Raw genomic sequence first — 52,066 nt, forward strand, 5'->3', positions numbered from 1 at the left:
TACAACCAATACCGTCGACACTCCTCGCTCGGCTACCTAACCCCAGCCGAGTATGCTCGACAGTGCACTCATCAAACAAACACCGACGACTCACATAACGACCGGACCTAACCAAGGGGGCGGCCCAGCTACATCGATCACTGTGGTGTCATCCACGCCCGGGCAGGCGTTGAGCATCACTCCTTTGCCGGGGCGGCTGGACTGTGGGGTGTCGGGCGCCCGCCGTCTCAACCCTGCCCGGGCGCGCCCTGCTGCCACTGCAGGGCCCGGTCCAGCTCATCGAAGAACGCGTTGATCACCTTGCGGTTGCGCCTGCCCTGAGCGATGAGCGTGGGCAGGGCGCCGCTGGAGGTCAGCTGGACGGCGGTTGCCGACTGCTGCGGGTCGACCGGGGCGATCTGTGCCGTGAGGTTCTCGCCCCACGTGGTGAGACTGATGCCGGTCGAGAACCGGACGATGCCCTGGTTCGGGTCCGCGTACTGCAGCCTGTGGCCCAGGTGCTGGACCACCTGGGGGACTGCGTTGAAGACGGTGGCGTAGGGCAGGGGGTACTGCCTGCTGAGGGTGGTGTGCTGCTCGAAGACGGCCATGCCGCGAAGTCTAGAACCGGACGGTCGAGCGCGCGGTACTGTCCACAGTCCCAGAGGCGGATCCCACAGGCCCGAAGGCACATAGGAGCAGTATTGGCGCACCGCGAAGGCGCTGTGCCCTGCGGAGCACGAGGAGCCCCGGGCGGGGCGTGGCGTCGGCGCCGTGCAGAGCGCGTGGCGTCTGGCGCAGAGTCCCGGCTGGAGCACTGCCTCTTCCGCGCCCCATCCCCGGACTCTTCCGCACCCCCATCCCCGGACGGTCCTGGGTCGAGCCTCCACGAGGGAGGGCTGCCCCGGAGCTGTTCGCCGTCACCCGCGCAGCGGCGTCACGGCACCGCATGGCGGGGATGGGGATGTTGCCTCTCGTCGGTGAGGGCGAACGCGGACGGCAGGGCCGAGTCCCCGCGAGAGGGTGTTGCCGCAGGCGGCGTGCAGGGGCGAGAGTGGGCCCATGCGGATCGCTCTCGCCCAGCTCACGGCCACCACCGATCCCCAGGAGAACCTAGCGCTGGTCTCGGATTTCGCCTCCCGCGCCGCTCGCGAGGGGGCCGAACTCGTCGTGTTCCCCGAGGCCACGATGTGCTCCTTCCGGAAGAACCCGGCGAAGGCGGCCGAGCCCGCCGGCGGGCCGTGGGCGAGCGCCGTGCAGGCCCTTGCCGCCGAGCTGGGCGTCGTCATCGCGGCTGGCATGTTCACGACGGCCCCGGACGGCAGGGTGCGCAACACGCTTCTCGTCACGGACCGGGACCAGGTCTGCTACGACAAGATCCACCTCTTCGACGCCCTCGGGCAGCGGGAGTCCGACCGGGTGGCGCCCGGCGACCGGCTGGTCGTCGCCGAGGTCGCGGGCGAATGCCTCGGCCTCGCCATCTGCTACGACGTCCGCTTCCCGGCCCAGTTCACCGAGCTGGCCCGCCGCGGCGCCCGCGCCATGCTCGTGTGCGCCTCCTGGGCGCCCGGCCCGGACAAGGTGCACCAGTGGCGGACCCTCGTCACGGCGCGGGCGATGGACTCGGTGTCCTTCGTCGTCGCCGTCGACCAGGCCGGCCCCGCCGAGGACGGCGATCTGCCCACCGGGGTGGGCCACTCGATGGTCGTGGACCCCTCCGGCCGGGTGCTCCTCGAACTGGGGGAGCAGCCCGAGCTGGCCGTCGTCGACCTCGACCTCGCCCTGGCCGACCTGGCCAGGGAGCGGCTGCCCGTCCCGGCCGACGACCCGTCCTTGTATCGGATCCGCTGGTGACCCGAGCACCTGGCCCTGCAAACCCATCCGTCTCAGCGGACGAGGATCACGAACTGGAAGCCACCACTGGCCCTGAACCGGGCGAGGAATTGGGTGGCTCTTGCTGGCCACGCGGCTCGGTCTGCGTCTGCAGCGTTGCCACCTTCTCCTGCCGCCACTTCCGGGTGAGGAGGACGAGCATGATGATGAACTCGCCAAGATTCAGTGCCGAGGTGATGATGGCGAACTCCGGAACCCGTTGCGCTGCCTCAATGAGGTAGTCCCAGAGGGAGTGCGAGGCGATGATGAGGAGGATGCTCTTCGTGTAGTCGTACATGAGTGCATAGAACAATCCCGCGATGAAGGTGGACACAAGCTGCGCCAGCATGTTCTTCAAGGAGAATCCAGCGAGGATGTTGACCGAATGGAGCAGGCTGAACATCAACGCAGAGACGAGTAGGGCGCCCCTGATGTCCTGTCCGTGCGGTGCACGGGATAGTCCGACGTAGAGGATCCGCCGGAACATCATTTCCTCCGCGGTTCCGACGAGGAATGCCACCACGATCGGGATCAGGAAGGCGGAACTCGGTTCCCCGTTCGTGAACCAGAAGTACAGGGTCATACCCACCATCGGGAGGAACAGCAGGAGGAACAAGAAGTACCGTCTCCGCCCGGTGTGTACGGGGACGAGTCGCTTGCGGAGAACGAAGAAGCAGCACAGTGTCCCCGCTGCCAGCAGGCAGAGGAATGGTAGGAGCGCTTTGGTGTAGCTGGGGTCGGTGTAGCTCACGTGGGAAAAGTGATAGATTATGATGTTGGCAAGGCCCATCGTGAGAATATAAGTGATCGCGCATGCCAGCGTGATCCGTGCGGTTTTTGTTCGTATCACATTACCTCCCGGTAGAAGCGATTCATTAGGCATTGGGGTCGCGCGTCTCCCGCAGCTGATGTCGCACATCGTGTCCTAGATTCAAACGGCGAGTCCGCTTCTGGCTGACGGTCTTCTGGGGCTGTATCCGGTCTGCTGCCCTCCGCATTATCAGAGGTTTATTCGTGGAGCTGTCGTGGATTCTGTTCATCGTTACAGGGGGATCGCATCTGGGGACAGCAGACCACTGGCCCCGAGGCGCTTCATTAAGGGGCATTCAAAGCGCAGGGCGAGCCGCGGGAGTGCACGCTACCACAATTTTTTTCTTGACCCAAGGGGTGCTGGCGCCCGGCTTGGAGAACCTCCCCATGGTCAGGGTCGGCCTCCCGTGGAGGATTCCCTGGATTGCACCATGAAAATAATCGACCGATGGTTCGAGGAATGCTTTCACTAGGGGTTTTCGTGGGCTGTGGCGGTCAGGCGCCATGGCCCGTGCCCCGGCTGCCCGTAGACTTCCGCCCATGAGCCCATCACTGGAGATCCACGTCATCGCCGACTCCTCGGGTGAGACGGCCGCGCGGCTGGCCAGGGCGGCCCGCATGCAGTTCCCCGACCACGAGTTCCAGATCGTCCGGCACTCCCGGGTGCACAACGCCGAGCAGATGCTCGAGGTGTTCGACGCGATCAGTGCCTCCGCAGACCCCGAGCGGGGCCAGGCCGGACGCGCCATCTTCTACACCCTCGTCAACGGCGAACTGCGCGGCATGGTCGCCCGCTTCTGCAACGACAAGTCCATCCCCTGCGCCGACCTCATGGGCGACGCCCTCAGCGCGCTGAGCGAGGCCGCCGGCGCGGACGCCGACGAGGTGCCGATGCGCCCGGTCGGTGTCGAGGCCGACTACTTCGACCGCATCTCGGCCATGGAGTTCGCCGTGCGCAACGACGACGGTGTCATGCCCGACTCGCTGCGCGAGTGCGACATCTGCCTGGTGGGCGCCTCCCGCTCGGGCAAGACACCGCTGTCCATCTACCTCGGCTATGCCGGCTACAAGACGGTGAACGTGCCGATCGTGCCGGGCATCGCCCCGCCGCCGCAGCTGCGGGCCATCGACCGCTGGCGGATCGTCGGTCTGACGATCGACGCCGAACGCCTGCTGCAGATCCGCACCCGTCGCGTGAAGGGGCTGGGTGGTTTCGGGCAGAAGGACGGCTACTCCGATCTGTTGAGCATCTACGACGAGCTCGACGAGGTCGGCCAGGTCCAGCGCTCCCTCGGCTGCCCCGTCATCGACACCACCGGGCTGGCCCTGGAGGAGGCGGCGGCCCGGGTCATCGAGATCGTCGAGGAGCGCGCCCGCAGGGCCGGCGCCCACCTGCGCCGCCCGGCCGGTTCCATGAAACTGGCCCCGTGACCGGTGCGGCTCGGCGTGTTCGCCTGGAGAAAACACCTCAGAAAGCGCCCGATGTGCCTGTCAGGGCTTACAGTGATCCTGTCAAGAGGCCGTGCCTCGTGTCGCCGGTCTCGCTCCGTGGCGGGCCAGTTGAGCCCCCCCGCCCGGAAAGGGGAGAATCAGGCGTGCACCCGTCACCGGCGTGCAACGGTGGAACCATCGGAAACCAGTAGTGGCTGCCCGGTTGGTTCGCACAATCGAAGAGACAAGTGAAACGCAGGCGTCATCGCCATCGGTGCCGACCCCGTCGTCAGCGCTGGCCGTCGCCGGTGGGTGATACAGGCGTCCAGCAGGGGCCCCGCCCACGCAGATGCATGTCAAAGGAGAATGTGCAGTGAGTGAAAAGTACATCTACGATCTGTCCGAGGGCGACGCCTCGATGAAGTCGCTCCTGGGCGGCAAGGGCGCCGGTGTCGCCGAGATGATGCGTCTCGGTGTCCCGGTTCCCGACGGGTTCACCGTCACCACCCAGGCCTGTATCGAGACCATGAACAACAACGGCGAATGGCCCGATGGTCTCCGCGAACAGATCGCCGACGCGCTCTCCCGCTTCGAGCAGCGCGCCGGGCGCGTGCTCGGCGCCACCGAGAAGCCGCTGCTCGTCTCTGTCCGCTCCGGCGCCGTCGTCTCGATGCCCGGCATGATGGACACCATCCTCAACCTCGGCATCTCCGACGAGTCGGTCGGCGCCATCGCCGCCGAGTCCGGCAACGAGCGTTTCGCCTGGGACTGCTACCGCCGCTTCATCCAGATGTACGGCGAGGTCGTCGAGGGCCTGAGCTCCCACGTCTACGAGGACGCGCTGACCGCCATGAAGCAGGCCAAGGGCGTCGAGGCCGACACCGACCTGACCGCCGAGGACCTCAAGGAACTCACCGCCGAGTTCAAGCGCATCTCCAACGAGGAGCTGGGCGGCAACTGGACGAACGACCCCCGCGAGCAGCTGATCCGCGCCGTCGAGGCCGTCTTCCGCAGCTGGCAGAACCCGCGCGCCCAGGTCTACCGCAAGGCCAACCACATCCCCGACGACCTCGGCACCGCCGTCAACGTCATGCAGATGGTCTTCGGCAACCGCGGCGATACCAGCGCCACCGGCGTCTGCTTCACCCGCAATCCCTCCACCGGCGAGAAGGCCCTGTACGGCGAGTTCCTCACCAACGCCCAGGGCGAGGACGTCGTGGCCGGCATCCGTACGCCCCGCCCGCTGTCCGAGCTGAAGGACGTGCTGCCGGAGGCCTACGACCAGCTCATCACTACGATGAGCACGATGGAGAACCATTACCGCGACATGCAGGACATGGAGTTCACCATCGAGAACGGCAAGCTCTACATGCTGCAGACCCGCAACGGCAAGCGCACCGCAGCCGCTGCGCTGAAGGTCGCCGCCGATCTCGTCGACGAGGGCCTCATCGACAAGGAGGAGGCGGTCCGCCGCATCGAGCCCGAGCAGCTCGACCAGCTCCTGCACCCGGCCATCGACCCCAACCACACCGCCACCGCGGTCGTCACCGGCCTGCCCGCCAGCCCCGGCGCCGGCGTGGGCGCGGCCGTCTTCGACGCCGACACGGCCGCCGAGAAGGGCGCCGCCGGTGAGCCCGTCATCCTCATCCGCTTCGAGACGACCCCTGACGACATTCACGGCGTGCTGCAGGCCCAGGGCGTGCTCACCGCCCACGGCGGCATGACGAGCCACGCGGCCGTCGTCGCCCGTGGTTTCGGCAAGCCGTGCGTCGCCGGCGCCACGACGATCAAGATCGACCCCGACGCCAAGACCGTCACCATCGGTGACACCGTCATCCGCGAGGGCGACGTGATCACCCTCAACGGCTCCACCGGCGAGGTCTTCAACGAGGAACTCACGCTCATCCCGCCGCGCCTCAACGAGGACTTCCTCAAGGTGGTCGGCTGGGCCGACGAGATCCGCGACCTGGGTGTGGAGGCCAACGCCGACAACGGCCCCGACGCCGCCAAGGCCCGCGAGCTGGGTGCGGAGGGCATCGGCCTGTGCCGTACCGAGCACATGTTCTTCGGCGAGCACCGCCTGCCGGCCATGCGCGAGATGATCCTCGCCACCAACGACGAGGAGCGCCAGAGCGCCCTCGACACGATCCTGCCGATGCAGCAGGACGACTTCGAGGCCATCTTCACCGCGATGAAGGGGCTGCCCGTCACCGTCCGGCTGCTCGATCCGCCGCTGCACGAGTTCATGCCCGACCTGGTCAGCCAGGCCCTCAAGGTGCAGGAACTGGAACTCACCGGAGCCGACGAGGCCACGCTGGAGTCCGAGCGCGCCCTGCTGGCCCAGGTCCGCAAGCTGCACGAGCAGAACCCGATGCTCGGCACCCGCGGTTGCCGGCTGGGCATGCTCTACCCGCAGATCCCCGACATGCAGGCCCGCGCCATCACCCGCGCCGCCCTTGCCGTCCTCGACCGCGAGGGCGAGACGGTGCAGCTGCAGATCATGATCCCGCTCGTCCACCTGGAGCAGGAGCTGAAGACCCAGCGCGAGATCGTCGTCAAGGCAGTCGACGACGAGCTCGCCAAGGCCGGCAAGCAGCTCGACTACCAGGTCGGCACCATGATCGAGCTGCCGCGCGCGGCCCTGTGCGCCGACCAGATCGCCCAGCACGCCGACTTCTTCAGCTTCGGCACGAACGACCTGACGCAGACCACGCTGGGCATCAGCCGCGACGACGCCGAGAACGGCTTCCTCGGCTGGTACGAGAGCGACGGGGTCGTCCAGCGCGACCCGTTCGCCACGGTCGACGTCGACGGTGTCGGGCAGCTGGTGAGGATGGGCGTCGAGAAGGGCCGCTCGGTCAACCCGAAGCTCGGCACGGGCGTCTGCGGTGAGCACGGCGGTGACCCCGATTCGATCGCCTTCTTCCAGACGGTGGGCCTGGACTACGTGTCCTGCTCGCCGTACCGGGTCCCGATCGCCCGGTTCGCCGCTGCCAAGGCCAAGCTGGCTCAAGCAGACGCCGCGAAGTGACCGCAATGGGCGCGGGGCCGTGATTCGGCTCCGCGCCCATTGACTGTGGCCGGTCATGGCGGGCCACAATGAAGAAAGGCCGCTCAGGCGGCGAAGCCAAGGAAAGGACGACGCATGGCTGACCAGGTCAATGACGCCGCGAACGCACGGTCCCGGAACTCCTGGCACGCCGGGCTCGGGGGCTGGCGTGTCTCCTACCAGCCCGGTTCGTGGCTCGTACTGTCGGGCCCCAGCTCGCTGGTGATGCTGGATGCCCAGCCCGGCCAGGCCAGCGAGTTCGTCAACGAGCTGTGGGAGGACGTCGTCGGCGCCGCCTCGGTGGGCGCTCTCGTGAGCAAGCTCGCGGCGCGCGGCCTGGACCGCATCGCCGACCTGGCCGTCCTGTTCATCGAGAACGGGGTCATGCGCACCCTCGTCCGTGGCGGCGTACGGGTGCTCGACGCCGAGACGGGCTCGCCCCTCGTCGAGGGAACCGGCGTCATCACGTGGCGCGAGGCCCAGATTCCCACCGGACGGGTCCGGGTCGACGTCGGCCAGAGCACCGGCGGGCTCGAGCTGCCGCTCGTCGTCGGCGCGGCCCAGTGCTCCGGCCTGCTCGTCGACCTGAACGATCTGCCGCCCGTGGCCGTCGAGGAAGAACTCGCCGCGCCCGCCCAGCCCGTTGCCGGCGCGCGGGGCGAGCAGTGGCTTCCGGTCGGAGAGAGCGGGGACGGTGCTCCGCTGCTCGCCGGTCCGGTACCAGGGGCCGGCCACCACCGCGACTGGGGCGGCCCGGTCCCGGGGACATCGGCCCTGGAGGCCGGGGCGGCCCCGGCCGCCGAGACCGCCGATGCGCGGCAGCCCGCCGGCTCGTCACCGGCCGCCACCATGCAGTTCGACGTTCCCGGCGAGATGGCCGAGGGCCGCTACGACCAGCCAGGTCCCTCCTCCGAGGAGCCGCCGGCGGCCCGCTCCGGTCAGGAGCCCGCGCAGGGCGAGTCCGCTGATGCCACGCCGATGAACTGGATGGCGCAGCAGCCGCGTGACGACTCCTTCATGTACGAGAAGACCGAGGTGCTCGGGGGCGGCCAGAGTGCCCTGGGCGAGCCGGGGCAGTCCTCGACCGGCAGCCACCAGCGGGTCCCGGCGGCCGATGAGGCCGCCGCGCAGCAGTACGTGGCCGATGAGGCCGCCGCGCAGCAGTACGTGGCCGATGAGGCCGCCGCCCAGCAGCCCGGGAACGAGCCCGCGCCCGCCTGGGACGGCAAGCCATGGACCCCCGCCGACGGCTACGGCCCGGCCGAGCCCGCAACGGATCAGGGGTTCGGTTCTTCACCGGAGCAGTACGCTCCCGCGGAGCGCACCCTCGGCCAGGAGCCGGTCGGCGCCGATCGTCCGGCCGAGCAGTACGGCCCGGCAGAACGCACTCTCGGGCAGGAGGCCGTCGAGTCCTACGGCGCCGCGAGCCCCTCCCGGGGCGACTGGTCGCCGCCGGAGCAGCCCAGGGCCTTCGCCCAGGTCGTCACCATCAGTGGCCTCTCGCAGCCGCTCAACGGCCCGCTGCTCATCGGCCGCTCCCCGCAGTTGCCCGAGGGCATGGTCGCCGAGACCCTGCGCGTGCCGAGCCCGCACCACGACATCTCGCGCTCGCACGTCTACTTGGAGCCCCAGAACGGTCAGGTCCTCGTGGCCGACATGAACTCCACGAACGGCACGATCGTCTACATGCCCAATGCGAATCCGCTGCGTCTCGAGGACGGCCAGTCGATCCTCGTCCCGGTGGGCACCACGCTCGACCTGGGGGACGGCGAGCAGGTCAATCTCTCGGTGCCGCTGGGCTGAGCGGCGTCGGGGCGCGGGCGCCGGGCACGACCGGCCGGGGGACTGTCCCGCCGGGGTGCTGCTCGCCGGGCTGGCCGGCGGTATCGGCCCCGCCCGCGGGGTGCTGCGTGCCGGTGCGGTCTCTACGATGGCTTCCTGCGCCGAGGGCGCCCGGAACTCCTATCCGGCGGCCGGACGGGTCCGGGTCTTTTCTCGCCGGGCGGGCATGATGATGGCCCGGGGCCGTGTCAGAGATCAGGTCAGGCGGGCCTGGATCAGTGTCTTCTGCGGGTGACGATCGTCTGCACGACGGCGATGACCGCCGGGGTGATGGCCAGGGCGATGTGTACGGCACGGGAGCGCATGACACCGTCCGCGACCCTGGCGATGCTGTTGCGGCTGCGCCGCACGGTGCTGAGCGTGCCGCCGCGGCGCTCCTCGCCCTGTTCCCCCGACTCGGTGAATGAGACCAATTGCGACATCGTGATCGCCCCCGACCTGTTCCGGTTTCCGGGCCGGCGTGCGCGACCGGTCCTGATCCCAGGGTACGACAGGCATGAGAGGGGCTCGGGGTGGCCCGGCCCTGCTCAGCGGCGCCCGCGGAAGGGGCCCTGCCGTCCCTTGGCCCTGGCGGCCTGAGCCGGCTGGAGTTCGTCCACGAGCGTGTCGGCCACCTTGTCCGGCCCCAGGATGCGCGGCATGCGCAGCGTGAAGCAGGAGTAGCCGGGGTGGGAGTCGACCGTTGCGCTGCCGTGGTGGGCGTTCATGACCGATGCCACGATCGCCAGGCCCAGCCCGGTGGATCCCTCCTCGGAGTGCGTCCGTGCCGCGTCGGCCCGGGCGAAGCGCTCGAAGACGTGGTCGATGATCTCGGGCGGCACGCCGGGGCCGTTGTCCTCGACGGTGATGACCGCGTCCCGGCCGTCGGCCCGGACCGTCGTCGTGACGACCGTGCCGGCCGGCGTGTGCTTGCGGGCGTTCGACAGCAGATTGGCGACGACCTGGTGCAGCTGGAGTTCGTTGGCGTGCACCATGAGCGGGCTGTCGGGCAGTTTGAGACGCCAGGTGTGGTCGCGGCTGGAGACCTGCGCGTCGGAGACCGCGTTGAGCACGATCTCCCCGGTGTCCACGTCGGTGAACTCGGTCTCTCGTCCGGCGTCGAGGCGGGCCAGCAGGAGCATGTCGTCGACGAGCGAGCTCATTCGCCGTGCCTCGCTGGCGATGCGGTTCATGGCGAACTCGGTGTTCTCGCTGAGCTGTTCGGGGCGTTTGAGGCTGAGCTCGGCGTAGCCGCGGATGGCGGCCAGCGGGTTGCGCAGCTCGTGGCTGGCGTCCGCGACGAACTGCTTGACCTTCGACTCGGACTTCTCGCGGGCCTTCAGCGCGTCCTCGACGTTGTCGAGCATGCGGTTGAAGGAACGCCCGACGCGCCCCACCTCGTTGCGTGGGTTGAGGTCGCGGGCGTCCAGCCGGTCAGGCAGGGTGACCAGGCCCGTCTCGAGGTCCATCTCGGAGACGGTGTTGGCCGTGGTCATGAGGCGGTTGAGCGGCGCCAGCGTCTGACGCACGACGGCCGTCGCGGCGACCGCCGAGGCGACGATGGCGAGCGCCACGATGATGGCCTCGGCCAGGATGAGGCGCTGCATCGCATGGGTCCACTGCGTCATCGGGACCCCGACGTAGAGCGTGCCGCGCACGCTCGAGGTGGAGCCGTCCTCGCCGACGATGGCGACCAGGACTGAGCGGGCCATGATGCGGTAGCCCCCCAGCTCGGGCAGCTTGATGTCGTGGGGCTTGCCGTCCGCGGCGATCTCGGCGATCTTCGTGTTCACCTCGGCGGAGGTCTTGACGGTGTTGCGCCGGTCGACGTCCTCGATGATGCCTTGGACGTTGTTCTCGGTGTCGATGAGGACGACGACGGCGCCCACCGGCAGGCCGCCCAGCGGGACGTCACTCGTGCCGAAGATCGAGTCGGTCGCCGAGGTGCCCTGGCCCTGCTCGTCGGGGGAGCTGTCACCCGTGCTCGGTGGGTTGTCCTGCGGTTGGTTCCCGGTCGTGGCCTGCAGGCCCAGCGCCTCCGCGAGCTGGGTGTCCACCTGCTGCACCAGGATGTGGTGCACCATGATGGCGCTGAACATGCTCAGGATGATCGCGACGGCGGCGACAATCGCGCTGAGCCGGATGACGAGCTTGTAACTCAGCGTGCCCCGGCCCATCGGGTGCCAGGGCTGCTCCTCGGGGTCGTCGCCGGCCGACGTGGCGCGGTCCGTCCCGGAGGCACTGACACCGGCCGGCTTGACAGCCGAGGGAGGCGCGGAGTGCTTCGGCTCAGCTGACAGCCGGCTTGAGAACATATCCGGCGCCCCTCATGGTGTGGATCATCGGTGCCCGGCCGGCGTCGATCTTCTTGCGCAGATAGCTGATGTACAGTTCCACGACGTTCGCCTGGCCACCGAAGTCGTAGTTCCAGACCCGGTCGAGGATCTGGGCCTTCGACAGCACGCGCTTGGGATTGCGCATGAGATAGCGCAGCAGCTCGAACTCGGTGGCGGTCAGGTGGATCTCCTCGCCGCCGCGGGTGACCTCGTGCGAGTCCTCATCCAGGACGAGGTCGCCGACGATCAGTTCGGACTCGGAGCGCTTGGAGGCGGCGCCGCTGCGGCGCAGCAGGGCGCGCAGGCGCGCCATGACCTCCTCGACGCTGAACGGCTTGGTGACGTAGTCGTCCCCGCCCGCGGTGAGACCGTTGATGCGGTCGGTGACGGCATCCTTCGCGGTGAGGAAGATGACGGGGATCTCGGGCTGCTCGGCGCGGATGCGCCGCATGACCTCGAGGCCGTCGAAGTCGGGCAGCATCATGTCCAGGACGACCGCGTCGGGGTGCACATCGCGGGCGACCCGAACCGCCTCGGAGCCGCTGGCCGCGGTGCTGGGGTCCCAGCCCTCGTAGCGCATGGCCATGGACAGGAGTTCGGTGAGGCTCGGTTCATCATCGACGGCGAGCACGCGGATCGGGGTGCCGTCGGGGCGGGAGATGGTTTCCGGGGACTGTGGGCCTGACATGTGTCTACTGTGACAGTTGTCCCGCTGCCTTTTCTATCCATCGGCTTTCGGTTTTCTGTGAGAAGAACGGATTTGCTGCTGGATGCGGGGCAGAGTGGTCCTCTGCCGGTTCGCCGCGCCATCGAAGGTACCGCTGCTGGGTGCGCGGAGTCGGGCCGCAGCGGCGGCGGCTGCTCAGATGATCGTCTCACCGGCACCGAGCGCGCCGGGCCGGGTCGTGCCGCGGGGCGATTCGGTGAGTCCGGTGCGGGCGGCCGACCGGGATGAACACGTCAAGATGAACACTTGGTGAACAGGGGCGCCCCGTCCTGGGGCGGCCGGCCCGGATGCGTAAGAATCGAACCCGACAGCCAGATGTCGCCCAGACCCTGCGGATGTCTCGTCCGGGGGTGGACATCCCGGGGCGACCGGTCCGATCGAGCCGGACTGCCATGATTGCGTGAGGTGCGTGATGACAGCAGTTGCAAGCGACTGTAGTGACAGGCGTGAGCACCGATGATGACATTGGCTCTGGTGGTGATCGTCGTCATCACGGCACTCGTGTTCGATTTCACGAACGGCTTTCACGACTCCTCGAACGCCATGGCCACCTCCGTGGCCACCGGCGCCTTCAAGCCCAGGACCGCCGTCGCCGTCGCGGCCGTCCTCAACATCATCGGCGCCTGCCTGTCCACCGAGGTCGCCAAGACGATCAGCTCCGGCATCGTCAATGACGCCCTGGTGACCCCGCAGATGGTCTTCGCCGGCCTGGCCGGCGCCATCATCTGGAACCTCGTCACCTGGCTGCTCGGCCTGCCGTCCAGTTCCTCGCACGCCATGTTCGGCGGGCTCATCGGCGCCGTCCTCGTCACGGCCGGCCACAACGGCGTGCACTGGAGCGTCATCATCTCCAAGATCGTGCTCCCCGCACTCATGGCGCCCGCCGTTGCCGGCCTCGCCGCCGCCGTCGCCACCTGGTGCGCCTACCGCATCACCCGCCGCTCGGTGACGCACGCCGGCCGCGCCTTCCAGATGGGCCAGCGCATCTCGGCCTCGATGGTGGCCCTGGCCCACGGCACCTCCGACGGGCAGAAGACGATGGGCATCATCACCCTCGTCCTTGTGGCGGCCGGCATGCAGGAGCCGGGCAGCCACCCGCACTGGTGGGTCATCGCCCTGGCCGGCGGCGCCATCGGGCTGGGCACCTACTCCGGTGGCTGGCGCATCATGCGCACCATGGGCAGCCGCCTGGTGAAGGTCGAGCCGCCGCAGGGCTTCTGCGCCGAGACGGCCTCGACCGTCGCGATCCTGGCCTCCAGCCACCTCGGCTTCGGGCTGTCCACCACCCACGTGTGCACCGGCTCGATCCTCGGCTCGGGCGTCGGGCGGCGCACCAAGGTCAACTGGTCGATCGCCGGCCAGATGGGCAGCGCCTGGATCGCCACGCTGCCGTGCGCTGCGGTCGTCGGCGCCCTGGCCGGCTGGCTCGCCGAACGCGGCATCGTCGGCATGCTCCTCGTGGGCGCGCTCCTCGTGGCCTCAGCCCTCGCGATTCTCGCCAGGGCGAATCGCAGCAAGGTGCACCGCGGCAATGTGAACGACGTGCCCGCCCCCGGTGCCGCAGAGCGCACCGTCGAGGACGTTCCGGCGCCCGCCGGCTCCGTCGCCCACGAGGCCGAGAAGGTGCTCGACGACGCGATGGGGCGTGTCCCCGGCGCCGGCGTGCCGAGCCGCGACCAGCGTTTGACCGGTAGCGGAGTCGGTACGTGAACATCAACTGGGGCGCGCTGGGCGTTGTCAGCCTCGTCACCCTGCTCGGCACGGTCTTCGTCGTCTGCGTGGTCTCGTGTGCGGCCCTGCTCTCCGACCTGTCCCACGCGCGCGCCCAGGCGGGCAGGCCCTCGCCGATGCTGAGGGCCGCCGCCATCGCCCTCGTCTGCTGCTGCGGGGCCATCCTGCTGTTCGGCCTGTGGCTGATGATCCCGTATTTCTGACCGTCAGCAGGGCACCGGGACGGCTCCCGTGAGCACCCGGGCCGGTGCCCTGGGACGGCTCTACACTGGTCGCCATGCGGTTGCCCCGTCCACACCTGAGCCCCGGCCGTCGGTCGCGCATCCGCCGGCCGCACGCCGAGCCGCCCTCGGTGGGGGGCTCGATCGGCGCGCTGGCCGGCTATGTCGCCGCCTACTCGCCGTCCCTGCTGCCCCGCACGTGGGCCTTTCAGGGGGTCATCGCCGCCATCTCGTCCGCCTTCGGCTACCAGGTGGGCATGCTCACCGGATGGGCCGGGGGCCTGCTCGGTGACGTCCTGGGGCTGCGATTCGATCCGCGGAAACTCAGCCGGGGTGGGCAGCGGGCCCTCACCGTCGCCGCGCTCGCCGCCGCAGCGGCCGCAGCCGTCGGCGTCCCGCTGGCGGCCCAGCGCTCCCAGCGCCGCACGGCCCGCGCCTGCCACGCCGACGAGCCGACCGCCGGCTGGCAGCTCGCCTCGGCGGCCGCGACGGCCGGCGTCTTCCTGCTGCTCCAGGCCCAGTGGCGGGCCACTGCCGCCGCCATCGACTGGGTCGGGACGCGCCTGCACGGGCGCATCGCCTGGCGGGTGGCCGAACGGCTGGTCGCCACGCTCGTCGTGCTGACCACCATCGTCGCCATCTTCGACACCGTCATCCTGCACGGCGTCATCCAGGTGGGACGCACCGCCTCGGGGCGTCTCGACCTCACCACGCCCGACGGCATGCACGAACCCTCCTCGCCCAACCGGTCGGGCAGCCCGGCCTCCCGTGAGGCCTGGTCCACCCTCGGCCTGCAGGGCAAGATCTTCGTCACCGGGGGGCCCGATGCCGTGCGCATCGCGCAGGTGACCGCCGGCCCGGCGAGGGAGCCGCTGCGCGTCTACGCGGCGATGGGCTCACGCAGCCTGCGCGGGCTCACCGAGGCGGTCCTGGCCGAGATGGACCGCACCGACGCCTGGAGCCGCGCGAACCTGTGCATCGTCACCACCACCGGGCGCGGCAGCGCCAACGAATGGAGCGCCTCGGCCTTCGAGTACCTGACCCGGGGAGACTGCTGCACCATCGGCATGCAGTACTCGGGCCTGCCCAGCGCCATCACGCTGTTCACCGACAAGCAGATCCCCGTCGTCGCCTCACGCGCCCTCTTCGAGGCCATCGAGCGGCGCCTGCTGGCCCTGCCCCCCGATCGGCGCCCCAGGGTCTACATGGCCGGCGAGTCGCTCGGCGCCTTCGGCTCCAACGGCGTCTTCACCGACGTCGACGACCTGCTCGCCCGCGTCGACGGCGCCGTCTGGATGGGGGCGCCCGATTTCACCCCGCTCAAGTCCGAACTCACCGCGGGCCGCGACGAGGGCTCGACGGTGGTCGTGCCGGTCGTCGACGGCGGCCGCCACGTGCGTTTCGCCGGCCAGCCCTGGCACCTGACCCACTCCGAGTTCGGCCGCGAACTCGGCCCGTGGGCGTTCCCCCGCATCGTCTACCTGCAGAACGACACCGACCCGGTCGTGTGGTGGGGCACGAGACTGCTGTGGCGCCGGCCCGAGTGGTTCGACGGCTTGCGCGCCCCGGACAGCACGATGGCGCGCATGCACTGGGTGCCGTTCGTCACCTTCTGGCAGGTGGCCTGCGACATGCCGGTGTGCGCACGCATGCTCGAGGGCTTCGGTCACAAGTACTCGGCCACCCAGGTCGTGCCGGCCTGGGCGTCGGTGCTCGGCGGTGAGCCCACCGACGACAACGAGGCTATCGTCGAGGCGCTGGTCGAGGACATCAGGGGGCGCCGCGCCCCGCGGCGCTGAGCCGTCCGGGACGGGTCAGCGCCCGGACCGTGTCGTCCCGCGGCGGGCCGGGGCCGTCAGCGGGTCGGTGGGCCACGGGTGTTTCGCGTAGCGGCCGCGGTTCTCGGCACGCACCTGCGGGTAGACGTTCGTCCAGAACGACGCCAGGTCGTCGGTGAGCGCGAGCGGCCGGCGGGCCGGGCTCAGCAGTTCCATGAGCACCGGGACGCCGGCGATGCTGGGGCCGGCCTGCATGCCGAAGCACTCCTGCAGTTTGACGCTGAGCACGGGCTGCCCGCCGGTCCCGGCCGCCGGGTAGCGAACGCGGATGCGCGAGCCGGTCGGCACCTTCAGACGTTCGGGCGCGATCGTGTCGAGTTCGGCCAGCTGGTGCCAGTCGAGGAGCTCGCGCAGGGCATCGGCCACGTCGATCCCGTAGGTGCTGGAACAGTCCCGCAGCCGGTGGGCGAGCCAGGCCGGGGCCCGGTCGGTGAGCGCCTCGACGCTCATGTCGGGCCACTGCCCGCCCCGGACCCGGTGCACGAAGGCCAGCCGGTCGCGCAGCGCCAGCGCCGCATCGGACCAGCGCAGCAGGCCGGGGGCGTCGAGTCCCAGCCCCTGCACGGCGAGCTGCCCGACGGCGAAGGCCTCCTGCTCCTGGGCCCGGGGCGTGCAGGGCGTGCTCGACAGGACGATCGCGCCGAGCCGTCGTTCGAGACGGCCCCGGACGCGTCCGCTGCCGCGGTCCCAGCTCAGCGCCGTCGACTCCGTCACCGCAGGGCCGGCGGTCACGGCGGTGGCCTCGTCGATGGGCGCGGCGGCCCGTACGAGACTGCCGGAGCTGTTCGCCGGGCCGGCCTCGACGCGGCTCAGCCGGCCGATGGCGAGCCATTCGTGCTGGCCCAGCGGTCCCGGCGGCACGTCGGCGCCGGTGCCCGAGACGGTGAGGAAGGACTGCCCGTCGCCGCGCCGGCGGGCGATCCACTCCGGGTGGGCCAGCGCGGTGACCAGACCGACCGCCCGCTCCCCGGACGCCCCGCCGTGCCCCGCCTCGCCACTCCCGGGGGACCGTTCGGGCTGGGAGGGGGACGGGGCGTGCCGCTCGGCGGATCGGTGGGCGAGGGAGGCGAGCCGCGCGGACTCGTGCCGCCACTCCCGCGCCCCCGGCGCGTCACCGCGGGTCAGCGACCGGGAGCGGGCGACCAGGTCGGCGTCGGCCGGTGCGTCCCCGGCGGCGAGCATGGCGACGACCCGGGCGGCCGCCTGCGCGCCGATCCGGTCCGCGCCGTCCAGGAGTGCGCGGGCCAGCCGCGGTTCGACCGGCACCCGGGCCAGGCGCCGCCCCAGATCGGTGACCCGCTCGTCGGCGTCGAGCGCGCCGAGCTGCTGCAGCAGGGCGACGGCCCGGTCGGCTCCGGCGGCGGGCAGCGGGTCGGGGAGCGCCATCGACGCGCCGCGCGCGTCCCCCCAGCAGGCCAGCGCCAGGACGAGGCCAGACAGCTCGGCGACCCGCACCTGCGGGACGGCCTGGTGGGCCATGCCCGCCCACTCGTCGGCGGCGAAGCAACGCACCGCCGTGCCGGGCCCGAGCCGGGCCGCCCGCCCGGCCCGCTGCTCGGCGCTGGCCCGCGACTCGCGGATCGTCACCAGGCCCTGCACGCCGCGGCCCGTGTCGAGGCGGGGCTCACGCGACAGGCCCGAGTCGACGACGGCCCGCACGCCCGGCACCGTCAGACTCGACTCGGCCACGGAGGTGGCCACGATGATGCGCGGTGCGTCGCCGCCGGTCAGGACCGCGTCCTGCTCACGGGCGGACTGGGCGCCCGACAGCCCCATCGTCTCGATGCCGGGCACCCGGACGAGCCCGAGCAACTCGGCCACATCGCGCCGGGTGGGGACGAAGACCAGCACCGAACCGTCGGCGCGCCCCGCCGCCTTCTCCGCGAGGCCGGCCAGGTGCGCAGCGAAGGCGCGCGACAGGTGCCCGCGGTGCGTGGCAGCCGCCCCGCCCGGCGCCGGCGCGTACGAGACCTCGAGATCGAAGAGCGCGCCCGGCACGTCGACGATCCGCGCCGCCGGCCCCAGCAGCCCGGCCCAGGCCCCGGCGTCGAGCGTGGCGGACATGACGGCCAGCGTCAGGTCCTCGCGCAGCTCGGCCACGTCGTGGGCCATCGCGAACGCCAGGTCGGTGTCCAGGTCACGTTCGTGCACCTCGTCCAGGATGATCGCCCCGATCCCGGCAATGTCGGGATCGGCCAGCAGCCGATTGACCAGGACGCCGGCCGTCACGAACTCGACACGTGTCGCGCCGCTGGTGCGGGACTGGCCGCGCACCGTGAACCCCACCTCGCCGCCGAGCCGCGTCCCGGTCAGCTGGGCCAGGCGGCGGGCGGCGGCACGCGCCGCCATGCGCCGCGGCTGGGTCACGACGACCCGCCCCGGCCGCGCCGGGTCGCGGGCCTCCAGGGCGTTGGCGACGATGGCCGGGACGACCGTCGTCTTGCCCGAGCCCGGGGGAGCGGTGACGACGATCCGCGCGCCGGCCGGCGACACGGCCCCGGCCAGCAGCTGCGCCTGCCGCCCGACCGGCAGGCCTGCGGCGATGGCGGGAATGTCGAACACGCCCCGAAGTCTGCCACGCCGGCCCCGCCGCACCAGCCCGGCGGCGCGCCCGGGGGCGGGCAGCGGCCGCGGTCCTCGGCGCCTCGACGGCCGGCCCGGGACCCGGCGCGGACGGCTCAGTGCTCGCTCGGCTCGCGATGCCCGGGGTGGTCGAGGTCGATGGCTGCCAGTTCGCCGACGATGACGAGCGAGGGGGGCCGCACCCTGCGGGCCGCCATCGCCTCGGCGGCCTGGCCGAGCGTGGTCGTCCACGAGTCCTGGTCGGGCAGGGAGGCGTTGGACACCACCCCGACGGGCGTGGCGGGCGGCAGGCCGCCGGCGATCAGCTCGGGGGCGATGTCGCGCAGGTGCGCGACACCCATGAGGATCACCAGCGTGGTCCGCGTCCTGGCCAGCTCCCGCCAGGGCACCTCGGAGCGGGGGTCGTTCGGCGAGACGTGCCCGGAGACCACGGTGAAGCCCTGCACCAGGTGCCGGTGCGTCAGCGGGATGCCCGCCAGCGCCGGACCCGAGGTGGACGAGGTGACGCCCGGAATGACGCGCACCGGGACGCCGGCCTCGGCGCAGGCCTGCCACTCCTCACCGCCGCGGCCGAAGACGAAGCAGTCGCCGCCCTTGAGCCGGACCACTCTCTCACCCGCCCTGGCGTGCGCGACGAGCAGCTGGTTGATCCGTTCCTGCGGCACGTACTCGCCCTGGGGAACCTTGCCGACCGGGATGCGCTCGGCGCCGGCCGGGGCCTCGTCGAGGACCTCGGCGGGGGCCAGCCGGTCGTAGAGCACGGCGTCGGCCTGCCGGATGGCCTTGAGCCCGGCCAGGGTGATGAGATCGGGATCACCGGGCCCGCCCCCCACGAGGGTGACGGTGCCGGGCTGCAACGTGATGTCCATGTGTCCTTCCTCGCTGGCCGGTGCGCGGCTCAGCGCGTGCCAGGCTCGGTGAGCAGAGCGATGGCCTGCTCAAGATTACGGGGTCGCTGCCGCGAACCCAGCGCCGCGGCCAGGGCGAGCGGCCACGGCGTCTCCAGGTGGGCACGCGAGACGAGCCCGGCGTCGGCCAGCAGCTCGTCCGCCGGCCCCTGCTGCACGGTGGCGTCGTGGACCACGGCGACCTCGTCGGCCCAGTCCAGGGCCAGCGCCACGTCGTGGGTCGCCATGAGGATCGTCGTCCCCGCCGCCGTGAGCCGGTCGAGCATGATGCGTGTCTGCCGGACGCCGGCGGGGTCGAGGCCGGCCGTCGGCTCGTCCAGCAGAAGCAGATCGGGGCGCATGGCCACCGCACCGGCCGTCGCGACGCGCTTGCGTTCCCCGTACGACAGGTGATGGGTGGCGCGTTCGGCCAGGTGGTCCGCGCCGAGCAGGCGCAGCGATTCCTCGACGCGCTCGCGCACCTGCTCGACGGGCAGGCCGAGGTTCATCGGCCCGAACGAGACGTCCTGGGCCACGTCGGCGCTGAACAGCTGCGCGTCGGGGTCCTGCAGGACCATCTGGACGTGGCGGCGGTGCTCGCGCAGGGCCTTGCGCGACCACGACAGCGGCACCCCCTCGCGCAGGACACGGCCGGCGGAGGGCTCCAGCGAACCCGCCAGGACGCTCATGAGCGTCGTCTTGCCGGAGCCGTTCGCGCCGAGCAGCGCGAGACGGACGCCCCGTTCGATGCGCAGGGTGACGCCGTCCAGTACTGCCGGACGGCCGGGATGACCGGCGACGACGTGCTCGGTCTGCAGAAGTGCTGTCACAGTGCGTCAACTCCCCAGCTGATGGCCCAGATCGCCGCGATGACGGCGATGGTGACGATGACGAAACCCGGCGAGGCGGCGCGCCGCACCGGCAGGGTGGCCAGCGTCGTCTCGAAACCCCGGTGGCTCATGCCCTCGTTGAGCCGGGCCGCCCGCTCCCAGGCGAGGACACCGATCGCGCCGATGGCCGTGGCCGTGTTCTCCCAGCGCCGCCGCAGGCCCCGCATGGGGCCGACCGGGTTGTCGCCGAGGCGGCAGCGCTGGGCCTCCAGGACCGTGAGCATCGTGTCGAGGATGACGAACAGCAGGCGGTAGGTCAGATTGGCGATCTCCAGCAGCGGCTCGGGGACACGGAGACGACGCAGCCAGGTGAGCAGGTCGACCATCGGCGTGGTGGTGGCCAGCACCATGACGGACAGGGTGCCCGACAGGCCGTGCAGGAACAGGCGCAGGGCCTGCATGGCCGAGGTGGGACCGACGCTGAGCGCGCCCAGCCGCCACCAGGCGTCGGCGGGGGACCGGCCCACCGAGAAGAGCACCGAGACACCGCCCAGCAGGAGGAAGACGAGGGGGCCGGTCATGGCCTCGGCCAGGACGCGCGGCCTGATCCGCGCCGAGCCGACGATGAGGGCGACGGCGGCCACCGAGACGAGGATGGTGCCCGGCCAGACCGGCGCGAGGAGCGCGGTGAGTACCAGGCCCATCGAGCAGAGCACCTTCTCGCCGACGCGGCGACGCCGCCACGGGGAGTCCCAGGCGGCGTCGTCGAGGGCGTGGATGTGCCGCGAGTGGCTGCTCATGCATCGCTCTCGGCCGGTGTCCCCCGTTCGAGAGCCTGTGCCCCGGCCGCCTCCGCCTCGGCGACCCGGGCGGCCTCGGGGGAACCGGCCTCGGCGGCCTGGCGCGCCGCGGCGTGCCGACCGCTCATCCGGCCGATGCAGAAGCAGATGATGCCCGAGCCGATGGCCGCCTGGATGGCGAACAGGCCCGACTCGACCTCACCGGCCGGTTCGAACAGCGGCTCGAACCATGGTTCGGCGCCGGCCTCCTCGGCGGCCTCGGTGGCCGCGTCGTCCGTGCCGACGAAGGCCTCCTCCGAGCCGCCGGCCATCCGGTTCCCCACGACGAGCGAGACGAGGAAGATCAGGACGACCGCGCCGAGCAGGACCCAGTTCACCCACTTCTTCGAACTGGTCAGGGCGCCGGACGCGGTGGTGACACGCTCAGACATGGGAGCCCTCCTTCGCGGCGGCGCGGGTCCCCTCGGCGGAGGCCGAGGTCTGCGGGGCGAGATCGAGGCCGAGGCCGGCCAGCTGCGGGGCGGCGACCCTCACCAGGAAGCGGAACAGCAGGATGCCCAGGAAGCCCTCCATGACGGCCAGCGGGATCTGCGAGACGGCGAAGACGCTCAGGAACTTGGCGGCCGCGCCCGGGATGCCGCTGGAGGCGTCCGGGAAGGCGAAGGCCAGCTGCAGGCTGGTCACGCAGTAGGTGGCCAGGTCGCTGAGCGCCATGCACAGGAAGATCGCCAGCGCGTTCGGGCCGTGCAGCCTCTTCGTCAGCAGGTACACCCAGTAGCCGACCCAGGGGCCGGCGATGGCCATGGAGAAGGTGTTGGCGCCGAGCGTGGTGATGCCGCCGTGTGCGAGCAGCAGCGCCTGGAAGACCAGCACGATGAGGCCCATGAAGGCCATGACGGGTGGTTTGAACAGGATCACCCCCACCCCGGTGCCGGTGGGGTGCGAGCTCGAGCCGGTGACGCTCGGGAGCTTGATGGAACTCAGCAGGAAGGTGAAGGCGCCGGCGGTCGCCAGCAGGAGCTTGTTCTCGGGGCGCTCCCTCACCTCCTTGACGACCCGGTAGGCGCCGTGGACGACGAACGGGGCGGCCGCCGCGTACCAGATGGCGCACTGGGCGGGAGGGAGAACACCTTCAGCGATGTGCATGAGGTCGTTCCTTTCTCGGGATCATGCGTCCCGTCGGGGAAAGGGCCTGCCGAGGTGCAGTTCCTGACTCCCGCCCGCGTGGGGCGTGCACAGTGGCGCGACCGTGCCGGCTTCTCCCGGCTTCCTGTCGCCTCGGTGGCTGCTCGTGTTGTTCAGTTGTCGACCCGAGTATCGCACTGCCCGTTCTCCCCGGTTTCCCCGGGCCGGTTGGTGGTCCGGGTCCGGGGCGGGCGTGCCGGTCAGTTGAGCGTGTAGAACTCCAGTGCGATGTTGTCGGGGCCGCGGAAGGCGATGAGTGAGCCCGTCGCGCCGGCAACGATGCCGCTGTGCTCCACCCCGGCGCCGTCGAGCCGGCCCGCCCACGTCTTCAGCGCGCCGGTACTCGGCACCGCGAAACTCAGGTGGTCCAGTCCCACTCGGTGCTCGTCGAAGGGCCCGGATATCCCTGCCGGCCCGTGGCTCACGAGGCTGAGCATCACGTCCCCGAGCCGGATCATGGCCTTGGACATCGGACCGATGTCGAGCTGAGCCACCTTCTCGGCTCCCAGAACGCTGACGAACCACTCCACGCTGGCCGGTAGCTCGGTGACGGTGATGCCGATGTGATGGATGCCGACGATGCCGGGGTTAGCGCTCATGGCTCCGAGTGAACCATGAGTGCCGGCGATCGGGGAAGGGGCGCTGTCATTCCCTTCGTGAGCCCGGGCCGGTGAGCCGCTGCGCCTGCGCCGCCGCGAAGGGTGACGGGCCCGGCAGGACCGTTCCGGTCCGGGAGGCGTAGCGCAGGTCGTCCGCGGTGCGCTGCCGCCCGGCCCGAGGCGGAGGCTCGGTGCTGTGTCGACAGGGCGATCACATCCGCGGCACAGCTGGCACCAGTGCGCGAGTGATTAAACTCTCATCTATTTATGAATGGACGGGTGGGAGGCTGAGGACCGCATGCTCCTCAAACAGTTGGAGTACTTCGTCGCGGTGGCGCACGAACGCCATTTCGCCCGTGCGGCACAGGTCTGCGGGGTCTCCCAGCCCACCCTCTCCGACGGTGTGCGCAGGCTGGAGCAGGAACTCGGGATGCCGCTCATCCGCAGGGGCCACACCTTCCAGGGCCTCACCCCCGAGGGCAGCCGCCTGGTGGTCTGGGCGCAGCGCATGGTCGACGACCGCCGGGCCCTGCACGACGCGGCCGCGGTCCTGCGCGCTGGTCTGAACGGGACGCTGCGCGTCGGGGTCGTCCCGGCCGCCACCACCACGGTCGCCAGGGTGCTCGACAGGTTCTGCGCCGAGCACCCCCTCGTCGAGGTGCACATCGAGTCGATGCTGTCCACGAATGACGTCATCAGCCAGATCTCCACCTACGATCTCGACGCCGGCATCTGCTACCCGGTGGGGAACGAGATGGTGCGTTACCGGCCGCTCTACGACGAGACCTGGGCCTTCCTCGCACCCCAGCACATGGTGGACGACAGCGCCGAGTCCATCACCTGGGCGCAGGCCGCCAGCTACCCGCTGGTGATGCTCGGCACCTCGCTGCACGGCATGTCCCCCATGATCGGGGCCTTCGAGGCCTCCGGGGCCGTTCCGCACGTCACCATCGAGACCGACTCGGTGGCCTCGCTGTTCGGATTCGTCAACACCGGGCGGTGGGCCAGTATCGTTCCCGACCGCTGGGTGCTCGACTCCGGGCAGGTGACCGACCTGGCGCTCCTCGAACTCGTCGAACCGGTCGTGCAGACCAGGATCGTGCTGGCACACCACTCCGGTGAGCCCATGAGCCCGGTCGTCGAGGCGCTGGTCTCCTCGGCGGTCAGCGTGTGCTCCCGCGCGCCGGGCGTCGGCTGACGGTGCCGCCGAGCGGGCGGCAAGTGGCGCGGGCGTTCCGGCTTCGGGGCCAGTGCCGCCGAGCGGGCGCCACCGCGGGCCAACGGGCGTTTCCGGGGCTGAACCGCGCGTCGGGCGGCCGGACGGTCCCGGCATGCGCTCGAGCCCCGAGTCAACCCTGATGATGTACCCCGATTTAACCCTGATAGATGGGGGCTATCGGACGATAGGTGCTTCTCGTGGCACGGAACGCACATTGGTGAAAACCTTCGGGCAAGCACCACTTGTTGAGAGGAGTTTTCAACATGTCACGACCAGATTCTCAGTGCCCTGTCACACAGGCCCTGTCCTCCGCCAAGGACCCGGGAGCCAGCGAGCTCAACCCGCTCTTCGCCCGTCCCGGCGAGGCCTCCGAGCTGCCGAAGTTCCGTTTCCCCAGCACGGAGGCACTGCCGGAGACCGCCTACCAGGTCGTCCACGACGAGGCGATGCTCGACGGCAACGCCCGGCTCAACCTGGCCACCTTCGTCGGCACCTGGATGGACGAGCACGCCAACCGCCTCTATCTGGAGACGGCCGACAAGAACATGATCGACAAGGACGAGTACCCGCGTACCGCCGAGATTGAGACCAGGTGCTGGACGATGCTCGCCGATCTGTGGCACGCCCCGGACCCGAAGCACACCATCGGCACCTCGACGATCGGTTCCTCGGAGGCCTGCATGCTCGGCGGCCTGGCCCTCAAGCGCCGCTGGCAGCAGGCCCGCAAGGCCGCCGGCAAGTCGACCGACAGACCCAACCTCATCATGTCGAGCGCCGTCCAGGTGTGCTGGGAGAAGTTCTGCAACTACTGGGACGTCGAGCCCCGGCTCGTGCCGATCAGCGAGGAGCACAAGGTGCTCGACGGCCACGGGCTCGAGAACTACGTCGACGAGAACACCATCGGCGTGGTGGCGATCATGGGCGTCACCTACACCGGCATGTACGAGCCCGTCGCCCGGATAGCCCAGGCGCTGGACGCCATCCAGGAACGCACCGGCCTCGACATCCCCATCCACGTCGACGGCGCCTCGGGCGCCATGATCGCCCCCTTCGTGCATCCCGACCTGGTCTGGGACTTCCGCATCGACCGGGTGGCGTCCATCAGCACGTCCGGCCACAAGTACGGGCTGGTGTACCCCGGCATCGGCTGGGTGGTGTGGCGCGACAAGACGGCCCTGCCGGCCGAGCTCATCTTCGAGGTCTCCTATCTCGGCGGGCAGATGCCGACCTTCGCGCTCAACTTCTCCCGCCCGGGCGCCCAGGTGCTGCTCCAGTACTACATGTTCCTGCGGCTCGGCTTCGACGGCTACCAGCGCGTGCAGGCAAACAGCCGTGACGTGGCCCGCTACCTCGCCGGGGAGATCGCCGCGATGGGCCCCTTCGAATTGTGGAACGACGGCTCCGACATCCCCGTGTTCGCCTGGCGGCTGCGGGCAGATTACACGGACAAGTGGAATCTGTACGACCTGTCCGACCGGCTGCGCATGAAGGGCTGGCTGGTGCCCGCCTACCCGATGCCCGACGACCTCACCGACGTCACCGTGCAGCGGATCGTCGTTCGCAACGGGCTCAGCCACGACCTGGCCAGCGCCTTCCTCGAGGACCTGCGTGCCGAGGTCACCTATCTCGATCGGCTCGACGGGCCGCTGCCCCACGAGGCGGACCGGCCCGCTGCCTTCCACCACTGAGGAGAAGTGCGATGTCAACCAACGCAACCGGCTCCGGTGCGGCCCGCCGGCCCGCCGCGATGTCCGTCTTCAACCTGGCAATGCTCACCGTGGTGGCGGTGGCCTCGCTCCGCTCCCTGCCCGCCATGGCCAGCTACGGGCTGGCCTCGGTGCTGCTGTTCATCATTCCCGCCGTCCTGTTCCTCATCCCCACCGCGCTGGTGGCCGCCGAGCTCGCCACCGGCTGGAAGGGGGGCGTGTTCATCTGGGTGCGTGAGGCCTTCGGTGAACGCTGGGGCTTCCTGGCCATCTGGCTGCAGTGGGTGCAGAACGTCGTGTGGTACCCCACCCAGATCGCCTTCATCGCCGTGAGCCTGTCCTACGTGGTCAACCGCGGGGAACTGGCCGACAACGGGCTCTACGTGGCCGTCGTCATCATCGCGCTCTACTGGGTGTCCACCTTCATCACCCTGGCGGGCGGCAATCTCTTCGCCAAGGTGGGTTCGTGGAGCGGCATCCTGGGCACCATCTTCCCGGCGCTGCTGCTCATCGTCTTCGGCGTGGCCTGGCTGGCCACCGGCACACCCTCGCAGACTCCGCTGACGGCAGGGGCGGCGCTGCCGCCCTGGACCGGCCTGGCGTCCATCGTGCTCATCGTGTCCAACGTGCTCGCCTACGCCGGAATGGAAGTGAACGCGGTGCACGCCAACGAGATGGCCGATCCCGGGCGGGGCTACCCTCGCTCGGTCGTGGTCTCGGCGCTCATGATCCTGGCGATCCTCATCCTGCCGACACTCGCGATCGCCGTCGCGGTCCCGCAGAGCAGCCTCGGTGTCGTGGACGGCATCAACCTGGCCTTCCATGCCTTCTTCGACCACTGGCACATCGCCTGGGGCACGCCGGTGATGTCGCTGCTCATCGCGCTCGGCGCCTTCGCCTCCGTGGTCACCTGGATCGCCGGGCCGTCCAAGGGCCTGCTCGCCGCAGCCAGGACGGGGCTGCTGCCTCCGCTGCTCCAGCGGCGCAACAGGGCCGGCGTGCAGCGCTCGATCCTCGTGCTGCAGGGCCTCATCGTGACGATCCTGGCGCTGCTGTTCGTGGTGATCCCCAACGGGAACACGGCCTTCGTCACCCTCATCGACATGGCCGCCGCGCTCTACCTCATCATGTACATGCTCATGTTCGCCGCCGCCATCCGGCTGAGGACGACGCGGCCCCAGGTGAAGCGCACCTACCGCACGCCGGCGATGAGGCTGGTGGCCGGTGTCGGCTTCGTGGCCTGCGCCGCGGCCTTCGTCCTGTCGTTCATCCGCCCGGCCGGGTTCACCGGGCTCAGTACAACCGGTTACGGCCTCGTGGTGGGCGTGGTCATCGTCGTGCTCGGCGTGCCGCCGCTCCTGTTCTACGCGCTGCGCAAACCGGGCTGGTGCCTGGAACCCGATCACGCCACCGGCGACGCCATCCTGGTGAACCCGCCGAAGTCGGAGCCGGTCGGTGACGCGGTGGTCGCGCGGAGGATCATCGAGACGGCGATCGTGTCCCGGAAGACCACTGATGCGCCCCCAAGGGCCACTGACGCGTCCCGGAGGAGCACCGACGTGGTCTGAGTCGCACCCGCCGACACCGGGCCCGAGCCGCCGGCCGATCATCCAGGATCCCTGGAATCTGCGGTGGCCCGGGCCCGGCTCCGTGAACTCCGGGGTGCGTTCCGGCCGTGTGTGCGGCTGCTTGGTCCTCGGCTCGGCTCCGTGAACTTCGGGGTGTGTTCCGGCCGTGTGTGCGGCTGCTTGGTCCTCGGCTCGGCTCCGTGAACTCCGGGGTGCGTTCCGGCCATGTGCGCAGCTGTCTGAACTTCGGCCCGTATCGCATGAACTCCGGACGCGTCCCGCTCATGTTCGAGGAGGAATTCTCGCGATGCGCAGATGGTGATATGCCCGTGGCTTGGCACAATGGCATGAACTGGAAACACGCCGAGAAGAGGGGAAGCTCATGGCCGGTGATCGCCCACTCCTGTTCGAACCGCTCACCCTCCGCGGGCTCACCGTGCGGAACCGCGCCTGGGTGCCGCCGATGTGCCAGTACTCGGTGGAGACCCGTGACGGCATGCCGAACACCTACCACCTCGTCCACTACGGTTCCCTGGCGATCGGTGGCTTCGGCCTCATCATCGCCGAGGCCAGCGGCGTGCAGCCCGTCGGCCGCATCACCCCCTTCGACCTCGGCCTGTGGGACGACGCCCAGGTTCCCGCCTGGTCTCGCATCGCCGACTTCGTCCACGCCCACGGCGCCGCTCTCGGCGTTCAGCTCGGGCATGCCGGCTTCAAAGCCAGCACGAACCAGTGGTGGCCCGGCGTCCCCCAGGGCGTGGTGCCTGCGGCGCTGGGCGGCTGGGAGCCCGTCGGCCCGCAGGACGACACCCTGACCGCCCTGGACGGCTCCACCGTGCGCGTCAACGGGCTGGACGAGGACGGCATCGCCCGGGTGATCTCCGACTTCGCCGACGCCGCCCGTCGCGCCGACGCGGCCGGCCTGGACACCGTCGAGATCCACGGCGCCCACGGCTATCTGCTGCACCAGTTCTACTCGCCGCTGACGAACCACCGCACCGACCGCTGGGGCGGTGACGCCGAGGGGCGGACCCGTCTCGTCCTCGAGGTGGCCCGCGCCGTGCGTGCCGTGTTCCCCGACGACAAGCCGGTTCTCGTTCGCCTCACGTGCAGCGACTGGAATCCCGGGGGTTTCACGCCGGAGGATGCGGTGGAACTCGCCGGGCAGCTCAAGCAGATCGGCGTCGACGCGATCGACGCCTCCTCCGGCGGGCTGCCCGGCGCCGACATCCCGCTCGCTCCCGGCTACCAGGTGCAGTTCGCCGAGAGGATTCGCCGCGAGGCAGGCATCCCGACGGTCGCCGTCGGTCTCATCGACGACCCCGCCCAAGCCGAGCAGATCCTCGCCGAGGGCAGGGCCGACGCCGTCGACCTCGGGCGGGCAGCCCTGCGCGACAGCAACTGGCCCCTGCGCGCTGCTCACGAGTTGGGCCTTCCCAACGAGCAGGCCCCTTGGGCGCCGCAGCGCTTCCGCGGCGCCTGGCAGCACTGACGGTCATCTCCCGCCCGACTTTTCCCGCCCGACTTTTCCCGCCCGACTTTCGGCCTTCGACAGCGCTCGTCCTGCGGTTCTTGTGGAAAGACGCACGAGAACCGCAGGACCAGGCTGCTGAGGCAGTATCACGGCCAGTCTGCTCTGCGAGTCAGTCCGCCCTGCGATTCTCATGTCCTGCGGTTCTTGTGGAAAGACGCACGAGAACCGCAGGACTAGCCTGTCGAGGCAGTACGGCAACGGGGGCAGCGGGTGGTCTGCCCCGTCCATCCCCCGCGGCGCAGCGCTGCGGCGATCTGCTCAGCGACGTCGCAGGGACGCTCGACGACATCGGTCCAGCCATAGCGGAGCGTCACGATGCCGAGCTGAGCGGCGCTGATGTTGTCGCGTTCCATGTCGCGGAAACGGCGGTTCTTGTGGTACCGCTCGCCGTCCAGTTCGACAGCGAGCTCGTACCACGGCCAGTAGCAGTCGAACCGTGCGAAGAGAACCGACACCTGCCGCAGTGGACGCACGAGCCGGTGGGCCTCCACCACGTTCTTCTCGAAGCGGTGTTCCAACGGGCTGTCGACCCCGATCAGATCCGTGCACAGTTCCGTGATGAGCCTCCGATGACTCACCCGGGTCCGGCCTGCCATGGTCTCCAGAAGACGCTCTCGTGTCGTCACCCCAGAACGCATGACCCGCCCCATGAGATCGATGACCTCCCCCTGTGAGGCGCCGCGGGCGAAATCGAGAATGCTGTCCTCCGGGTAGGTGCGGGCCAGGTGTCCGTGAGAGGGGCGTGAACCCTCGCGGAAGATGATGTGCGGGCAGTTCGTGCGCCGGGCCGTGTGGGTGCGCCAGACGAGGATCGAGGCGGGCTCGTCGCTGAGTGCACCGTCGAGATAAAGGGCCGCAGCACCGCCGATCATCGCGCTGCCGCGACAGCACAGCAGGCCCGCCCAGGCCCGGGACTGCCAGGTGGGCTCCTTGATGCAGTAGACGCCGTGGGCGAGAGTCACCCAGTCTCGTGCCAGACCTCGCGTCTCCCCAGGGGTGAGCCCGGCTGCGAGGCACTGCCCTCTGGTGAGACATCCGCCTTGTGCGTTGGTAAGGGAGATGAGACGGGCGGGTAGGATGGCTTGACGTCGCATGCACGCACTGTGTGCCGGACGGACTCCCGGTAATCAGCCGGGCTGGGCCTGTGTACAACGCGAGTCCGCGCGCAACCGTCATACACAGGCGAGCCCCGATCAATGACAATCGGGGTGTCCGAACCATCCGCGCAACCGTCATACGCAGGGCGAGACCTGCAAGTTCATCACCCCGCGTTTCACTACCTCGGTGGTAACACCACGGCCAACAGCCTGTGGTTCTCGTGAGTCATTACGCAAGAAACGCATGACGAAGCTGTGGCGCTGTGCGTGGGCGAACAGCTTGACAGCGGTGAAATAGGCTTTGCCCTGCGGTTTTCGTGTGTCTTTTCGCAAGAATTGCAGGGTGGGTGGAAATCGCTGGGTGGACGGGAATCGCAGGGTGAGTTGGTGGTGATTCCGTCCCAGTGGTCTGGTCCTGCGGTTTTTGTGTGTCTTTTCGCAAGAATTGCAGGATTGGCGGAAATCGCAGGGTGAAATGGAATCGCAGGGTGAGCGGGGTGGTCAGGGGGTCGGCAGGGCGAATCTGCGGAGTGCGGGGGAGCCAGCGAGACGGCGTGCACCCATCCCGGCCTGCTGGAAGCAGCGATCGGGGTCGACGACGACCGTGCCGTCGAACTCCCGGACGCAGGCCGGGTAGACCCCGATCGCCGGGGGAGTGCTCGGCCCCACCAGGTGCACCCGCGCGCCGGAGCAGAGCTCGAGCAGACGCGGCAGGGTCTTGTTCGTCAGGGCAGAACCGGTGATCGCGACGAACTCACGCCCCGGCAACTCGTACTCACAGGCCGGATCGGGCAGGTCATCCCCGCGTGGGCGGCGTTCCAGGACGATGGTCCGTTCGGTCAGCTGCTCGGTGAACGGGAAGTGCCCGACGACCGCACTCGGCCGCGACGCCAATGACGGCACGAGCCGCGCGGCACAGTCGGCCTGCTCGTCCCAGACCAGCCCGGGCATCCCCTCCAGCCGCGCCGGCTGGGCGTACCAGGCGTTGAGCGCCGCGGTGCCCAGGCTCGCCAGCCGAAGATCCCAGCTCGTCACGAGCGCGGCCACCTCGCGCAGCTCGGCGCCGATGATCATCGGTTCAGGCAGCCGCGGGCCGCCGTGGCAGGTCATGGCGACCCCCATCGTGGCGGCATCGGTGCCGACAACCGTCCAGCGGTTCACCAGCGCTCGCGTCACCGTGATGCCGGCCGGCACGCCGGCGATGAGCTGTTCGTACAGATGCCAGGGGTTCGCCATGGCATGCCTTCCGTCCGGGTTGCGGCCCTCCTCGCCTCGCCGCGGCCGCACACGACCCCGCTATCGTGTCATGCATCCGTATGCCTCGGCCTCCTGCTCCAGCCTGCACCAGTGCCGCGGCGGCGCACCGTCCCAGTTCTCGGCCGATGCCTGGCCGAGGCCGCAGGCCGGCAGGGTCGGTGACAGCGGTGACCCGATCGGTGTTCCCGGGGAGGAGTTGACGATGACCATTCCGTTTCCTGGTGGGGTCTCGGCGGGTGTGCTGGCTCGTTTTGGTTCGGCCGTCGTGGTGACGTCCGGAGCGGGCGGCCGGTTGCGTGTGTTCACCGTTGATCGGTGTTCCCGGGGGAGGGGCGACGATGACCATTCCGGTTCCAGGTGAGGTTCTGGCCGGTGTGCTGGCTCGTTTCGGTTCGGCCGTCATGGTGACGCCGGTGACGGACGGCTGGCCGCGCGTGCTCACCGTCGACGCCCGCACCGAGGACTCGGCCGACGGCGTCGAGATCGTCATCGTCTCGCCCCACCCGGCCGGTCTGCGCCGGGTCGCAGAGAACCCCCTCGTCACCCTCGTCTGGCCGTCGTCGGTGCACCACGGTCACAGTCTCGTCGTCGACGGCTGGGGGCGAGTCGATGGTCAGGACATCCGGGTCGTCCTCGACCACGCCGTGCTGCACCGTCCCGGTACACACGCCGATGGCCCCGACTGGGCCTGGTGACTCCGAGCCCCGCCGGGGCCGTGGGCGTGGGTCCTGCTGTGGAGAGCATCCCTGGCAGGTGACACCGCGCCCGCCGGGGCCGTGGGCGGTCGATTTGGTTTGCTGGGATCGTGCGCCAGATCTCTTCTGAATGTGACGCCGGTGTCGGGGTCTACCGGGACGACGTTCCCGAGTGGGGCGATTTTGTCGACGAGCCGGAGAAAATCACCTGGGCGACCACGCTGCTGCCGATGACCGGGGAGCTCTCGGATCGGCAGTGACGGTACGCCGACCGACGTGTTACGCCGTGTCGGACTCACCCGCCTCGGCCGCATCAAGAGGCTGGACTGTTGATGATCGTTTCCGGTGCGGTCGTCGACGGGGCCGGCTCGTAGTGCTCGCCACGCCGTGCACCGATCCCCCGAAACTCGCCGCCGAAACCTCGATGCGCCGAAATCACTTCTGAACCGTTTCTGGTTGATTAGCTAAACTGGCGGGGCCAAGGGAGAAGAGGAGACGTGATGGGTGCTGAGGGGAGTGACCGGGATTTCAGTCCGATGCTCTACGACGTGATGCGGGAGTTGGCGACGCAGCTCAGCGGGCGTTATGTCGAGTGGATGGATCAGGCGAGGTCCGATGCGGACGAGGCGCACTGGCGGGCCGAGCACCTGAGGGTGATGCGTGAGGCCCGGGCGGTCGACCCCGACAGCCGCTCCGCCATTGAGGAGCACACTGCGAAGCTTCGGGCAGCGCTGGCGGACATGCCGTTGCAGGCCCCGGTCCTCACATGAGTGACGAGCTGACTGAGGAGCAGCTCAGGGCGAGGTTTGAGCGGCGGGTGGTCCCGTACTTCGAGGACCTGCGAGAGCAAGCAGGGGGTGGCTCGTCATGGCCGCCCGTTCTTGTCTATGTGGGAGGTCAGCCGGGCGCGGGCAAGAGCCGGGCGAACGAGCGCGCTGCGCAGTCTCGGCAGGCCCTGGTGCCGATCATTGGTGACGATCTGCGGCAGTTCCATCCCGACTATGCGCGGCTGATGCGTGATGATCCGCTGGCGATGCCGGGAGCCACTGCGCAGGCGTCGGGGCGCTGGATCGGGATGGCTGCGGACTATCTGCGTGAGCAACGGGCAGACGTCTTGATCGAGACGACATTGCGTTCGCCGGATGCGATGGCGAAGACGATCGCATCCTTCCGAGAGGCCGGCTATGTCGTTGAGCTGCGCACGGTTGCGGTGCCGCATGAGGTGTCACGACTGGCGACCGTCGAACGCTATGTGGCCCAGGTGGAGGCGACGGGTGCGGGGCGGTGGACTCCCGCGGCTGCGCATGACGAGGCGTACATGCGGGCAGGACCCACGATTGAGGGCTTGGTGCAGTCGGGCTCAGTCGATCATTTCGTGATCGAGGACAGAACTGGCGTGGTGTCGTTCGATCGAAGCTACTTCGGCGTTCGTGATGCGGGGCTGCAACAGGCCGGCCGGGAGGCCGGAGCCGCGTTCGAGCGCGCGCGGAGCATCGATCACATGACGCCCGCAGCTGCGCGCTCCTGGATCGAGTTGGCGCGGGATCAGATCGAGCGGGTGCGTGGGCTGGGACAACAGGATCCTGATCTGTTGTCGACCGTTGAGCGCATCGGCACGACTGATGCCCGTGCGGTTGTGGCTCGTGCCTATCCGGAGGAGCCTGCGCGAGCCAGTGCGGCGGCGATGACGCTGAGTGCTGCGGCCCGAGCAGCAAGCACGGGCCCTTCGGCGGCGGGTGCGTCCTATCCGCAGCCACCGCGGGCCGGATCGCAGCGAGGCTCATCGCCGCGTTACAGGGGGCCGGCCATGCCTGACCGGGGCAGTGGGCTGGAGCCGGGGATGTGAGGCTGGCGCGAGTTGTTTTGTGGGGTGTGCGCGAGTGAGCACCTGTGAGCAGAACCCCGAGGCCCGGATGGCCGAGTTGCGGCCCGCCGGCGTGGAGCGCGTGTTCACTGGCCTTGGCGAGCCGAGCCGCATTGCAGACCGCTCGCAGTGGGACGCGTGCATGAGCACCCGCGTCCCGGTGACACGCTGGTGACCCGAGCACTCGACAGGATCGCCGAGACGGAGCGAGTGGTCATCGAAACCATTCGAGATCCAGCCGGTACGGGTGGCCCTGATGTGGGGTGGGAGTTCTGGTGGCCGGGCCTCACCGTGCAATGATTCGTGGGTCGCTGAGCCGGAGGTGAGGCGACGCCGCTCCCGATCTTGATCACGGGTGGACTGCTCGGGGCCTCACCAGTGAAGGTGACGCCGGGTGCGCCGGAGGCCACGTGACGTACTGGATCGACCGGCCCGGTGGCGGCGGGAATCTGCGGAATGCCCCGCGGCACGGCCGCTGGTCAGGAATAATCCTCGTCATGAAACGGTTGAGCCAGGTGCACTCAACGCAACGAGTTGAGTGCGCTACACTCAACGAAATGTCGCTCTGAAGGGTGCAGGACGCAACATGAGAGTGGGCAAGGCTTGCGGGCCGGATGCGAGCAGCAGCCCGGCGTAGCCGGCCCGGACAATTCAACATTCGTTCAGGTCTCGCCCCAGGCGTGGCCCGGACACGTAGGGAAGAGGGCGGTGAGGACCGTCCCACTAGTGGAGGAACAACAATGGCTCGTGCAGTAGGCATCGACCTGGGCACCACCAACTCGGTCATCGCCGTTCTCGAGGGCGGTGAGCCCACGGTCATCCAGAACGCGGAGGGCTCGCGCACGACCCCGTCGGTCGTCGCCTTCGCGAAGAACGCCGAGGTCCTGGTCGGTGACGTCGCCAAGCGTCAGGCCGTCACCAATCCCGAGCGTACCATCCGCTCGGTCAAGCGCCACATGGGCACCAGCTGGACCACCCAGGTCGACGGCAAGGACTACCGTCCCCAGCAGGTCAGCGCCTACGTGCTGCAGAAGCTGAAGCGCGACGCCGAGGCCTACCTGGGCGAGGACGTCACGAATGCCGTCATCACCGTCCCGGCCTACTTCGGCGACGCCGAGCGCCAGGCCACCAAGGAGGCCGGCGAGATCGCGGGCCTCGTCGTCGACCGCATCATCAACGAGCCCACCGCCGCGGCCCTGGCCTACGGCCTCGACAAGGCCGACCAGGAGCAGACGGTGCTCGTCTTCGACCTCGGCGGCGGCACCTTCGACGTCTCGCTGCTCGACATCTCCGACGGTGTCTTCGAGGTGAAGGCCACCAAGGGTGACGCCCGCCTGGGCGGCGACGACTGGGACCAGCGCATCGTCGACTGGCTCGTCGAGCAGTTCAAGAACAAGAACGGCGTCGACCTGGCCAACGACAAGATGGCCAAGCAGCGCCTGCAGGAGGCCGCCGAGAAGGCCAAGATCGAGCTGTCCCAGGCCACCAGCACCAACATCAACATCCCGTACATCACGGCCAACCAGGCCGGTCCGCTGCACCTGGAGGAGACGCTCACCCGCGCCGAGTTCCAGCGTCTCACGCAGGACCTGCTGGACCGCTGCCGCGAGCCCTTCCGCTCGGTCCTCAAGGACGGCAAGACGAGCGTCGGCGACATCGACCAGATCATCCTGGTCGGCGGCTCCACCCGTATGCCCGCCGTGCGCGACCTGGTCAAGGAACTGTCCGGCGGCAAGGACCCGAACCAGTCGGTCAACCCCGACGAGGTCGTCGCCATGGGCGCCAGCCTGCAGGCCGGCGTGCTCAAGGGCGAGGTCAAGGACGTGCTGCTGCTCGACGTCACGCCGCTGAGCCTGGGCATCGAGACCCGCGGCGGCGTGATGACCCGCATGATCGAGCGCAATACGACGATCCCGACGAAGCGCTCGGAGATCTTCACCACCGCCGAGGACAACCAGCCGTCGGTGATGATCCAGGTCTACCAGGGCGAGCGCGAGTTCGCCCGCGACAACAAGTCGCTCGGCAACTTCGAGCTCACCGGACTCATGCCCGCCCCGCGCGGCATGCCGCAGATCGAGGTGACCTTCGACATCGACGCCAACGGCATCGTCCACGTCTACGCCAAGGACACCGCGACGGGCAAGGAGCAGTCGATGACCGTCACCGGCGGCTCGGCCCTGAGCAAGGACGAGATCGACCGCATGGTCAAGGACGCCGAGGCCAACGAGGCCGCCGACAAGAAGCGCCGCGAGGCCGTCGAGATGCGCAACGAGGCCGACTCCCTCGTCTTCCGCACTGAGAAGCTGCTGGCCGACAACGCCGAGCAGATCTCCGACGACGTCAAGGCGCCGGTCACCGAGGCCGTCGAGAAGCTGAAGGAAGCCCTCAAAGGCACCGACAACGACGACGAGGTCCGCTCCGCCATGGAGGACCTGAATCAGAAGGCCTCGGCCATGGGTCAGGCCATGTACCAGGCGGCCCAGGCCGCTGCCGCCTCGGCCCCCGCCGGTGACGGCGGCTCGAGTGAGAGCGGCGACAGCGGTGACGACGGTGACGTCGTCGACGCCGAGATCGTCGACGACGACAAGTGATCGTCGGACGTCTGCAGGCTGCGCTGGGGCTGCGTTGAGGGCGCATCCCCAGCCGACCAGCGCGGGAGGCCGTCCAGTCACCCGGACGGCCTCCCGGCCCGCCGACTCCGGCCCGGCGCCGGGCGGGAGTGAAACTGAAGAAGTGCCCACAGGCCGTGCGGTTCATCCCCCGCACGGCCGCCGTACACCGGACCAGCAGCCGGTGCAACCGCCACGAGGAGCGACCACATGACCCAGACCCCGGACCCGGGCGCCGAGCAGAACGAGCCCGCCGAGGGCATCGGTGAGGAGTTCGCCGGTCTCACACCCGAGGAGTTCCTCGCGAGGACCGCTGACAACACGGCCGCCGAGCCCGCCGCGGGCGATGCCGCCGCTGAGGCGGCCGAGGAGCCGGCCGACCCGCTCACTGCGGCGCGCGCCGAGCTGGCCGAACGCACCGAGGACCTCAAACGACTGCAGGCCGAGTACGTCAACTACCGCAAGCGCGTCGAGCGTGACCGGGACGTCGCCCGCAACCAGGGTGTCGAGTCGATCGTCCGCGATCTCATGCCGGTGCTGGACGCCATCGTCCAGGCCGAGGCCCACGGCGAGCTGACCGGCGGCTTCAAGCTGGTCGCCGACGAACTCGCCAGGGTCACGACCCGGCACGGGCTGGTCGCCTTCGGCGAGCCCGGCGAGGAGTTCGATCCGCGCCGCCACGAGGCCCTCATGCAGATGCCCGTGCCCGGCAATGATGAGATGTCCATCCACGAGGTCATGCAGAAGGGCTTCGAGCTGGGCGGCACGATCGTGCGCCCGGCGCGTGTCGTCGTCGCCGTACCCACGGGCGAGGACGGCGAACAGCCCGGTGACGGTGAGGCCGGGCAGCCGGCAGCGGACGAGGTCTCGGCGACCGGCGACGAACCGGCCGGTGACTAGGGACGCGCTCGCGACCCGGCCGTCACGGCCCGGCGAGATGACCACGAGACGCAGTGAGGAGGCGCCACGATGAGCACGAAGGACTGGCTCGAGAAGGATTACTACAAGGTCCTGGGCGTCTCCAAGAACGCCAAGCCGGAGCAGATCAAGAAGGCGTTCCGCAGGATCGCCCGCGAGAACCACCCTGATCAGCACCCGGGCGACAAGAAGGCCGAGGAGCGCTTCAAGGAGGCGTCCGAGGCCCATGACGTGCTGGCCGATCCGGCCAAGCGCAAGGAGTACGACGAGCTGCGCGCCGGCGGCGGCTTCCACTTCACCCGCCCCGGTGGCACAGGTGGCACCAACGTCAACGACGTCTTCCGGAACATGACCGGCGGCGTGGGCGACGGCGGGCTCGGCGACCTGTTCGGCGGCCTGTTCAACGCCGGCGGCGCCCGCCGCACGAACGTCCGCCACGCCCGTCGCGGCGCCGACGTCGAGGGGGAGGTCTCGATCAGCTTCGGCGAGTCGGTCAAGGGCACCACGGTCGGCATGCAGATGGTCTCCGACGAGGCCTGCCCGTCCTGCCGGGGCACCGGCGCCAAGTCGGGCACCGTCCCGCGGGTCTGCCCCAACTGCCAGGGCTCCGGTGTGCAGACCGGCAGCGCCCAGGGCGTCTTCGGTCTCACCGAGCCCTGCCCGACGTGCAGCGGCCGCGGCATGATCGTCGACGACCCGTGCACGAACTGCCACGGCTCGGGCCGGGCCAAGAGCCAGCGCACCATGCAGGTGCGGATCCCGGCGGGCGTCACCGACGGCCAGCGCATTCGCGTCAAGGGCAAGGGCAGCAAGGGCGAGCACGGGGGAGAGCCCGGTGACCTGTACGTTCAGGTGCATGTCGCGGCGCACCCGCTGTTCGGTCGCAGCGGCGACAACCTCACCGTCACGGTCCCGGTCACCTACGCCGAGGCCGCGCTCGGCGCCGAGATCGAGGTGCCCACCCTGGAGGGCGGCAGCGTGCGGTTGCGCGTCCCGGCCGGCACCCCCAACGGGCGCACCTTCCGCGTCCGCGGCAAGGGCATCAGCAAGGCCCGAGGTGGGCACGGCGATCTGCTCGTGAGCGTCGGGGTGCAGGTGCCCCCGCATCTCTCGGACGCCGCGCGCGCCGCACTGGAGGACTACGTCAAGGCGGTCAACGAACCGGACCCGAGGGCACATCTGGCGGCGAAGGCAGCGATGAGGTGAGGTGAGCGATGCTCGAGGACAGACTGCCCCAGGTCATCGACCCGGACGCCCCGATCTTCACCGTCTCGGTCGCGGCATCGCTGGCCGGCATGCACCCGCAGACCCTGCGCGGCTACGACCGCATGGGTCTTGTCGTGCCCCGGCGCGCGAAGGGGCGGGGCCGGCGCTACTCGCCGCGTGACATCTCGCGGCTGCGCCTGATCCAGCAGCTCTCGCAGGAGGAGGGCATCAACCTCAACGGCATCCGCCGTATCATCGACATGCGGGACGAACTCGACCAGATGCAGCGCAAGCTCGACCAGATGGCCGAGCTCATGGCCCGGATGACCGAGGTGCAGGAGGAGGTCCAGCGGGTCTTCCTGGCCGGGCCCGGCGGTGAGGTCGACTACAGCCGCTACCGGCGTCCCCCCAGGCCGCGCGCCATCGAGATGTGACCTCCGGGTGGCGTGGCGCCGGCGGCTGGCCGCCCTTCGCGCGGTGCTGTACGTCGGCCGCGGGGGCCAATCACCGGAGGCGGTGGGCAGCCGCTCCGCCCAGTCTCCCGGCGGTGGTGCTCGGTGACAGCTGTGCGGCGCCGGCGACCGTGGCGTCCCTCACCGCCGCACACGGTTGGTTTCCGCGTGTGAGCGGATGACCTCGCCCTCTGCACTCCCGCCCCCGTGACTCTCACGTGGTTTCCCGCGCGAGTGGGGCATCCCGTCCTTGCCCGACCCAGGCGTCGCGATGGGCTGGTGTCTCCTGCGCCCAGCGTGCGCTGCGACGGCGCCCTGCCCCGCCGGTCGAAGGTGGGCTGACTGCGGAGTCGGTTTCGTTGAACGAGTGTCCGGTTGTGTTGGTTTCAGGGGAGGTTGCGGGGAGGTTACAAGGGAATGCTTTCTTCCTGACAGGGCTTGACAACACAAACCAACACAACCACAATCGAACACAGATCAATGCAGATCCTGCCGCTCGCGGCACCGTTCATCAGGAGATTCGATGTCTCTACCTGACGCAACCGTCAACAAGAACCTTGAGGGCAGAGGCGTCCGCGCCTCGATCCAGCGCTTCGGCAGCTTCCTCGCCGGGATGATCATGCCGAACATCGGGGCCTTCATCGCCTGGGGTTTCGTGGCGGCCCTGTTCATCTCGACAGGGTGGATCCCCAACGAGAACCTCGTCACGCTGAGCGATCCCATGCTCAACTACCTGCTGCCGCTGCTCATCGGCTACACCGGCGGCCGGACGATCCACGGCACCCGGGGCGCCGTGGTCGGCGCGATCGCGACGATGGGTGTCATCGTCGGCGCCGAGATCCCCATGTTCCTCGGCGCCATGGTGATGGGCCCCCTGGCGGCCTGGCTGCTCAAGAAGATCGACGGCTTCCTCGACACCAGGGTCCCCTCCGGTTTCGAGATGCTCGTCGACAACTTCTCGCTCGGCATCCTCGGCTTGGTCCTGGCCATCCTCGGCCACCAGGGCATCGGTCCGCTGGTCAACCTCTTCATGAGCTGGATGGCCACCGGCGTCGACTTCCTCATCAGCCACCACATGCTGCCGTTCGCCTCGATCCTCGTCGAGCCGGCCAAGGTGCTCTTCCTCAACAACGCGATCAACCACGGCATCCTCACCCCGCTCGGCACCGAACAGGTGCACTCGGCCGGCCAGTCGATCCTGTTCATGGTGGAGTCCAACCCCGGCCCCGGCCTGGGCCTGCTGCTGGCCTACTGGGCCTTCGGCGCCAAGCACATCCGCCAGTCGGTGCCCGGCGCGGTCATCATCCACCTGTTCGGCGGCATCCACGAGATCTTCTTCCCCTACGTGCTCATGAAGCCGAAGACGATCCTCGCCACCATCGCGGGTGCCATGTCCGGTCTGGCCGTCGGCTCCCTGCTCGGCGCGGGCCTGTCCGGCCCGTCCTCGCCCGGCTCGATCATCGCCTGGTTCCTCATGTGCCCGCGCAGCGGCTACCTGCCGATGATCGCCGACTTCCTCGTCGCCACAGTGGTCTCGTTCCTCGTCGCAGCGGTCCTCATCCGTCCCGACAAGAAGAAGGACGAGGCGGCAGCCGCTATCGAGGAGGGCGGCGCCGTCGCGGCCGAGGCGACCGCCGCCGAGTCCGCGGCAGCCGTCGCCAGCGGTGAGTTCGACGCCGCCGCCCTCACCAGGCTGGTCGTGGCGTGTGACGCCGGCATGGGCTCCTCGGTCATGGTCGCCTCGACCATGAAGAAGAAGCTGGCCCCCTACGGCGTCGAGGTCGTTCACACCCCGATCGACTCGATCCCGTCCGACGCCACCGTCGTCCTCACCCAGGAGGGCCTGGCCGAACGGGCCCACGCCAAGGTGCCGCAGGCAGCCATCATCCCGTTCAAGAACTACGTCGGCGACCCGGTCTTCACCGAGGTCGAGGAGAAGATCCGGTCCGCGCAGGAAGGCGCCGGCTCCGGTGCCGCGGACACCGCGCCACAGGTGTCCGGGGACGGCGACGCGGCCGTGGCGGTCGCAGCCGCCCGGGCCGCTCGCAGGAAGAAGTCCCTGGCGCCCGACATCCTGCCCGCCGAGGCCATCAGGCTGGGCCTGAGCGCCGTCGACAAGCAGGACGCCGTCCGTCAGGCCGGTCAGGTGCTCGTCGACGTCCAGGCCGCCGGTCCCGAGTACATCGACGGCATGATCGAGCGTGAGGGCCAGGTGTCCACCTACATGGGTGAGGGCTTCTCGATCCCGCACGGCACCAACGAGGCCCGCGCCCACATCAAGCGCGCAGCCCTGGGCTTCCTGCAGTTCCCCGACGGCGTCGACTGGAACGGCAAGACGTGCTACGTGGCCATCCCGATCGCCTCGGCCTCGGACGAGCACATCGGCATCATGTCAGCGCTCGCGAGTGTGCTGGCCGACAAGAACAGGGCGGAGCAGCTGCGCACCGCCACCACCGTTGAACAGGTGCAGGAACTCCTTGCACCGGAGGAGGACTGAACACAATGAAGGCACTGCGTTTCCACGCCCCCGAGGACGTGCGGCTCGAGGACGTCCCCGAGCCCGAGTGCGGACCCGACCAGATCAAGATCAAGGTGAAGAACTGCTCCACCTGCGGCACCGACGTGAAGATCCTCCACAACGGGCACCCGAACATCACCCGCGTCACGACGATGGGCCACGAGGTGGCCGGCGAGATCGTCGAGATCGGCGCCGAGGTGGCCGGCGACTGGAAGATCGGCGACCGCGTCCAGTCGATAGCCGCCGTGCCCTGCGGCGAGTGCCACGAGTGCCGGAAGGGCTGGATGCAGGTCTGCCAGAACCAGACCAGTGTCGGCTACCAGTACGACGGCGGCTTCGCCGAGTACATGATCGTGCCGGCCGAGGTGCTCAAGGTCGACGGCCTCAACAAGATCCCCGACGGCGTCGGCTACGACGAGGCGAGCGCCGCCGAGCCCTTCGCCTGCGCCATCAACGCCCAGGAGCAGCTCGGCATCGAGGAGGGCGACTTCGTCGTCATCTTCGGCGCCGGCCCGATCGGCTGCATGCACACCCGCATCGCCCGCGGCGTGCACAAGGCCGGGACGATCGTCATGATCGACATCAACGCCGAGCGGCTGGCGATGTCCGCCCAGGCCGTCAGCCCCGACATCACGATCGACGGTTCGGTCGAGGACGTCGTCGCCAAGGTGATGGAGCTCACCGACGGCCGCGGCGCCGACGTCATCATCACCGCCACCCCGGCCAACGTGGCGCAGGAGCAGGCGCTGGCGATGGCTGCCCGCAACGGCCGCATCTCGTTCTTCGGCGGGCTGCCCAAGACCAACCCGACGATCACCTGCGACTCCAATCTGGTGCACTACCGCCAGCTGCACATCCACGGCGCCAACGGCTCGGCCCCCGAGCACAACAAGCGCGCCCTGGCCTACATCGCCTCTGGTCAGGTGCCCGTCGCCGACCTCATCACCCGCCACATCCCGTTGGAGAACGCCCTCGATGCCTTCGACATCGTGGCCAAGGGTGAGGCCATCAAGGTGACCGTCGAGCCCTGACGCTCGGCTCCATCGCACGGGTGATGCCCGTGTGACCGCACAGAACTCCCGTTCCCCCTGCCGTGGGCAGGAGGACGGGAGTTCTGCATGTCGTGACCGTTCGCCCGGCCCATGACGTGAGGGCCGCGGTGGGGCTGCCGGCGTGTCGTGCCGGCGCCCGGCAGCGTCCGTTCCCGTATGGGGGCGGCCGCCCGCGCGCAGGGGCCGGTCGCTCATCGGACGACATCGTCCGAGACGAGGTCTTCCGCCGTCCCCGAGCGGAGCCAGGTCGACGTGAGGCCCCGGCTCGCCGGGCGTCACTGCGGACCGGTCGTGACGGTCTGTCCACGTGGTGGACTGCGGGTTTGACGCCTGGATGCCACCGTGTCCTACACTCACAACCATGTTCCAGGTGATCCGTGCGCGAATGCCGCGGCTCACCATGCCCGCTGGCCGTTGTTGTCAGTGCTGTCGCGCCCGCTCCTGACGGCGTCCCACCGGTGAACGGTTCGGCGTCCGTCGGTCCCGAGCAGGCCCCGCCCCAGCACCACCCGCCACGACGACCAGGAACCGATCATGACTCTCGACTTGTTCTTCGTCCAGAAGGACGCCACCCGCTCCGTCCTCGACAGGCTCACCACCGACCTCGGCCTCGCCTCCCGTGTCACAGGCAGCCGCACCACCACCATGGAGATCTTCCCGGTGCACGTGACGACCGTCGAGTTCGACGCCGACGCCGATGCGCAGGCCGCCGCCACGAGCTGGTTCGACGCGCACGGCATCCACTGGATCGCCCGCTGAACCGCGGCACAGGAGCACAGGGCCCGGCCCCCTGGTGACCGCATGGGTCTGCCCGTTCCGGGGCCCGCCGCAAGGGCGAAAACAAGGTGACTGCTCAGCACCGGTCGGCTCGTGGCGTCCACCCTGCCGGACGGTTCGTCCCGCATCGCGCGCAGGGCCTACGATGTGCCAGGTGCCCTGGTCCGGCCGGGACCGGGGCCCGGTCAGGTGCGCGCAGCGGTCTGCGCAGCCGGGAAGGCAGATGTGACGACGACAACGGATCACCCCGCCACGGCGGATCGCCCCACGAGAACGGACCACGCGACCGACACGCGCATGGCGCAGCGGCAGACCGGGCGCCTGCAGCGCACCCTCGGGCGCTTCGACATCGTCTTCCTCATCTTCTCGGCCGTCGTCGGTCTCGAGATGCTGGGCTCGGTGTCGGCGCAGGGCCCGGAGACCTTCACCTGGCTCGTCTTCCTCATCATCGTCTTCCTCATCCCGTACGCCCTCATCTTCGCCGAGACCGGCTCGGCCTTCCCCGGTGAGGGCGGTGTCTACCTGTGGGCCCGCCGGGCCTTCGGGCGCCCGGCGGCCGCCGTGGCCTCGGCCTTCACCTGGATCACCCAGCCCGTGTGGGTGGGCGGTTCCATGGCCTTCCTCAACGCCGAGGCCGCCCGCAACTACCTCGTCCACTTCCACGAGGGATCGGCCGCCGACTACGCCTTCAAGATCTGCTTCATCTGGATCACCGTGCTGGCCGCCATCCTGTCGCTGTCGAAGGCCAAGTGGATCCCGACGGGCGGCGCCTTCTTCAAGCTCGGCTTCATCGCCCTGTTCGTCGGCACCGCCATCGTCTACGCCGCCAGGGAGGGCATCCAGCCGCTGGGCGGCGCCGACTTCGTCCCGACCAAGGCCGGTTTCATCACCCTCATCCCGCTGCTGCTGTTCGCCTTCCTCGGCTTCGAGAGCTCCTCGAGCGCCTCGGGCGAGATGAAGAACGCCCAGCGCGACGTCTCGGTCTCGGTGCTGCGGTCCTCCGCGATGGCCGGCGTCTTCTACACGATCCCGGTGCTGACAATCCTGCTCGTCATCCCGCCGAGCCAGATCGACGGAGTCTCGGGCCTGCTGGCCGCCGTGTCCACCGTCTTCTCGGTCTACGGCGAAGCCGCCCCGGTCATGATGACGATCGCCGTCGCCATGTTCACGCTCGCCAACATCGGCCAGGGCGCCGCCTGGATGATCATGTCCGACCGCATGCAGGCCATGGCCGCCGCCGACGGCTCGTTCTTCGGAGGCTTCTTCGGGCGCTTCCACCCCAGGCTCGGCACGCCGATCCGCGTCAACCTGCTCTCGGGCATCGTCTCGACGAGCTTCATGGTCGCCGCCATGAGCCTCACCGGCTCCAGCGCTGCCCTGTTCGACGTCGTCCTCGGCGTCTCCATCACGACCTATCTGTTCAGCTATCTCATCGTCATCCCGGCCGCCATGAAACTGCGCCTGTCCGTGCCGGACGCCGAGCGCCCCTTCCGGGTGCCCGGCCCCGACTGGGTCTTCAGCGCGCTGTGCATCATCACGACGGCCTTCGTCGCCCTCGGCTCGTGGGTGAGCATCTTCCCCGGCACGCTCGAGACGCTCATCGGCATCGACTACGACTTCTCGCAGGCATCGGGCGTCTCCTACGCCTCCTTCGAGGCCCTGACCCTGGGTACGCTGGCCTTCATCGTCCTGCTCGCCCTGGTCGGCTACATCCGCGGCAGGAAGGTGCGCGAGTACGTCGGCTGAGGGCCGCAGCCACCCGGCGTGCCGGGCGGATGTGGGAAGATCGGGGCGGGATCCTCGTTCATCAGGGAGAGACATGACAAAGACGCGTCTGGTAGCGGTCCTCATGGCCGGTGTCCTCGCCGTGGGCGGCCTGGCCGGTTGCGGCTCCGGTGACAACGGCTCGAACGGCGAGGCCTCCAGCGCGACGCCGACACCCACCCCCACCCCGTCCGTCGCCGCCGAGACGGCCCTGCAGCAGATGAACGACGCCATCGCGCAGGCCTCGTCGGTGCACGTGGTGGGCAGCTGGCGCATCGACCAGGAGGGGACGGAGCGCACCGCCGACATCCTCAGCACGGTCGACGGCACGAACATGTACGCCACGGTCACCGAGGGCGACAGGTCCGCCGAGATCGTCGTCGCCGACGGCACCACCTACGTGCGCGGCAACGAGGCCTACTGGACGGCCAACGAGATCACCAGCGAGCAGTACGAGTTCATCAAGGACAAGTGGGTCACGGTCAGCGCCGAGGACAGCGAGCGACTCGGCAAGTCGACTGTTCCGAGCGCGCTCGTCGACCTCGTCACGGCCGACCTCGACGCCAGCAAGATCGACCGCGCCAGCATCGGCAGCACCGAGGACGGCGCCGAGACCTGGGTGTTCTCGGACGGCCACAACACCGAGTTCGTCATCGACCCGGCCACGATGCTGCCGATCTCGATGACCGACGGGGCGAGCACCCTGACCTTCGACCGCTGGAACGACGTGCCGGTGCACGAGCCCCCGGCGGCCGAGGAGACGGTCGACGGCTCCGGCGGCTGAGCAGGATCGCCGAAACGGTACGCGCGAACCCGGCCCGGGTCTTCCCCCCGATTCCCGCCCAGCGCGCGGGCGGCCACCGGACGTAGCGGCCCGGGGCGCAGCGCGGCCGGTTCAGGCCAGTGCGATCACCTGGACGAGCAGGATCTTGACCACCGTGCCCAGCGCGAAGAGGGCGCCGTAGGCGGAGTCGACGCGTTCGTCGTTGACGAGCGAGTTGGCGTAGCCGAGCACCGCGGGCTGGCCGACGAAACCGGCGAATCCGCCCGCGGCGCGCTGCGCCGACAGGCCGAGCCGGTTGGCCGCCAGGAGCAGCCCGCCGCCGCCCAGGGCCAGCGAACCGGCCGAGACGAGCACGACCTTGAGGCAGTCCCAGGTGAGCAGATCGGACCGGAAGGCCGGGCCCGTGGCGAGACCGACACAGGCCAGGAAGACCATGAGTCCGAACTGACGCAGCACCTGGTTCGTCGCGTGCGACAGCTGCCAGCGGAAGGGCCCGGTGCGGTGCAGGGCGCCGAACACCATGCCGGCGATGAGGGGGCCGGCCGCCACGCCGAGACTGAACCGCAGGCCGCCGGGCAGCGGCACCGAGACGGCGCCGGCCAGCAGGCCGACGGCGATGCCCAGACCGAGGCTCAGCGCGTCGACCTGGGAGACCCGGGCCTCCGAGTCGCCGAAGAAGTCCTGGGCGTCGCCGAGCCGCCCGCGGGGCACGACGGCCAGGACGCGGTCGCCGGGCTGCAGCACCAGGTCGTCGGTGGCGAGCATCTCCAGGTCCCCGCGGCGCACGCGGGTGACCAGCCCGTCGCACTGCTCGCGCACGTCGATGTCGCCGAGGGCCCGCCCCGCCAGGTGCGGGTTCGAGACGACGAAGCGCCGGAAGTCGACGTCCCGGCGGTTCTCGGTGAGAACGTGCCTGGTGCGGTAGCCGAGGAAGCCGACCGCCTTGTTGACGTCCTCGGGCATGCCCACGACGAGCACCTCGTCGCCGCGGTGCAGCTCGTCCCGGCGGCTCATGACGCGCATCTGGCCGTCGCGCAGCAGATAACTCATCCGGATCCTCGACGGCCAGCCGGGGATCTGCTCGATGGCGGCGTCCCGGGTCACCTTCGTGCTGACGGCCTTGATGCCGGCCTCGGCGAGCGAGACGTTGTCGCGCCGGCCGGGCCAGTGCCTGGTGGCGACGAGGGCGATCATGACCATGGCGACGACGACACCGGTCGGGTACGAGACGGCGTAGGCGAACAAGGTGCCCGGATCGTCGCCGGTGGCCTGCTGGGCGGCGTCGATGGCGGGTGAGGTGAGCACCCCGGCGAACAGGCCGGAGACGTGGGCGGGGCTCAGGCCGACGGCCCGGCCCCCGGCCGTGGCCGCTACCGCCATGAGGATCAGGGCGGCGCTGCCCGCCACCATGAGCGTCCACTGACGCCTCAGGTCCGACAGGAACGTGGCGCCGGCCGACAGGCCGACCGTGTAGCAGAACAGGACGACACCGAGTTGCCTGACCAGTCCCAGGCCATCACCCAGTCCCGGGTCGATCATGCCGACGAGCAGGCCGATGAAGAGCGCACCGGCCGCGCCGAAGCGCAGCGGGCCGAACCTGATCTGGCCCAGTAGCGCCCCGAGGGCGAGGACGCCCATGATGGTGAGGAGCGGATGCGCGACGAGGTATGCGATCATTCCTGGCCCTGGGTACTCGATTCCGGTGGACGATCCGCGCCGGAGCAGCCGGCGCACGCAGCGCCGGGCCACTGCGCTGCGGACTTGTTGAGCCTACCCGCCGGCCCGGCAGCGGCGGGCCCGTGAGGGCTGCGGTGCGGCCACGCCTCGCCCTCCGCGAACCTGTCTCTCCGCCCGGGGCGCAACCCCCGCAGCGCCGGGCGTCGTGACCCTGCCTCGGGATCCACCGGAGGAGCACCATGCCTCAATGTTGGGATCGGTGGTTTTTGTTGGGTGAGGTGCTAGCTTTCTTGGCTCTGAACCGCTAGAGTCCAACCCATAACAACATTTTGTTCGCGGGAAACATGGTCGGCCGTCGCAGGGCTGCGGGGCCGCCGTTCGTGAATCCCGTTGCCGACTGACGGTGAGACCCCCACCGTGATGCCGGCGCCATGGCGGCTCAGGGCAGGAGGTGGGCGGATGTACCCGCAGGAACGTCGCAAGTGGCTCGTCGAGCACGCGCGGCAGAACGGTCGCGTCTCGGTGGCCGAGGCCTCCGCTCGTCTCGGCGTCGTCCCCGAGACCATCCGCCGCGATCTCGACGCGCTCGACGCCAAGGCCCTGCTGCGGCGCGTCCACGGCGGCGCGATTCCCGCCGACTTCGACCAGCTGGGCGACGCCCCGCTCGACACCCGCGACGCCTCCGCCGTCGAGGAGAAGGAGCGGATGGCCCTCAAGGCGGTCGACTACCTGCCGGCCGATGGCGGCACCGTCCTGCTGGACGCCGGCTCCTCGACCTCACGGCTGGCGGCCCACCTGCCCGCCGACGGGCACTACGTCGTCATCACGAACTCGGCCCCCATAGCGGCCCAGGTCGGTGCACGCACGAGCTGCGAGGTGCGCCTCATCGGCGGTCGCCTGCGCGGCACGACGGCCGCCACGGTCGGCAACACGAGCGAGTTCGAGCGGCTCCGCGTCGACGTGGCCTTCATGGCCACCAACGCGCTCTCGGTCGAACACGGCCTGTCGACCCCCGACATGGACGAGGCAGCCACGAAGACCGCCATGATCGGTGCCGCTCGCACCGTCGTGCTGCTCGCCGACTCCCGTAAGATCGGCGCCGAGTCCACGGTGCGCTTCGCCACACTCGACGACATCGACGTCCTCATCACCGACACCGGCATCCCGCAGCGTCAACTCGAACTCATCCGGAACAAAGACCTGAAGGTGGTCTGCGCATGATCGTCACAGTCACTCCCAACCCGAGCCTCGACCGTTCCGCGGCCCTGTCCGCGCCCATCGTCCGTGGCCAGGTGCACCGCCTGACCGACATCACCACCGTCGCGGCAGGGAAGGGGGTCAACATCTCGCGCGCCCTGCACAACGCCGCCGTACCGACGCTGGCCGTCGTCCCGGCTCCCGAGCACGACCCGTTGCTCCAGGGCATGGTCGACGCGGGTATCGACCATCGCGAGGTGCCCGTCGCACACGCCGTGCGGACGAACCTGACCGTCACCGAGCCCGACGGCACCACCACCAAGTTCAACGAGCCGGGCGCCGAGCTGAGTGAGGCGGAACGCGCCCGACTCGAGGACGCCGTGCTCGCTGCCGCCGCCGAGGCCGACTGGGTCGTCATGACCGGCTCCCTGCCGCCCGGCCTGCCCTCCGACTGGTACGCCCGGATGGTGCCCAGGATCCGCGAGCGCGGCGCGCGGGTCTGCGTCGACACCTCGGACGCCCCGCTCCTGGCGCTTGCCGAGGCGCTGCCGCAGGCGGCCCCCGACCTCATCAAGCCCAACTCCGTCGAGCTCGCCCAGATCTGCGGCGGGGACGGCGAGGCCATGGAGGAGGCCGCCTCGCGCGGCGACTACGACGCCGTCCTCGACGGAGCCCGTGGCCTGGTCGCCAAGGGCATTGAACGCGTCATGGTGACACTCGGCGGTGCGGGCGCCCTGCTCGTCACCGCGAGCGGCGCCTGGCACGCCATCGCCGCACCCATCGAGGTGCGCTCGACCGTCGGCGCAGGGGACTCCTCGCTGGCGGGCCTGCTCATCGGCCTCACCAGCGGCGCCGATGATGACGCGGCCCTGGCACGGGCCGTCGCCTGGGGCACGGCCGCGGCCGGCCTGCCCGGATCCACCATCCCAGACCCCGACCAGGCGGCGCAGGTGCAGACCAGCGTCACCGCGGTCCAGACAACCTCCGAAGGCGCCCGGCCCCAGCAGCGCGCCGAACACCTCTCATCCTGAGAACCCGTCCGGTTAGGAGAAATGTTCATGTCCGAGTCCATCATCGAACCGGAGATCGTCGCTCTCGACGCCGATCTCGGCTCGACCAAGACCGAGGTCATCACCGCCTTGGCCGGCATCATCGCCGCTGCCGGGCGGGCCGAGGCCGAGGGTCTGACGCGCGACGCGCTGGCCCGTGAGGAGAAGTTCCCCACTGGCATGCCCGGTCGCTTCGCCATCCCGCACTGCCGTTCCGAGGCCGTCAGCAAGTCCTCGCTCGGCTTCGCCAGGCTCACCAATCCCGTCGACTTCGGCGGCAAGGACGGCCCGGCCGACATCGTCTTCCTCATCGCTGCCGGCGCCGACGGCGGCGAGGAGCACATGAAGCTGCTCACCAAGCTGGCCCGCGCCATGGTCAAGAAGGACTTCGTCCAGTCACTGCGCGAGGCCCCCGACGCCGACTCGATCGTCACCCTGGTGCGCGGCATCGTCGAACCCCAGCCCGAGCCCGCCGCGGCCGAACCGGCCGCCCCGGCGGCGGACACTGGGACACCGGCGCCCTCCGGCGCGGCACCCAAGGCCCGCATCGTCGCCGTCACCGCGTGCCCCACCGGCATCGCCCACACCTACATGGCCGCCGACTACCTCACCGAGTCCGCGAAGAAGGCCGGCGTCGAACTGCAGGCCGAGCCCCAGGGCTCCTCCGGCTACGAGCCGCTGCCGCCCGAGGTCATCAAGTCCGCCGACGCCGTCATCTTCGCCACCGACGTGGGCGTCAAGGGCCGCAACCGCTTCGCCGGCCTGCCCGTCATCGAGTCCGGCGTCAAACGCGCCGTCAACGAGCCCGACGCCATGATCGCCGAGGCCATCGCCGCCATCGGAGACCCCAACGCCCACAAGGTGCACGCCGTCGCCGAGGGCGCCGCCGACGCCGAGGAGGAGGCCTCCCAGCTCGGCTGGGGCAAGCGCATCCAGCAGTCCCTCATGACCGGCGTCTCGTACATGATCCCGTTCGTCGCCGCCGGCGGTCTGCTCATCGCCCTCGGCTTCCTGTTCGGCGGCTACGAGATCGCCGACAACGGCCTGGACATCGCCCTGGAGAACAGCCTCGCGAACCTGCCCGAGGCCACTGGGCACGCCCTGGCCGGCTCGGCCCTCATGACCTACATCGGCGCCGTGCTCTTCGCGGTCGGGCAGGCAGCCTTCGGCTTCCTGCTGCCGGCACTGGCCGGCTACATCGGCTTCGGCTTGGCCGAGCGTCCCGGCATCGTGCCCGGCTTCGTCGCCGGCGCGATCGCGTCCCTGACCGGCGCCGGCTTCATCGGCGCCATCGTCGGCGGCCTGGTCGGCGGCTTCGTCGCCTACTGGTTCACCACGCTCAACGCGCCGCGCTGGCTGCGCGGCCTCATGCCGGTCGCCGTCATCCCGCTCGTCGGCTCGCTGATCTCCGGCGGCCTCATGTACGTCGTCCTCGGCCGGCCGCTGGCCTGGCTCACCACGACGATGAACAACGCCCTGTCGGGCATGAGCGGCACCTCGGCGATCATCCTGGGCATCATCCTCGGCCTCATGATGTGCTTCGACCTGGGTGGCCCGATCAACAAGGCCGCCTACCTGTTCGCCACGACGAACCTGGACATCAACAACGTCGGCTCGATGCGCGTCATGGCCGCGACGATGGCGGCCGGCATGGTGCCCCCGCTGGCCCTGGCCCTGTCGACGGCCCTGCGCCCGAAGTACTACACGCCCGCCGAACGCGAGAACGGCACGGCGGCCTGGCTGCTCGGCGCCTCGTTCATCTCCGAGGGCGCCATCCCGTTCGCCGCGGCAGACCCGCTGCGCGTCATCCCCTCGATGATGGCCGGCGGCGCCGTCACCGGTGCCCTGTCCGTGGCGCTCGGCGCCGCGTCCCTGGCCCCGCACGGCGGCATCTTCGTCTTCTTCGCCATCGAGAGGTTCTGGGCCTTCGTGCTGTCGATCGTCGTCGGCGCGATCGTCTCCGGCCTGCTCGTCACCGTGCTCAAGGGCGCGGCCTGGCGCAAGAAGAACGCCGAGTCCCAGCAGGAGGCGGCTGCTGAGACTGAGGCCGTGACCGCCTGACGGCCGGTCTCTGACAAGGACCACTTCTCCGCTCCGCACACCCAGTGGCGCCCGGGTTCCGGCCCGGGCGCCACTGGCACTCCCGGCCCAAAACCTCCCGACCCCTCACGCGAGGATGGGGTTGTCGGAAGAACGGTGTGTGAGGTCAGGCCTGATCCGACAAGGGGGATTGCTGTGGCTGGCAGGCCGGGCCGAGCGACCGCTGACCAGCCGTGCCCCTCTCATCATGTGAAAGGGCTGTCGACAAGGTGTGATCGTTCTAGACTGGCGGGGTTGCCTCATCCACCCCCTTGGAGGAATCCGCAATGAGTGATGGCCTGAGCCTTGACGACCTTCATGCGGCGTCTGATGTTGTGTGGGATT

43 protein-coding genes are annotated in these 52,066 nt (G+C 69.7%); 28 read left to right on the forward strand and 15 right to left on the reverse strand.

Features of this window, described 5'->3' with window-relative positions:
- Positions 1 to 227: 227 nt before the first annotated feature.
- Positions 228 to 590 carry a hypothetical protein gene (locus D9T14_RS10400; RefSeq protein ID WP_119162451.1) on the reverse strand — a complete coding sequence of 121 codons (363 nt, stop codon included), beginning with the start codon at positions 588 to 590 and terminating at the stop codon, positions 228 to 230.
- A gap of 451 nt (positions 591 to 1,041) precedes the next feature.
- Between D9T14_RS10400 and D9T14_RS10405 the strand changes: the two genes are divergently transcribed.
- Positions 1,042 to 1,833: a carbon-nitrogen hydrolase family protein gene (locus D9T14_RS10405; protein WP_119162452.1), complete on the forward strand. Its 792-nt coding sequence runs from the start codon at positions 1,042 to 1,044 to the stop codon at positions 1,831 to 1,833.
- A gap of 46 nt (positions 1,834 to 1,879) precedes the next feature.
- Here D9T14_RS10405 and D9T14_RS10410 read toward each other — a convergent pair whose 3' ends face one another.
- Complete coding sequence (locus tag D9T14_RS10410; RefSeq protein ID WP_170175774.1) at positions 1,880 to 2,641, reverse strand: CPBP family intramembrane glutamic endopeptidase; 762 nt, start codon at positions 2,639 to 2,641, stop codon at positions 1,880 to 1,882.
- A 560-nt stretch (positions 2,642 to 3,201) separates the two neighbouring features.
- Between D9T14_RS10410 and D9T14_RS10415 the strand changes: the two genes are divergently transcribed.
- The 3 genes from D9T14_RS10415 to D9T14_RS10425 all read left to right on the forward strand — a co-directional run bounded on the left by D9T14_RS10415 (position 3,202) and on the right by D9T14_RS10425 (position 8,944).
- Positions 3,202 to 4,092: a pyruvate, water dikinase regulatory protein gene (locus tag D9T14_RS10415; protein ID WP_119162454.1), complete on the forward strand. Its 891-nt coding sequence runs from the start codon at positions 3,202 to 3,204 to the stop codon at positions 4,090 to 4,092.
- Between the two features lie 349 nt (positions 4,093 to 4,441).
- Positions 4,442 to 7,123 carry a pyruvate, phosphate dikinase gene (ppdK, locus tag D9T14_RS10420; RefSeq protein ID WP_374955801.1) on the forward strand — a complete coding sequence of 894 codons (2,682 nt, stop codon included), beginning with the start codon at positions 4,442 to 4,444 and terminating at the stop codon, positions 7,121 to 7,123.
- 114 nt (positions 7,124 to 7,237) lie between these two features.
- Positions 7,238 to 8,944 (forward strand): FHA domain-containing protein, encoded by a 1,707-nt coding sequence (locus tag D9T14_RS10425; protein WP_119162456.1) that lies wholly within the window; start codon positions 7,238 to 7,240, stop codon positions 8,942 to 8,944.
- A gap of 254 nt (positions 8,945 to 9,198) precedes the next feature.
- Here D9T14_RS10425 and D9T14_RS10430 read toward each other — a convergent pair whose 3' ends face one another.
- From D9T14_RS10430 to D9T14_RS10440, 3 genes are all read right to left on the reverse strand, one after another.
- Entirely contained in the window at positions 9,199 to 9,405 is a 207-nt protein-coding gene (locus D9T14_RS10430; protein WP_126464297.1) for a hypothetical protein, read from the reverse strand.
- Positions 9,406 to 9,510: 105 nt separating this feature from the next.
- Positions 9,511 to 11,277, reverse strand: coding sequence for a sensor histidine kinase (locus D9T14_RS10435; protein ID WP_119162458.1), 1,767 nt, complete (start codon positions 11,275 to 11,277; stop codon positions 9,511 to 9,513).
- Complete coding sequence (locus tag D9T14_RS10440; protein WP_119162459.1) at positions 11,252 to 11,986, reverse strand: response regulator transcription factor; 735 nt, start codon at positions 11,984 to 11,986, stop codon at positions 11,252 to 11,254. The genes D9T14_RS10435 and D9T14_RS10440 overlap by 26 nt, the downstream gene beginning before the upstream one ends.
- A gap of 498 nt (positions 11,987 to 12,484) precedes the next feature.
- Here D9T14_RS10440 and D9T14_RS10445 point away from each other — a divergent pair, with 498 nt between their 5' ends.
- The 3 genes from D9T14_RS10445 (at position 12,485) to D9T14_RS10455 (ending at position 15,776) form a co-directional block, all read left to right on the forward strand.
- Positions 12,485 to 13,735: an inorganic phosphate transporter gene (locus D9T14_RS10445; protein WP_197720715.1), complete on the forward strand. Its 1,251-nt coding sequence runs from the start codon at positions 12,485 to 12,487 to the stop codon at positions 13,733 to 13,735.
- Positions 13,732 to 13,959: a hypothetical protein gene (locus tag D9T14_RS10450; protein WP_119162461.1), complete on the forward strand. Its 228-nt coding sequence runs from the start codon at positions 13,732 to 13,734 to the stop codon at positions 13,957 to 13,959. The genes D9T14_RS10445 and D9T14_RS10450 overlap by 4 nt, the downstream gene beginning before the upstream one ends.
- 74 nt (positions 13,960 to 14,033) lie before the next feature.
- The gene (locus D9T14_RS10455; RefSeq protein WP_119162462.1) at positions 14,034 to 15,776 is read left to right on the forward strand and encodes an alpha/beta-hydrolase family protein; all 1,743 of its coding nucleotides are present in this window, start codon (positions 14,034 to 14,036) and stop codon (positions 15,774 to 15,776) included.
- Between the two features lie 15 nt (positions 15,777 to 15,791).
- On the opposite strand, the gene hrpB is transcribed toward D9T14_RS10455, so the two are convergent.
- The 7 genes from hrpB to D9T14_RS10490 form a co-directional block, all read right to left on the reverse strand.
- Positions 15,792 to 18,377: an ATP-dependent helicase HrpB gene (gene hrpB, locus D9T14_RS10460; protein ID WP_119162463.1), complete on the reverse strand. Its 2,586-nt coding sequence runs from the start codon at positions 18,375 to 18,377 to the stop codon at positions 15,792 to 15,794.
- Positions 18,378 to 18,493: 116 nt separating this feature from the next.
- On the reverse strand, positions 18,494 to 19,267 hold the full coding sequence (gene cobA / locus D9T14_RS10465) for a uroporphyrinogen-III C-methyltransferase (RefSeq protein WP_119162464.1): 774 nt from the start codon (positions 19,265 to 19,267) through the stop codon (positions 18,494 to 18,496).
- Positions 19,268 to 19,296: 29 nt separating this feature from the next.
- A complete protein-coding gene (locus D9T14_RS10470; RefSeq protein WP_119162465.1) occupies positions 19,297 to 20,115 on the reverse strand; it encodes an energy-coupling factor ABC transporter ATP-binding protein in 819 nt (272 codons plus the stop codon).
- A complete protein-coding gene (cbiQ, locus tag D9T14_RS10475; protein ID WP_119162466.1) occupies positions 20,112 to 20,915 on the reverse strand; it encodes a cobalt ECF transporter T component CbiQ in 804 nt (267 codons plus the stop codon). The genes D9T14_RS10470 and cbiQ overlap by 4 nt, the downstream gene beginning before the upstream one ends.
- Positions 20,912 to 21,346, reverse strand: coding sequence for an energy-coupling factor ABC transporter substrate-binding protein (locus D9T14_RS10480; protein WP_119162467.1), 435 nt, complete (start codon positions 21,344 to 21,346; stop codon positions 20,912 to 20,914). Before D9T14_RS10480 ends, cbiQ begins: the two co-directional genes overlap by 4 nt.
- A complete protein-coding gene (locus D9T14_RS10485; protein ID WP_119162468.1) occupies positions 21,339 to 22,061 on the reverse strand; it encodes an energy-coupling factor ABC transporter permease in 723 nt (240 codons plus the stop codon). The genes D9T14_RS10480 and D9T14_RS10485 overlap by 8 nt, the downstream gene beginning before the upstream one ends.
- A 239-nt stretch (positions 22,062 to 22,300) precedes the next feature.
- On the reverse strand, positions 22,301 to 22,699 hold the full coding sequence (locus D9T14_RS10490; protein WP_119162469.1) for a VOC family protein: 399 nt from the start codon (positions 22,697 to 22,699) through the stop codon (positions 22,301 to 22,303).
- A gap of 271 nt (positions 22,700 to 22,970) precedes the next feature.
- On the opposite strand from D9T14_RS10490, the gene D9T14_RS10495 reads away from it, so the two are divergent.
- The 4 genes from D9T14_RS10495 to D9T14_RS10510 all read left to right on the forward strand — a co-directional run bounded on the left by D9T14_RS10495 (position 22,971) and on the right by D9T14_RS10510 (position 28,684).
- The gene (locus tag D9T14_RS10495) at positions 22,971 to 23,897 is read left to right on the forward strand and encodes a LysR family transcriptional regulator (RefSeq protein WP_119162470.1); all 927 of its coding nucleotides are present in this window, start codon (positions 22,971 to 22,973) and stop codon (positions 23,895 to 23,897) included.
- Positions 23,898 to 24,181: 284 nt separating this feature from the next.
- Complete coding sequence (gad, locus tag D9T14_RS10500; protein ID WP_119162471.1) at positions 24,182 to 25,606, forward strand: glutamate decarboxylase; 1,425 nt, start codon at positions 24,182 to 24,184, stop codon at positions 25,604 to 25,606.
- Between the two features lie 11 nt (positions 25,607 to 25,617).
- Positions 25,618 to 27,192, forward strand: a complete 1,575-nt coding sequence (gene gadC / locus D9T14_RS10505; RefSeq protein ID WP_197720600.1) for a glutamate/gamma-aminobutyrate antiporter GadC — start codon at positions 25,618 to 25,620, stop codon at positions 27,190 to 27,192.
- A gap of 382 nt (positions 27,193 to 27,574) precedes the next feature.
- Complete coding sequence (locus D9T14_RS10510; protein ID WP_119162472.1) at positions 27,575 to 28,684, forward strand: NADH:flavin oxidoreductase/NADH oxidase; 1,110 nt, start codon at positions 27,575 to 27,577, stop codon at positions 28,682 to 28,684.
- A gap of 215 nt (positions 28,685 to 28,899) precedes the next feature.
- On the opposite strand, the gene D9T14_RS10515 is transcribed toward D9T14_RS10510, so the two are convergent.
- A complete protein-coding gene (locus tag D9T14_RS10515; RefSeq protein ID WP_119162473.1) occupies positions 28,900 to 29,688 on the reverse strand; it encodes an endonuclease domain-containing protein in 789 nt (262 codons plus the stop codon).
- Between the two features lie 636 nt (positions 29,689 to 30,324).
- Positions 30,325 to 31,059, reverse strand: a complete 735-nt coding sequence (locus D9T14_RS10520; RefSeq protein WP_119162474.1) for a Rossmann-like domain-containing protein — start codon at positions 31,057 to 31,059, stop codon at positions 30,325 to 30,327.
- Between the two features lie 359 nt (positions 31,060 to 31,418).
- Here D9T14_RS10520 and D9T14_RS10525 point away from each other — a divergent pair, with 359 nt between their 5' ends.
- The 14 genes from D9T14_RS10525 (at position 31,419) to D9T14_RS10580 (ending at position 45,719) form a co-directional block, all read left to right on the forward strand.
- Positions 31,419 to 31,775 carry a pyridoxamine 5'-phosphate oxidase gene (locus D9T14_RS10525; protein WP_119162475.1) on the forward strand — a complete coding sequence of 119 codons (357 nt, stop codon included), beginning with the start codon at positions 31,419 to 31,421 and terminating at the stop codon, positions 31,773 to 31,775.
- Positions 31,776 to 31,885: 110 nt separating this feature from the next.
- The gene (locus D9T14_RS13690) at positions 31,886 to 32,035 is read left to right on the forward strand and encodes a hypothetical protein (RefSeq protein ID WP_183085918.1); all 150 of its coding nucleotides are present in this window, start codon (positions 31,886 to 31,888) and stop codon (positions 32,033 to 32,035) included.
- Between the two features lie 240 nt (positions 32,036 to 32,275).
- Positions 32,276 to 32,545, forward strand: a complete 270-nt coding sequence (locus tag D9T14_RS10530; protein WP_119162476.1) for a hypothetical protein — start codon at positions 32,276 to 32,278, stop codon at positions 32,543 to 32,545.
- On the forward strand, positions 32,542 to 33,621 hold the full coding sequence (locus D9T14_RS10535) for a zeta toxin family protein (protein WP_119162477.1): 1,080 nt from the start codon (positions 32,542 to 32,544) through the stop codon (positions 33,619 to 33,621). The genes D9T14_RS10530 and D9T14_RS10535 overlap by 4 nt, the downstream gene beginning before the upstream one ends.
- A gap of 34 nt (positions 33,622 to 33,655) precedes the next feature.
- Complete coding sequence (locus D9T14_RS13695) at positions 33,656 to 33,814, forward strand: hypothetical protein (protein WP_170175773.1); 159 nt, start codon at positions 33,656 to 33,658, stop codon at positions 33,812 to 33,814.
- 565 nt (positions 33,815 to 34,379) lie between these two features.
- Positions 34,380 to 36,230 (forward strand): molecular chaperone DnaK, encoded by a 1,851-nt coding sequence (dnaK, locus tag D9T14_RS10540; protein ID WP_119162478.1) that lies wholly within the window; start codon positions 34,380 to 34,382, stop codon positions 36,228 to 36,230.
- Positions 36,231 to 36,458: 228 nt separating this feature from the next.
- A complete protein-coding gene (locus D9T14_RS10545) occupies positions 36,459 to 37,148 on the forward strand; it encodes a nucleotide exchange factor GrpE (RefSeq protein WP_119162479.1) in 690 nt (229 codons plus the stop codon).
- Between the two features lie 69 nt (positions 37,149 to 37,217).
- Entirely contained in the window at positions 37,218 to 38,372 is a 1,155-nt protein-coding gene (gene dnaJ / locus D9T14_RS10550) for a molecular chaperone DnaJ (protein ID WP_119162480.1), read from the forward strand.
- Positions 38,373 to 38,380: 8 nt separating this feature from the next.
- Positions 38,381 to 38,806 (forward strand): heat shock protein transcriptional repressor HspR, encoded by a 426-nt coding sequence (locus D9T14_RS10555; RefSeq protein ID WP_119162481.1) that lies wholly within the window; start codon positions 38,381 to 38,383, stop codon positions 38,804 to 38,806.
- A 541-nt stretch (positions 38,807 to 39,347) separates the two neighbouring features.
- A complete protein-coding gene (locus tag D9T14_RS10560; protein WP_119162482.1) occupies positions 39,348 to 41,321 on the forward strand; it encodes a PTS mannitol transporter subunit IICBA in 1,974 nt (657 codons plus the stop codon).
- A gap of 5 nt (positions 41,322 to 41,326) precedes the next feature.
- Entirely contained in the window at positions 41,327 to 42,373 is a 1,047-nt protein-coding gene (locus D9T14_RS10565) for a zinc-dependent dehydrogenase (RefSeq protein ID WP_119162483.1), read from the forward strand.
- Positions 42,374 to 42,928: 555 nt separating this feature from the next.
- Positions 42,929 to 43,153, forward strand: a complete 225-nt coding sequence (locus tag D9T14_RS10570; RefSeq protein ID WP_119162484.1) for an NIL domain-containing protein — start codon at positions 42,929 to 42,931, stop codon at positions 43,151 to 43,153.
- 315 nt (positions 43,154 to 43,468) lie between these two features.
- Positions 43,469 to 44,917, forward strand: coding sequence for an APC family permease (locus D9T14_RS10575; RefSeq protein WP_119162485.1), 1,449 nt, complete (start codon positions 43,469 to 43,471; stop codon positions 44,915 to 44,917).
- Positions 44,918 to 44,990: 73 nt separating this feature from the next.
- On the forward strand, positions 44,991 to 45,719 hold the full coding sequence (locus tag D9T14_RS10580; protein ID WP_126464296.1) for a hypothetical protein: 729 nt from the start codon (positions 44,991 to 44,993) through the stop codon (positions 45,717 to 45,719).
- A gap of 111 nt (positions 45,720 to 45,830) precedes the next feature.
- On the opposite strand, the gene D9T14_RS10585 is transcribed toward D9T14_RS10580, so the two are convergent.
- The gene (locus D9T14_RS10585; protein WP_119162487.1) at positions 45,831 to 47,396 is read right to left on the reverse strand and encodes an aspartate:alanine exchanger family transporter; all 1,566 of its coding nucleotides are present in this window, start codon (positions 47,394 to 47,396) and stop codon (positions 45,831 to 45,833) included.
- A gap of 459 nt (positions 47,397 to 47,855) precedes the next feature.
- Here D9T14_RS10585 and D9T14_RS10590 point away from each other — a divergent pair, with 459 nt between their 5' ends.
- From D9T14_RS10590 to D9T14_RS10600, 3 genes are read left to right on the forward strand one after another with little or no spacing between them, the layout of a single operon-like run.
- Positions 47,856 to 48,617 (forward strand): DeoR/GlpR family DNA-binding transcription regulator, encoded by a 762-nt coding sequence (locus D9T14_RS10590; protein WP_119162488.1) that lies wholly within the window; start codon positions 47,856 to 47,858, stop codon positions 48,615 to 48,617.
- Positions 48,614 to 49,624 (forward strand): 1-phosphofructokinase family hexose kinase, encoded by a 1,011-nt coding sequence (locus D9T14_RS10595; protein WP_119162489.1) that lies wholly within the window; start codon positions 48,614 to 48,616, stop codon positions 49,622 to 49,624. Before D9T14_RS10590 ends, D9T14_RS10595 begins: the two co-directional genes overlap by 4 nt.
- Positions 49,625 to 49,651: 27 nt before the next feature.
- The gene (locus D9T14_RS10600; RefSeq protein ID WP_119162491.1) at positions 49,652 to 51,703 is read left to right on the forward strand and encodes a PTS fructose transporter subunit IIABC; all 2,052 of its coding nucleotides are present in this window, start codon (positions 49,652 to 49,654) and stop codon (positions 51,701 to 51,703) included.
- Positions 51,704 to 52,066 lie beyond the last annotated feature (363 nt).

The organism is Propionibacterium australiense, from assembly GCF_003666605.1.
GTDB classification, from domain to species: Bacteria; Actinomycetota; Actinomycetes; order Propionibacteriales; family Propionibacteriaceae; genus Propionibacterium; species Propionibacterium australiense.

What these genes read in the sequence shown, in the direction of transcription:
- D9T14_RS10580 (WP_126464296.1), top strand. Translation starts at nt 44,991, where the DNA reads ATGACAAAGACGCGTCTGGTAGCGGTCCTCATGGCCGGTGTCCTCGCC.
- D9T14_RS10400 (WP_119162451.1), bottom strand. Translation starts at nt 590, where the DNA reads ATGGCCGTCTTCGAGCAGCACACCACCCTCAGCAGGCAGTACCCCCTG.
- D9T14_RS10455 (WP_119162462.1), top strand. Translation starts at nt 14,034, where the DNA reads ATGCGGTTGCCCCGTCCACACCTGAGCCCCGGCCGTCGGTCGCGCATC.
- dnaK (WP_119162478.1), top strand. Translation starts at nt 34,380, where the DNA reads ATGGCTCGTGCAGTAGGCATCGACCTGGGCACCACCAACTCGGTCATC.
- D9T14_RS10525 (WP_119162475.1), top strand. Translation starts at nt 31,419, where the DNA reads ATGACCATTCCGGTTCCAGGTGAGGTTCTGGCCGGTGTGCTGGCTCGT.
- D9T14_RS10440 (WP_119162459.1), bottom strand. Translation starts at nt 11,986, where the DNA reads ATGTCAGGCCCACAGTCCCCGGAAACCATCTCCCGCCCCGACGGCACC.
- D9T14_RS10530 (WP_119162476.1), top strand. Translation starts at nt 32,276, where the DNA reads ATGGGTGCTGAGGGGAGTGACCGGGATTTCAGTCCGATGCTCTACGAC.
- D9T14_RS10445 (WP_197720715.1), top strand. Translation starts at nt 12,485, where the DNA reads ATGACATTGGCTCTGGTGGTGATCGTCGTCATCACGGCACTCGTGTTC.
- D9T14_RS10480 (WP_119162467.1), bottom strand. Translation starts at nt 21,346, where the DNA reads ATGTCTGAGCGTGTCACCACCGCGTCCGGCGCCCTGACCAGTTCGAAG.
- D9T14_RS10520 (WP_119162474.1), bottom strand. Translation starts at nt 31,059, where the DNA reads ATGGCGAACCCCTGGCATCTGTACGAACAGCTCATCGCCGGCGTGCCG.
- gadC (WP_197720600.1), top strand. Translation starts at nt 25,618, where the DNA reads ATGTCAACCAACGCAACCGGCTCCGGTGCGGCCCGCCGGCCCGCCGCG.
- D9T14_RS10575 (WP_119162485.1), top strand. Translation starts at nt 43,469, where the DNA reads ATGGCGCAGCGGCAGACCGGGCGCCTGCAGCGCACCCTCGGGCGCTTC.
- D9T14_RS10595 (WP_119162489.1), top strand. Translation starts at nt 48,614, where the DNA reads ATGATCGTCACAGTCACTCCCAACCCGAGCCTCGACCGTTCCGCGGCC.
- D9T14_RS10485 (WP_119162468.1), bottom strand. Translation starts at nt 22,061, where the DNA reads ATGCACATCGCTGAAGGTGTTCTCCCTCCCGCCCAGTGCGCCATCTGG.
- D9T14_RS10430 (WP_126464297.1), bottom strand. Translation starts at nt 9,405, where the DNA reads ATGTCGCAATTGGTCTCATTCACCGAGTCGGGGGAACAGGGCGAGGAG.
- D9T14_RS10425 (WP_119162456.1), top strand. Translation starts at nt 7,238, where the DNA reads ATGGCTGACCAGGTCAATGACGCCGCGAACGCACGGTCCCGGAACTCC.
- D9T14_RS10545 (WP_119162479.1), top strand. Translation starts at nt 36,459, where the DNA reads ATGACCCAGACCCCGGACCCGGGCGCCGAGCAGAACGAGCCCGCCGAG.
- D9T14_RS10535 (WP_119162477.1), top strand. Translation starts at nt 32,542, where the DNA reads ATGAGTGACGAGCTGACTGAGGAGCAGCTCAGGGCGAGGTTTGAGCGG.
- D9T14_RS10600 (WP_119162491.1), top strand. Translation starts at nt 49,652, where the DNA reads ATGTCCGAGTCCATCATCGAACCGGAGATCGTCGCTCTCGACGCCGAT.
- cbiQ (WP_119162466.1), bottom strand. Translation starts at nt 20,915, where the DNA reads ATGAGCAGCCACTCGCGGCACATCCACGCCCTCGACGACGCCGCCTGG.
- D9T14_RS10555 (WP_119162481.1), top strand. Translation starts at nt 38,381, where the DNA reads ATGCTCGAGGACAGACTGCCCCAGGTCATCGACCCGGACGCCCCGATC.
- D9T14_RS10565 (WP_119162483.1), top strand. Translation starts at nt 41,327, where the DNA reads ATGAAGGCACTGCGTTTCCACGCCCCCGAGGACGTGCGGCTCGAGGAC.
- D9T14_RS10510 (WP_119162472.1), top strand. Translation starts at nt 27,575, where the DNA reads ATGGCCGGTGATCGCCCACTCCTGTTCGAACCGCTCACCCTCCGCGGG.
- D9T14_RS10495 (WP_119162470.1), top strand. Translation starts at nt 22,971, where the DNA reads ATGGACGGGTGGGAGGCTGAGGACCGCATGCTCCTCAAACAGTTGGAG.
- D9T14_RS10405 (WP_119162452.1), top strand. Translation starts at nt 1,042, where the DNA reads ATGCGGATCGCTCTCGCCCAGCTCACGGCCACCACCGATCCCCAGGAG.
- D9T14_RS10415 (WP_119162454.1), top strand. Translation starts at nt 3,202, where the DNA reads ATGAGCCCATCACTGGAGATCCACGTCATCGCCGACTCCTCGGGTGAG.
- D9T14_RS10435 (WP_119162458.1), bottom strand. Translation starts at nt 11,277, where the DNA reads ATGTTCTCAAGCCGGCTGTCAGCTGAGCCGAAGCACTCCGCGCCTCCC.
- D9T14_RS10490 (WP_119162469.1), bottom strand. Translation starts at nt 22,699, where the DNA reads ATGAGCGCTAACCCCGGCATCGTCGGCATCCATCACATCGGCATCACC.
- D9T14_RS10560 (WP_119162482.1), top strand. Translation starts at nt 39,348, where the DNA reads ATGTCTCTACCTGACGCAACCGTCAACAAGAACCTTGAGGGCAGAGGC.
- ppdK (WP_374955801.1), top strand. Translation starts at nt 4,442, where the DNA reads ATGCATGTCAAAGGAGAATGTGCAGTGAGTGAAAAGTACATCTACGAT.
- D9T14_RS10585 (WP_119162487.1), bottom strand. Translation starts at nt 47,396, where the DNA reads ATGATCGCATACCTCGTCGCGCATCCGCTCCTCACCATCATGGGCGTC.
- dnaJ (WP_119162480.1), top strand. Translation starts at nt 37,218, where the DNA reads ATGAGCACGAAGGACTGGCTCGAGAAGGATTACTACAAGGTCCTGGGC.
- D9T14_RS10410 (WP_170175774.1), bottom strand. Translation starts at nt 2,641, where the DNA reads ATGGGCCTTGCCAACATCATAATCTATCACTTTTCCCACGTGAGCTAC.
- gad (WP_119162471.1), top strand. Translation starts at nt 24,182, where the DNA reads ATGTCACGACCAGATTCTCAGTGCCCTGTCACACAGGCCCTGTCCTCC.
- D9T14_RS10570 (WP_119162484.1), top strand. Translation starts at nt 42,929, where the DNA reads ATGACTCTCGACTTGTTCTTCGTCCAGAAGGACGCCACCCGCTCCGTC.
- D9T14_RS10590 (WP_119162488.1), top strand. Translation starts at nt 47,856, where the DNA reads ATGTACCCGCAGGAACGTCGCAAGTGGCTCGTCGAGCACGCGCGGCAG.
- cobA (WP_119162464.1), bottom strand. Translation starts at nt 19,267, where the DNA reads ATGGACATCACGTTGCAGCCCGGCACCGTCACCCTCGTGGGGGGCGGG.